The following is a 57671-nucleotide window of genomic DNA, read 5'->3' as shown; positions in this document are numbered from 1 at the left end:
TGAGCCAGCCGATGGCATCACACAGCCAACGGTGAGCATCACAGACAGCACAGCTGACGATAACGATGATGAGATCACAGGTACCGAGACAGCGACCATCAGCGGCAACATCGGTGAAACCGCAGCGGCGACCGTGGACTTGGTGATCAGCGATGGCGACGACAGCACGGCAGATATCGTTCTGAACGACGTGACGGTGAAAGCGGACGGCACCTTCGAAGTGCCAAACGTGGACGTGAGCAGCCTGAAAGATGGCACCTTGACTGTGGACGCGACGTTCACCGACCAAGATGGCAACGTAGAGACCGCAGACGACACGGTTGCGAAAGACACCACTTACGGTGACGAGACAGATGAGCCAGCCGATGGCATCACACAGCCAACGGTGAGCATCACAGACAGCACAGCTGACGATAACGATGATGAGATCACAGGTACCGAGACAGCGACCATCAGCGGCAACATCGGTGAAACCGCAGCGGCGACCGTGGACTTGGTGATCAGCGATGGCGACGACAGCACGGCAGATATCGTTCTGAACGACGTGACGGTGAAAGCGGACGGCACCTTCGAAGTGCCAAACGTGGACGTGAGCAGCCTGAAAGATGGCACCTTGACTGTGGACGCGACGTTCACCGACCAAGATGGCAACGTAGAGACCGCAGACGACACGGTTGCGAAAGACACCACTTACGGTGACGAGACAGATGAGCCAGCCGATGGCATCACACAGCCAACGGTGAGCATCACAGACAGCACAGCTGACGATAACGATGATGAGATCACAGGTACCGAGACAGCGACCATCAGCGGCAACATCGGTGAAACCGCAGCGGCGACCGTGGACTTGGTGATCAGCGATGGCGACGACAGCACGGCAGATATCGTTCTGAACGACGTGACGGTGAAAGCGGACGGCACCTTCGAAGTGCCAAACGTGGACGTGAGCAGCCTGAAAGATGGCACCTTGACTGTGGACGCGACGTTCACCGACCAAGATGGCAACGTAGAGACCGCAGACGACACGGTTGCGAAAGACACCACTTACGGTGACGAGACAGATGAGCCAGCCGATGGCATCACACAGCCAACGGTGAGCATCACAGACAGCACAGCTGACGATAACGATGATGAGATCACAGGTACCGAGACAGCGACCATCAGCGGCAACATCGGTGAAACCGCAGCGGCGACCGTGGACTTGGTGATCAGCGATGGCGACGACAGCACGGCAGATATCGTTCTGAACGACGTGACGGTGAAAGCGGACGGCACCTTCGAAGTGCCAAACGTGGACGTGAGCAGCCTGAAAGATGGCACCTTGACTGTGGACGCGACGTTCACCGACCAAGATGGCAACGTAGAGACCGCAGACGACACGGTTGCGAAAGACACCACTTACGGTGACGAGACAGATGAGCCAGCCGATGGCATCACACAGCCAACGGTGAGCATCACAGACAGCACAGCTGACGATAACGATGATGAGATCACAGGTACCGAGACAGCGACCATCAGCGGCAACATCGGTGAAACCGCAGCGGCGACCGTGGACTTGGTGATCAGCGATGGCGACGACAGCACGGCAGATATCGTTCTGAACGACGTGACGGTGAAAGCGGACGGCACCTTCGAAGTGCCAAACGTGGACGTGAGCAGCCTGAAAGATGGCACCTTGACTGTGGACGCGACGTTCACCGACCAAGATGGCAACGTAGAGACCGCAGACGACACGGTTGCGAAAGACACCACTTACGGTGACGAGACAGATGAGCCAGCCGATGGCATCACACAGCCAACGGTGAGCATCACAGACAGCACAGCTGACGATAACGATGATGAGATCACAGGTACCGAGACAGCGACCATCAGCGGCAACATCGGTGAAACCGCAGCGGCGACCGTGGACTTGGTGATCAGCGATGGCGACGACAGCACGGCAGATATCGTTCTGAACGACGTGACGGTGAAAGCGGACGGCACCTTCGAAGTGCCAAACGTGGACGTGAGCAGCCTGAAAGATGGCACCTTGACTGTGGACGCGACGTTCACCGACCAAGATGGCAACGTAGAGACCGCAGACGACACGGTTGCGAAAGACACCACTTACGGTGACGAGACAGATGAGCCAGCCGATGGCATCACACAGCCAACGGTGAGCATCACAGACAGCACAGCTGACGATAACGATGATGAGATCACAGGTACCGAGACAGCGACCATCAGCGGCAACATCGGTGAAACCGCAGCGGCGACCGTGGACTTGGTGATCAGCGATGGCGACGACAGCACGGCAGATATCGTTCTGAACGACGTGACGGTGAAAGCGGACGGCACCTTCGAAGTGCCAAACGTGGACGTGAGCAGCCTGAAAGATGGCACCTTGACTGTGGACGCGACGTTCACCGACCAAGATGGCAACGTAGAGACCGCAGACGACACGGTTGCGAAAGACACCACTTACGGTGACGAGACAGATGAGCCAGCCGATGGCATCACACAGCCAACGGTGAGCATCACAGACAGCACAGCTGACGATAACGATGATGAGATCACAGGTACCGAGACAGCGACCATCAGCGGCAACATCGGTGAAACCGCAGCGGCGACCGTGGACTTGGTGATCAGCGATGGCGACGACAGCACGGCAGATATCGTTCTGAACGACGTGACGGTGAAAGCGGACGGCACCTTCGAAGTGCCAAACGTGGACGTGAGCAGCCTGAAAGATGGCACCTTGACTGTGGACGCGACGTTCACCGACCAAGATGGCAACGTAGAGACCGCAGACGACACGGTTGCGAAAGACATCACGGCGAACGTAGGTGCGCCATCAATAACAAACATCACCGATGATTCAACTGATTCGGACTACTCTACGGTGACCTTACACGGTACAGGTAGTGAACCTGGTAATACAATCGAAGTCTTCGCTAAAGATTCCTCTGGACTTTACGTATCAATCGGCACTGCATTCGTTGTCGTTGGTGACCCGTCTCCAACTTGGACGCTGGACATTTCGTCTGAAAGTGCAATTCCACTAAACGATAACGAATTCCTGTACGCGAAGGAAAAGGACTCTGACGGCAACACTAGTGAAGCCTCCGATACAGTTCATTACTACCACGGTGATTTCGATCCTGCACTATCTGAAACTACAGATGATTATGTACTTCTTGGTGCCGGTGATGACGAATTCATCGTTAATCAAGATGATGAAAACGATAAGCTCGTAGCCGACGGTGGAGCCGGAACAGATACAGCGAAATTTGACTTTGCGAAAGATGCGCAAGGTGTAACCGTTACGATTAACGCTAACGGTGAAGTTGTGGTTGTTGACCCACAAGGCGATACAAACATCTTTAGAGAGTTCGAGAATTTTAATTTTGATGGCGAAGTCATTACTAAAGATCAAATCCTTCAGCCTGAGGTCACAATCATTGATGCTGATAATATCTTGACTCAGATTGAGCTTGGGCAAAACGTTAATTATACCGTCAAGCTTCCGGTTGGAGCCGCAGTTGGCTCTGTGTTAATTGTAACGATTGAAGGAGTTGCACAAGCACCAATTCAGCTCACACCACAGCACCTAAGTGATGGCAAGTTAGACTTAAGCCTTCCTGGAAGTGACGTGGTTGGAACTGAATTGACGATAGACGCTCAAATCACTTTAGCAAATGGTCAAATCGGAGAATCTGGTTCAGATGACATTGACGTTAATACAGCACCTAGTGCAGTAGATAATGGCTTAAATAGTGTAAATGAAGAGACGATTGTTACTATTGCTAAGTCAGATTTATTAGCAAATGACTCGGATTCAGACAACGATAGCTTCAGTATCACAAATGTTGATAACGCTGTCGGAGGCACGGTTACAATTAGTGGCAATAATGTAGTGTTTACTCCGACAGAGCACTTTAACGGTAAGGCATCATTCAATTACACGATTACGGATGAGCACGGTGATACTGATACAGCAACTGTTGAATTTGTTTATGACGCTGTTAACGATAAGGCGACTATTACTGGTATTGACACTGGTGAGGTCACGGAAGTAGACGGTTCAGTTATTTTAAGTGATACAGGAATACTGATCTCGACGGATGTCGACAACGTAGACAACAGATTCCAAACTAGTGTTATCGATGTAGAACACCCTTCTGAAGGTGCGCCTCACGGCTCATTAACGATGACTGAAGCAGGCGTTTGGACATACAACGTTAATAACAGTCATATCGAATCATTAGCAGTTAATCAGACCCGAATTGAAAGCTTTATTGTTAAATCTGAAGATGGTACTGAACATCAAATTGATGTAAAAATTACTGGTACAAATGACGAGCCAACCGTAAGTGGGGCAGTAACTAGAACAGTTGCTGAAGATAGTATTACTTCTATCGATTTACTGCAAAATGCTTCGGATGTGGACGATGGGCACTCGTTGTCGATTGTCGATGTAGGGTCATTACCAGATGGTGTTTCAGTATCTGAGTCTACTTTAACTATCGATACTAGCCATGCATCTTATCAGCATCTTGATAAAGATGATTCAATGGACGTGACTGTTATATATAAAGTGAAGGATGAACATGGTGCAACGGTTGATCAAAGTGCCGTTATCACTGTTACAGGCACCAATGACGAGCCCATAGCACAGAACTTCAAGCTAACGACGGATAGTGACGGGGAAGCAGAGTTTAAATTTACAGATATTGATTTGAACTTAGTGACTCAAGATTCAGCAGTGTCAGATATTGAGGATGATCATGATGGAACCACGTTGAAGATTGTGATTGATGAAGATCCACTGTTTGGAGACTTTTACATCGCTGGAACTGAGCAGAAAGTTGTTAAAGGTGCAGAAATCAAGGCTGATACCAAATTAGAGTATCGCGCCGCGGACGATGCAAACGACAAACTAAGCTTTGATGCAGTTGATTATATTAATGATGGAAATAGCGTTGGTAGTTCAGTTAAGGAAATTGTTATTGGTGGTGTGAGTATTTCCGGAGGTGTGTATGCTGGAGATATGGAAAGTGGTGCGACATTAACGAAAGCAAACCTTGGTTATGACTCAAGTGATAAAGACCGTGGGTTTGGTGTTAACTCGACTGGTGATGTAGATAATGAAATAAGTTCGGATGCGAAAGAGTATCTGCAGATTGAGTTTGCCGAAGGGGTTACAGTAACAAGTGCCGATATTACTTTTGCCAGTATGCATGGTCATTATGATAAAGGTGCAACGCAAAATGCGCAGGTTAATATTTTCCTTTACCGTGATGGGGTACATGTAGAAACGCTAATTCTCGATGCGGATAATGGCGATACGTTATCAAATTCGTTGGCAACGAAGACTATCGAGTTTTCTGATGGTTTTGATGAAATTCGCGTTACAACAACAGCTAACAATAATTCGAACTTTACCGTGAGAGGCGTTGAGGTTAATGAATCAACGATTAGTGAAAGTATCGATTATCATGCGGTTGATTCTGACGGTACAGACAGTAATACAGCACAAATTACGGTTGATGGTACAACATCAGATGCTCAACCTGATGTCAATGTTCAGATTGGAGAACCGTCAGTAGTTAAGGCTTCTGAATTAGCCGAACATAGCGGAGTCCGTCGTTTTGATTCATTGGCCAGCGCAAAACTGGAGTATTCAGCATCCGGAAAGCTAATTAACGAAGGTGATCATAGGCAAGATGCACTTTCGCATAAAAATATGGATGCGGATTACTTAATGATCGCGCATGGTGGGCACAATGAAACCTTAACTGCACAATATGGGGACTTTAATGACATTCTAGTCGGTGGTGATGGGGTGTTGGGCAACTCAGATAGCGATAAACAAGATTCACTTCATGCTAGAGGCGGAGACGATATATTAATCGGAGAAGGTGGTGATGATGGCCTTTATGGCGGGACCGGCAACGATACTGCGGTATACGCTGGAAACTTTGACGAATACGATGTTTCTGACGTAAAAGTTGTATCTGGTAACTCTACATTCTTTACTGTGGAAGATGAAGGCTATGACGCTGCAGGGCGTTCTAATGAAGGCGATGATGATCTATATGATGTTGAGTATCTCCAATTTGCTGATGGAATATTCCACTGGGATGGTGATAGCTGGGAAAATATCGAACAAACGTACCTTGAGTACCCATTAGATATTGACGCATCGGTAGGTGACATCACAAGTGATACTATTCATTCTTTAACGATCGAAGGGTTACCTTCAGGATCCGAAGTTGTAAATAGCAATGGTGACGTTGTTGGTTCACTAAATGGAGATGGTACGTGGTCAGTACCTGTAACCAGTGGTCAGACTGAAATTAATATTGATGGATTATCAGTACGAATCCCTCAAGGGGAGCAACTTTCTATCAATGTTAAAGTTGAAGCAATTGACTCAGGTAATAATGATATTGAGTCGAGTGAGGCATCAGCAACAGCGCCGCATGAGGTGTTTGTTGTTCAAGAAGTAACACCGCCAACCTTGATTTCATTGGTATTGGACTCATCTGGTAGTATGGACGATTATTCACACAATGGCGTAACAAGAATGAACTTGATGCTTCAAGCATCTGTAGCAATGCTGCAGGACGTGAAGTCGCAACCTGGTTCAAACGAAGTTCACGTTCAATTGATCGATTTTGATAATAGAGTATCAGGCGATGATGAAGAGAATATGTCTCCAATTGGCTGGTTTACTGTTGAAGAAGCGATAGCAATACTCACTTCTGCTCAAGCTGGTTCAGTTGAAGTAGGTGGATCCACTTATTTTGAAGTGACAGGCGGTACGGATTACGAGGAAGCGGCATACGCGACCATAAATGGCTATGGCAGCCTGCCAACCGGTATTGATGCATCAAACACCAATGACGTTGTTTATTTTATTAGTGATGGTGCAAGTAATGGTGGTTGGGACAGCGATGCTGACAAAGCTTGGAATGACTTTACTAAAGATAAAGACGTAACGGCGGTAGGTGTTGTTAAATCAGTTACCTCCAGCACAAATATCGATAATTTAGAAAGTATATCTAACAAGGTTGTTTATATCCCTGATAGTGAGCTAATAACGAAGTTGCCTCAGCTGGCTCCAGTTATCGGCCAAGCGGGCGAGTTGTTAGGTAATATTAGCAATCAAGCCGTAGTTATTGATGTTGATAAGCTTAATGTACTACAAGAAATAGGTGTGGATGGTAGCCAGTCTAAGTCATCTCTAGTTGCGACAATTGTTGATGGCGAGTTGAAGCTAGCTACTGACTATGGTGATTTGATCATCAATAGTGATGGGAGTTATGTGTTCCAACATATAGCTACCGCGCCTACGGTTGATAGTGGAAAAGCTTTGGGTCTAGAAATTATGTATACAGTTCGTGATGGAGACGGAAATGAGTCTCAGCAATTATTATCGTTAAACATCAGTGCCCAAGGTGAGGCCAATTTAGCGCAAAGTCATGCACAAGCCGGTTCTACTGCGGATGATCTTTTAGTAGGTACTGACTTCGATGATATTCTTCTCGGTGGAGATGGTGAAGATACTTTAGTTGGCGGTTTAGGCAACGATATCTTAACTGGTGGTGACGATGCAGACCTATTTAAATGGGTTGATGGTGATTTAGATGGAAGCACAGATCGAATCACTGATTTCAGCATCACTGAAGGAGATAAGGTCGACTTATCCGATTTGTTTATTGATACACCAACTCAACAACAGGTTGATGAGTTATTAGATAACATTGAAGTTGAAGGTGACGCAGATAATTCTTCGATGGTAATTGAAACACCAGTCCAGCAAGTGACCATTGAATTTGATGGGTTATCGGCCGCTGATTTAACTAATAACTTAAGTAACATCTTGGTCATCAAAGACGACTAAGTTATTCATAAAGCCAAAAAAACCGAGATTGAAACATCTCGGTTTTTTATTGCACAATAACTTAAAGTACTATTCTTTTGCCTGCCCCTACAACACTTTACAAGCAAAACCTTTTAGGTAAAAACCTTCTGGGTAAGCAGTGTCGGTAAGGTGATCTGCGGCTTGTTCAAAACGCTCTACAAATTTTACACTTCGGCCAGCATCTAATGCGGCATCTGCAATGATTTTTTGGAACAGATCTGCTCCCATTAAACCAGAGCAAGAGTAAGTCAGTAAGGTGCCACCTGGGTTTAAAATCTGCATTGCCAACATGTTGATATCTTTATAACCGTTCGCACCAGATGTTAAGTTGTTCTTGCTAGATACAAACTTTGGTGGGTCCATGATAACAACATCAAACTTTGTACCTTGGTCGCGGTATTCACGCAATAGTTTGAATACATCCGCATTCAAGAACACTGCGCGTTTTTTGGAAATATCAAATTCATTGATTTCAGCGTTGTGTTTAGCCGTATCTAATGCAGGTTGAGATACGTCTGCATTGATTACACGTTTTGCTCCGCCTTTCAGTGCGTATAGTCCGAAACCACCGGTGTATGAGAAACAGTTTAAAACGTCTTTGTTTTTAACGTATTTCATTGACTCTTTACGGCTGTCACGCTGATCAAGATAGAAGCCCGTTTTGTGGCCTTCAACAATGTCGACACTGATTTTGATGCCATTCTCTTCAATCACAACAGACTTAGGTGGCTCTTCGCCATGAAGAACACCCACAGTTTGCTCCAACCCCTCTTTTTTACGAACTGCAACATCAGAACGCTCATAAACATTACACTCAGGGAAGCAATGAACTAACGCTTCAACTAGAATCTGTTTATTTAATTCAGCGCCAGCACTAAGCAGTTGGCAAACAAGAAAGTCTTGGTATTTATCAATGGTAATGCCCGGCAACCCATCTGATTCAGCTGCAATTAAGCGATAACCTGTAAGACCGTCACGTTCAATAATCTCTTCGCGTAGAAGTTGAGCATTTTGAATTCGTTTAATGAAAAACTCTTTATTGATCTCTTCTTTTTCAAAACTCCAAACACGAGCTCGAATTTGCGAAGTAGGAGAGTACGCTGCTTTAGCTAGCCATTTGCCGTTCTGCGCAAATACGTCGACAGTTTGACCTGATTGAGGCTCACCTTCCACTTTGTCAATACCACGTGAGAATACCCACGGATGCTTACGTCGAAGTGATTTGTCGCGGCCTTTTGCTAGATAAATTGCAGGAGTCATTGAGATGCTCTATATATTGAATCAAAAAATGGCGTGTATTGTCGGTGATGCGGTTGGGAAAAGCAATGTATCACCTAAAATAAGAAAAGGGCTACAAAACTTGCAGCCCTTGAATAGGTGTAAAACAGCGAATGTAGAGTTACCTGCTACGCTTTTAAGCCTGTGAGTAGTCCTTCCATTTCATCGCTTTGTTTGCGGAGTTGTTCAACATTTTTATTCGATGCAGAAATCATTTCACACACATTGTTTGATTGATTACGAATTTCCTCAACACTTGCCGCAATATTATCAGCAACAACGCCTTGCTCTTCTGCCGCTGTCGCGATTTGAACGCTACTATCAGAAATAGACTGGTTTTTGTCTGCAAGGTGGCCTATCTCTTCATTAACTTCAGCCATTAAGGATTGACCCTCATTTGCATTGTTAACCGTCACTTCCATCAGTTGAGTCAAAGATTGGCTATTGCGCTGTAATGATTCAATCATACTTTGAATTTCAACAGTCGCTTGTTGGGTTCGACCTGCAAGCGCTCTTACTTCATCAGCAACAACCGCAAACCCGCGTCCTTGTTCACCAGCACGAGCAGCCTCGATTGCGGCATTTAACGCAAGTAAATTTGTCTGCTGGGAGATAGCATTGATGGTTGTGACAACTTCGTCAATTTGCGCAGCATTCGCGTCCAATTCTTCAACTGCTTGAGAAGCTGAAGTAATCTCGTTCGATAGATTCGAAATCGACTCAAGAGTCGTACTCACTTTTACCTGTCCGCCTTGGGCAACACTGCGAGCATCTTCTGTTTGTGTGCTGGAATCATGTGCAAGGTTAGCAACTTCACGGATTGTAGAAGCCATCTCTTCAGTCGCACTTGCTAGCGAATTCAGATGTTCTTGCTGAGTATTGGAAACGTCGGAACTTTGTTGTGTTGATAAATTCAAATCAGAGCTAATTTGCTGCATAAGTGCAACAGACTCTTGAATCGAAAGTACCATTTTTTGTTCGCGTTCAGCGACTTTATCAATAGCAATAGCGATCGTACTGAATTCGTCTCGTACTAAGAAAAAGTTCATGCGCTCAGTTAAATTACCACTCGCTAGAACACTTAGAGCCTTATTCATTGTAAACATAGCACCACCAATGAAGGTCATGATGTAGTAAACCGCGAGAGCTATTAGAGATAAAGCGACAAAAATGATGACTAAGTGAGTGGTTGAAAGTGAAGCCCACAACGTTAGATTGTGAGATGCGACGATGCTAAACGCCCCGTCCATTACTGACACAGAACCAACACCATTACCAATCTGAATGGTTTCTGAATTACTTAATAAATTGCTTACTTCCGCGCGAGTGAGTTCTCCAGCTTCAATTAAGTTTTTGGTTAGAATAAGTTCATCTTGAACCAGCTGATTAAGCATGGAGTCTGCTGAACTGCTGAGCACGAAAGAGAGGATCACCAGAGCAAGTACCGGTAATAAGAAAAGGAGGTAGAATTTTTCTTGAATTTTAAGGTGTATAAGATATTTATCGATCCAGCGGAATGGAATCTCTTTCATAGTGCTATGCTCTAATTTAGATGGTAAAAACCTACAACAGAAAGTAGGTATAAAGACTCGTGAAATATAGCACTCAATTGACAAAATAGGTGTTTAGATGACTCAAAAATGTGAAAGGTTTATCGTATTTGGTGTGGTTCAAGGCGTAGGTTTTCGATATTACACATCAAGACAAGGGCTGGAATCTAATGTGACTGGGTACGCTAAAAATTTAAATGATGGTAGTGTCGAAGTCATGGTCTGTGGGCAAAGCGATAATGTTGAGATATTTGCAAAATGGCTAGCACATGGGCCTAAATCAGCAACCGTTGATTCAATCATCAGAAGTGGTCCACTAGATCGTGAGGAAGAATGCAATATAAAGGGGTTTGAAATACTGTAGAAGGGTCTACAGTATTATTTAAAAATCCCGAGAGCTTATCGAAACTTGTTTTATAAGCATTTCGCTGGTTTTGGGAGCCCTGCTAATTTTGTCGCTTGCTTTGCTGGGCCTTGTTTGAACAGTTTAAAAAGATACTTACTGTTGCCTTTTTCAGGACCATGTTCTTTTTCTATCGCTTTAACCAACATACGCACTGCTGGAGATGTTTTAAACTCTTCATAAAACTTTCGAACAAATAGAATAACTTCAAGGTGAGCATCCGTTAGTTCGATGCCTTCTTCTTTAGCTAAATGTGGGATCAAATCTTCGCTCCACTGTGTGTAATCTAACAGATAACCTTGAGCGTCAGTTTCGATAGTTTTGCCGTTGAATTCAAGCATGGTAATTCCACTAATGTTTAACAAGTATTTAAATAGTTATCAGATAGGGTAGCGCAGCCGAGGTCAACTTCTCAAGCACATCTTTCTGCTGATACAAAAAAGCCCAAGGTTTTGGCCTTGGGCTTAGTCATATCAATTAAGTCATTAGTCGTTGTTGGTGATACCAAGAATACTCAACAGGCTAATGAATAGGTTCAGAATATTTAGATACATAGAGATTGTTGCGTTGATGTAGTTTGTCTCTTCACCACGAACAATACGGCTAGTATCAAATAGAATGAAACCAGAGAATACCATTGCAGAGATGCTACTGATTGCAAGTTGAGCCATTGTTGAACCAACAAAGATATTGATCAAACCCGCTGCAATAACAACAATAAGACCAGCAATCAAGAAGCTACGCATGAAAGAGAAATCTTTCTTAGTCGTGATTGTGTATGCAGATAAAGATAAGAAAACTAAACCTGTTAAACCAAGAGCTTGAGCGATTAGGCTAGGGCCATTTGGAATCGCAGCGTAGTGATTTAGCATTGGACCAAGAGCACCACCCATTAAAGTAGTGAATACGAAGGTCCACACAATACCTGCAGATGAATTAACCGCTTTAGGCATAACAAAAAATAGAATACCGATTGCAGCAACTTGCATTACTAGCGCCATCATTGATGACATCTGCATCGCCATAGTCGCAACGGCAGCAATAGCACTTGTGATTAGTGTCATTGATAGTAGGAAATAAGTATTTTTAAGTACTTTGTTTGTTTCTAATGTGCTCTCTACGCTTGATGAGCGAGATACCATTGGGCTATTCATAATCTTCCTCGATAGAGTGACTTAATATTTATATGAACAGTTATGGGGCTGAAAGTTCAAAAAATCAAGTCTTTTTAGTGTTGTTCTTAAATAAAATAATAATAAAAATAAAAGCTTAAGTGTTAGCTAAGATGTAACATTATATTTCATCCATTATAAGTCTATGAGCTTATGAGGAAAATAAAAGAGAGGCACTTAGCATGCCTCCCTTAAGTTTTACCGCCTGCAACAGGTTTAGTGGTGCAATATTTGACTTAAGAAATTTTGAGTTCGATCAGACTGAGGATTTTCGAAGAAATCGACAGGGTTATTTTCTTCAATAATTTCTCCGGCATCCATGAATATTACTCGATCTGCCACCTCTTTCGCGAAACCCATTTCGTGAGTAACACAGAGCATTGTCATACCTTCATCTGCTAGTTCAACCATAACATCCAATACTTCACGAACCATTTCAGGGTCGAGTGCAGAGGTAGGTTCATCAAAAAGCATAACTTGAGGGCTCATACAGAGAGAACGAGCAATAGCCACACGTTGTTGCTGACCACCAGAAAGTTGTCCTGGGAACTTGTCGGCTTGATCTGGGATCTTTACACGCTCTAAATACTTCATTGCAATTGCTTCTGCTTCCTTTTTAGGCATTTTCTTAACCCAAATAGGCGCAAGAGTGCAATTTTCAAGTACTGTTAAGTGTGGGAATAAATTGAAGTGCTGGAAGCACATCCCAACTTCTTTTCGTACGGCTTCGATATTTTTTAAATCTTCGGTTAATTCATTACCTGATACAAAAATATGCCCTTTTTGATGCTCTTCAAGTCGGTTAATACAACGAATCATCGTTGATTTACCAGAGCCAGAAGGGCCACAGATAACGATTTTTTCGCCTTTACGAACTTCAAGATTAATATTCTTTAGTACGTGAAATTCGCCATACCACTTGTTCATATCCTTGAGTTCAATCATCAACTCTTGACTATCATTTGTATTCGATTGTTGCTGCGTCATAATACGTCCTTGATCTTTTTAATTATCGTTTGTGGCCGGTGTGAAGTTTGTTTTCAAGCCATATCGAATATCTCGACATGCTAAAACAGAACACCCAGAACACTAACGCGACAAATACATAACTTTCGGTGGAAAACCCTAACCATTCAGGGTCAGTGTTTGCGGCTTGACCAATACCAAGTACATCAAACATACCGATGATGAGTACGAGACTGGTATCTTTAAACAAGCCAATAAAGGTATTAACAATAGATGGAATCGTGATTTTAAGCGCCTGAGGGAGAATGATTAATCCCGTTTTTTTCCAGTAGCTTAAACCTAATGCATCTGCAGCTTCATATTGGCCTTTTGGAATGGCTTGTAGACCACCACGAATTACTTCCGCCATATAGGCTGCACTAAATAGAACTACCCCGATTAATGCTCGAATCAACTTGTCTGTTTCAGAACCTTCAGACAAAAATAGTGGCAGCATTACTGAAGCCATAAAGAGTACTGTAATTAACGGAACGCCACGCCACACCTCGATATAGATGGTACACATGCTTCGTATAATTGGCATCTCAGAACGACGGCCCAGTGCCAAAGCGACACCGATAGGCAAGGAAACCACAATGCCCACTAGAGCAATGATAAGCGTAACCAGTAAGCCACCCCATTTATGGGTTTCAACGACTTCAAGGCCAAACACGCCACCATAAAGTAGACCAGCAACAAAGAATGGGTATATGTTAACGAAAACTAACCAAATCCAAAGTCGCTTTGGCGTTTTTTCGTAGGCGAGTAGGCCAACGAAAATAGCTAACGTTGCATAGAAAAGTTGAGGTCGCCATAGTTCAGCTTCTGGGTAAAAACCGAACATAAATTGATCCCAACGAACGCTGATAAACACCCAACAGGCGCCATCACTGGTACAGGCATCTCTTGTGCTTCCAAGCCAATCGGCATTGAGAATTGCCCAGTCAAATATTGCCCAAAATAAAGAGAAGCCTAAATAGGCTAAAACAATAGTCACTACTGAGTTAACAGGGCTATTAAAAAGATTTTTTCGAAGCCAACCTACCGCACCGACAGTGTTTGCAGGTGGTGGAAGGCTTGGTTGAAATTCATGTATGCTCATCTTATCTCTCCACCAAAGCAACTTTGCGGTTATAGATATTCATCAATGCAGATGTCAAAATACTCAATGTGAGATAAACACCCATTGTCATTGCAATGATTTCAATCGCTTGCCCAGTTTGGTTGAGGGTTGTCCCTGCAAAAACCGAAACTAAATCAGGATAACCAATCGCCATCGCTAGGGATGAGTTTTTGGTTAAATTCAAATATTGACTGGTCAATGGTGGAATGATGATCCTCAGAGCTTGCGGAATAACAACTAACTTTAAGGTTCGTGAACGAGGTAAACCTAATGACATGGCAGCTTCAGTTTGCCCGTGACTAACGGCGTTAATCCCTGATCGTACAATTTCGGCAATAAACGAAGCGGTATAGATACTTAGTGCGAGCATTAAGGCCGCAAGTTCAGGAATAATGCTGATACCACCACGGAAATTGAACCCTTTTAATTCAGGATATTCAGCCGTGATAGGTTGTCCCATAATAAAAAATATGATCGTCGGAATGACAATACATAAACCAAAAGCGATTCGTAATAAAGGCGTTTGTTGACCCGTTAGTTTTTGCTTGTTTTTGGCCCAAATGCTAATGAACAATGTCGCAATGATGCCGGCAATAAAAGCTGCGATGACAAAAGCACTACCTTGTTCAAAAACAGGAGCGGGAAAATATAAACCACGAACATTAAGGAATATTGCTTCACCTAAACTCATACTTTGACGAGCAGATGGTAGCGCTTGAAGTACAGCAAAGTACCAAAAGAATATTTGCAATAGAAGTGGAATATTACGGAAAATTTCAATGTAAATTGCTGCGAAACGGCTAACCAACCAGTTATTAGATAGTCGAGCAATCCCGACAGAAAAACCGATGGCTGTCGCTAGGATAATACCAAGAACTGAAACTAAAGCCGTGTTCAAGAGGCCGATAACAAATGTTCTTCCATAAGAAAATGTTTCGTCGTACTCAACAAGTGTTAAGCCAATACCAAATCCAGCTTCTTCAGATAAGAAACCAAAGCCAGTCGCGATACCTCTAGCATCAAGATTGGTTAAAGCATTATTTACTATGGTGTATCCGAAAAAGAGCAGTGCAGCAACCGCAAGTATTTGGAAGATGACTGAGCGAAAGGTAGGGTTATAAAATAGGTTTGCACTCTTAGCAGTTGGTTTTGCCTGCATACTTGGTACATTATTATTAGGTTTCATACAACATTAACCTCAAATCCATTTAGGAAAGGGCGGCATTCCACCGCCCTTCAATAACATATCCAAACTGAATTAGCGGATAGGTGGAGCGTACATGAAGCCACCAGCATTCCATAGGGCGTTTACGCCACGTGAAATAGCTAGAGGAGAACCTGTACCAACGGTGCGTTCAAAGCTTTCACCATAGTTACCCACTTGTTTGATTACTTGGTAGCCCCAATCATCACGAATGCCAAGACCTTTACCTTTAGGACCATCAACACCAAGAATACGTTTGATGTTTGGATCTTTAGATTTCAGCATTTGATCTGCGTTTTTAGACGAAATACCATACTCTTCGGCATTAATCATTGCAGAGAGTGTCCATTTTGCCACGTTAAACCATTTGTCATCATCTTGACGAACAACCGGTCCAAGAGGCTCTTTAGAGATGATTTCAGGTAAAACTTGCGCTGAACTTGGATCTTTAAGGTTCAAGCGAAGGGCGTAAAGACCTGATTGGTCTGTCGTAAGTACATCACAACGACCGGCATCAAAACCTTTAGATGTTTGCGCGGCAGTATCAAATACAACCGGTTTGTATGACATTCCGCTGTTACGGAAATAATCGGCTAGGTTAAGTTCCGTAGTGGTACCAGATTGAACACATACAGAAGCACCATCCAGTTCTTTAGCACTGGTTAAGCCAAGATCTTTTTTGACCATGAAACCTTGACCATCGTAGTAGTTTACGCCAACGAAGTTTAAACCAAGAGCTGTATCACGGTGAAGAGTCCATGTGGTGTTACGCGACAATACATCGATTTCACCAGACTGGAGAGCGGTGAAACGTTCTTTTGCCGTTAAAGGAACATACTTAACTTTTGTTTTATCGCCAAGAACAGCAGCTGCCAGTGCTTGACAATATTCAACATCGATTCCTTCCCATTCACCTTTTGAGTTTGGGTTAGAGAACCCTGGAAGACCAGTACTTACACCACAAGTTAGATAACCTTGTGATTTAACTTTTTCCAGAGTGCTATCTGCTGCTGATGCTGATGTTGCCATCATGGCAGAAGAAGCAGCGACGACTGTAGCAAGAAGAGTGAGTTTATTTGTCATTTGTATCCATCCTGTATGATCCATGTTAAACCAGGTAATACCTGATACAACTTACTTATCATGATTACGTTATATCCTTTACGATTGATTTCGGCTTTTTGAGCACGATTGAAAATCAATCACTTATAAGCGTAGGTAAGGATTTATGTTTTCTCAAACATTTAATTTAAAAAGATTTTTGAGAGAAATCACAAAACCGAACAGATGTTAGGATGACTAAATGTTAACTGAATGTAAATAGTGCAACTGAGCACATCATTAGTGCATTAGAATAATTGTACTCATATTAAATGTTTAAATGGTGTTACAGGTTATTTGACAGTCGTATACTAGTGAGACAATCTAAGAACTAATGAAAATTTAGTCTTAAATAGTTTATTAAGAGACAATGGGCTGCTCAGAATGCACTGTTTTTGGTAGCATAAGTGAATAGTTATTTAGAAAGCTTAGGAGTAGCAATGCGATATTTTCCACTATTTTTGGATGTAGTTAACAAACCTGTTTTGGTTGTGGGTGGGGGAGAGGTTGCATGCAGAAAAGTCGATTCACTTTTAAGGGCAGGTGCATCGGTTACTGTCGTATCACCCAAGTTAGAGCCTTACTTGAGGTCACTTGTGGATGCAGAGCGTTGTTCATGGATTCAAAATTTTTATTCCAGTGAAATTATGACCAAGCAGTATATTCAAATATGGGCAACAACCGATAATCCATCCTTAAATCACCAGGTTCATAAAGATGCAAAAAAAATGGGTATTCTTGTCAATGTGGTTGACGATTTACCCTTCTGTGATTTCATTACTCCGTCTATGGTGAACCGTGGGCGAATCCAAATTGCGATATCGAGCGGTGGCGCTTCTCCTATTTTAGTGAGAAATATTCGTGAAAAATTAGAATCAGTACTGCCACAGAATTTATCTCTACTCGCAGAGTTTGGCGCATCAAAACGTAATTCTATTAAGAAAGAGTTTCCTAGTGTCACAGAAAGACGAAAATTCTGGGAATCGTTCTTGTCTGATTCTCGCGTTGAATCATCAGTGAGCAGAGAACAGCTAGAATCACTATACCAAATCGCTATTAAGCAAGAATTAGACAGAGCAGGTAGCTGCACATGGATAGAGTTTGGTGATGATGTAGAGCTTTTGACGATCAAGGCATTACGACTAATGCAACAAGCGGAACTGATTCTATACCCTAAAGCGTGTCCCTATGATTTTATTGATTTATCGCGGAGAGATGCTGAACGCGAGGAATATGCAACTGCTGCTGATTTGTCCGAGAGAATAGCCAAAGCGAAACAAGACAACTTGCGAATCTGCGTTTTTGTACCGAAGAAGAACGAGTGTTCATTGCTAATTGGAAGTGATAGCTTGCTCTCTTTGGGCCGATGTTGACCGTAAACCAGTTTTGAAGTCACTTTTACTTAAGTGTTGCTTACGTGGAATAGAAAAACAAAGAGGGAGGCACAATCAAGTGCCTCCCTCTTTGTTTATAACCAGTACCAAGTTCTTTTTCTAAAGGCTAGCTGCCTAGTTATTACAAACCACCATTACAAAAGTAATTAGTCGCGGAAGTTGTCAAACTGGAACGGTTGGCCGAAATCACCACCGCGAACCAGAGCCATAACTTCTTGTAGATCGTCACGTTTTTTACCTGTTACGCGCATCTTCTCGCCCTGAATAGCAACTTGAACTTTGATTTTTGCATCTTTTACGGCTTTGATTATTTTCTTAGCAATATCAGTTTCAACACCTTGTTTGAAAATGACATCTTGGTGCCAATTTCTACCCGTTTGGTCCGCTTTTTTTGCTTCCATCGCTTTAGCATCCACACCGCGCTTGGTTAGGTTGCTGCGTAGAATGTCGCGCATCTGCTTAAGTTGGAAGTCATCTTGCGAAGAAAGGGTAACAACGTCGCTCTTATATTCGAATGACGCCTCTACATTTCTAAAATCAAAACGAGTAGCAAGTTCACGGTTTGCGTTATCAACAGCGTTACGAAGTTCTGTGCTTTCAACTTCAGAAATAATATCAAAAGAAGGCATAAAAATTATCCTCAGTTTTATTTACGGGTTTTAATTGCAGTAGAGAGCATATCAAGCATTTGAACAGTGTCATTCCAACCAATACAAGGGTCGGTAATTGATTTTCCATATTCAAGGTTGTTGATATCGGTCATAGGTTGATTGCCTTCTTCAATAAAGCTTTCAGCCATGATCCCTGCAACATAAGTGCTTCCAGATATGATTTGATCACAAATATCTTGTGTGACTTCGAGCTGTTTACGGTGCTGTTTTTCACAGTTTGCGTGGCTAAAGTCAACAATTAGACGCGCAGGTAAATCAAACTCTGCAAGCTTGTTGCATGCGGCTTCAACCGATTGAGCATCGAAATTCGGCCCAGTGTCACCACCGCGAAGAATAATGTGCCCATACGGGTTACCACTGGTGCGATAAACCGTCATACGACCATTCTTATCTGGAGAGTAGAAGTAGTGAGATGCATGCGACGCGCGAATAGCGTCAATGGCAATTTTTACGTTGCCGTTGGTACCATTTTTAAAACCAACAGGACAAGATAGCGCAGATGCCATCTCACGGTGGATTTGCGATTCAGTTGTACGTGCACCAATAGCACCCCAAGTGATTAAATCAGCAATGTATTGGCCTGTGATCATGTCAAGGAATTCAGTCGCTGTCGCAAGCCCTAGCGTATTAATATCAAGTAAGAGTTTACGTGCTTTGTGCAGCCCAGCTTCCAGTGCATAAGAACCATCTAGGTTTGGATCAGTAATTAGACCTTTCCAACCTACCACCGTGCGTGGTTTTTCAAAGTAGGTTCTCATGACGATAAAGAGCTCTTTTGAATATTGTTCTTGGATAGAACTTAGACGTTGAGCATAGTCTAGAGCGGCATCGGTATCGTGAACAGAGCATGGTCCAACAATGACCAAAAGTCGATCATCTCGACCAGTAAGAATATCTTCAATTTGTCTGCGAGACTGAGCAATACGTTCAGCAACATCGTCAGTGATAGGGTAAGCACTTCCAAGCTCGGCTGGAGTCGGCATAGGCCCAAGTGCTTGGGTTCTCAATTCATCAGTTTTTAATGGCATGTGATTGCTTGTCTTTTATTGCGAAGCGGTAAAGATAACGGAATTATTCTTAGGAATAAACTCTTTAGAGGCAATCTTATTGGTCATTCGTGGATTAATCGGTGCTTTATTGTTGAGTTAGAGCTAAATCATGGTGTTTTGCTTGAATTCACTTGGCGCTATCGGTATTTTCCTCAAGGTAATAAATCAAATATCGGAGCCATAATGAAGCAAGTCGATCAAGGTACTATTCACCCAGAATTTAAACTTGGGGATGTGTTGCCTTCATACGCAGACAGTCAAGATTCGGACTACTTATATGTTTCTCTATCAGAGCTAATGATGGAGAAGGTTTTTTATCACCCATCGATTGCTCAGGTTAAAGGTGATTTAACGGATATAGAAGTTGGCGCTCTTGATGCGATTTTGTTTGGGATGAGTGTTGACGAGCATTTTGTGGAGACCTTGTCATCTGAGATCTTAATGGCTAAAACAGACAAACATGGCGTAGTGAAAGTCTGTTTAAGCAGCAATGATAGCTACGCATTTCGATCACTACTTGGTGGACAAGTGGAAGAAGATGAAATCAACCCTTCACTTGGCCTAAGAGGTGTGTCTCGGTTTGTCTCTGATGCGTATTCACATGCATTTTCATTAGAGTGCAGCGTTATTAAATCTCTCGTTGAGAAAGGGGTGAATGTTGATGTTGTCATTCCATTTGTTCGCACTCTTGATGAAGCGCAACAGATCATAGAACAGCTGAAAAGCTTAGATATTTCGAGTCAGAACGAGGCAATAAACCTCTGTTTTTCGTGCGATGTTCCGTCTTCGGTAATGCTTGCTCCTCGGTTATTAGAGTTATTTGATAGTGTCATAGTGAATGTTGAACATTTGACTCAATTTACCTTGGGTGTAGATAAAGCCAATGAGACTAATGAACATCTGTTTGATCCACAGAATGATGCGGTGTTAGATATGTTGTCACTGGTAATTGAGGCGGCCCAAAAGGTTGGCAAACCAGTGCAAGTTGTAACGCAAGCATTATCAGAGTATCCCGAACTTCAAAGGCATCTACTCAAATATCAAGGCTTGAATGTTGTGGTGACGATGTAACGTTTTGGCTAATGCCTAGTTCGTCATGATAGTTTTTATAAACTCTTTGATTGATGAATAAATGGGCTATCACTACCATCAGTTTAAAAAGAGAAGGTGATATGAACTGCTGTTTATATCACCTTTCTTTAACATTTCTTTGACAATATCGTTTTTCTTCGCTTAACTGGTCTGACAACTTATTCTAATAGTGAGTCGATATGTTATCCCCGTTGCAAAAAGCGAATATGTACTTAAATCTCTTTGGTTTCTTTAAGGTGCCAATGATTTGGTTGTGCCACCCGAAACTATTGGTTCTGAATGAACGCAGTGTCGAAGTCAGGATCCCATTAAAGCGACGGACTAAAAATCATCTTAGTAGTATGTATTTTGGTGTGTTGGCCGTTGGTGCTGACGTGGCTGGCGGGTTCCTCGCAATGGAGAAAGCCCAGCAGCGAGGAGAAAAAATCTCTCTTGCTTTCAAAGGGGTTGAAGCGAAATTTTTAAAGCGCCCAGAAGCTGATGTTCACTTTTATTGTGAGGATGGCGATTTGATTGATCAAATGCTAGATGAAACCATAGGTAGCGGAGAGAGGGTAAACCAAGATGTAAAAATCACTGCCACTTGTCCAAGTTTGCATGGTGATGAACCCATGGCAGAATTTTTATTGACCCTCTCTCTGAAGAAAGTGTCCAGTTAGCTCAAAACTAGCGAGCTAAGAAAATAACAAGCTCAAAGAAAGCGCTTAGTTTACAAAACACTCAGTTTACAAAGTACTTAGCTTACAAAGCACTTAGCTTACTTTGACTTGTTCAATATCGACGATTTTTGAGCGATTCATGATGATTTTCCAGCGATAATAATTCGGTTCACCATCATGGTTGTTCTCTTTAATGATTAAGTTGAGCAAGTGCCTTTTTTCGACGGACTCTTTACTGACTTGACCTTCATTGAGTTGATAGATTTTGTTTGAACCTTTATCCATGAGTCGAGTTAACTCTCTAAGACTGACTTGGATCGTTTCGCGTGTTTCTTCGTAACCACTCATAAATCTTGATGTCGACATCTCTGTCTGTGAACGATAGTGCAATATCTGCTCTTCACGTTGAACGACACGTTTTCTTCTGATCTGCTGGATACGGTCTGCTAATTTTGAAAAGCTGGTGTAATCAAGCCATTCTAGCTTCTGTCCTACCGCTTTGTTTGTTGTCGGGTCGTAGTATCGGCGTTTCCATTTAGGTTTTCCTTTACGCATCCAGCGCCAAAGAATATCGCGCAAATCATCTTTGAATATTTCACGTAACGCATAGATAAACGACATCGCAACGATGAACGATGCGGTGATTTCACCGAGGAAGTCTCGCGCAACGATGGCGATGGTGGTAACAAAAACCATAACCAAACCTGTCGCCACACCTTTCACCGCACGTTTAACATTCTTACCCATAGAGATGGTTTTTTCTTTTAAGATGATTGGGTGTTCTATCAACCTGCGCAATAGACGCATCTTATTACTTAATCGCGTCACATCTTCACGAACTTTTTTCGAGTTGTAATCGTTTAATTTACGGTGAACTGTCTCTTTTTCGCATAGAACAATGAGACGTTCCTTGATAGTTGAGTACTCATTACCCCTAGGCATATGAGCGACTAAGGAGAGAAAGCGTTGTTCTGTATACCAAGAAAGGTAGTTATCGACATTGGCATAATAACGTTTCAAATTCTCTTCAAATGGAATACCACGGCGTAAACGTTTTAATATGTCTAAAGCAAGTTCGATTACTTCATCTACTTCTTCAGCCGAGACATCTTCTCGTTCAGTTTTGTTTAAGCTGTTTACCGCCTTATCGAGGGCAATCACATATTGATAAGCGAATAAGCTCAAGCTGACACGGTATTGAGTGGTAGATAAGCGCCCACGTTTTGCAAGACGGCTATGAACAAGCGGCAATAGCGTTTTATCACTATAATAGGCGCGCTTCTGAGTCATGGCGTTGAAGTAAAAGCCACTCTCAGACAGAACTTCAGGAGTTAAACCCAATTCACCAGGGACAAAAAGATACATATCCATGTCTAATTTTTTAGTTTTAGCCATCGCATGGTTAATTTTGAGAGTAATAGCGTCATGTTTGTCGACGGTGATCAACGATAACTCCTTACAGATATGAAATTTATGAGTGAAACTAGCGAAAGGATACCAGAGATCACGTATAATCACCGCAAATTTGAAAAGAGACAATTTTGATGATTAATGTTGGTCAAATAAACAGCTTAAAAGTGGTGAAACTGGCAGATTTTGGGATTTTCCTGGATGCTGACGATTACGGAACGGTATTACTGCCTAAAAAGTTTGCTCCTGAAAATGCTGAAATTGGTCACATGCTTGACGTATTTCTGTTCATTGATTCTGATAGCCAGTTGGCTGCGACTACAGAAACACCTATCGCGCAGGTTGGTCAATGGGGATTAATGACGGTCGAAGGTGTAAACAGCACGGGCGCATTTGTTAGTTGGGGTGTGAAAAGTAAAGATCTTCTGATCCCATTCAGTGAGCAGCGTGGGCCGTTACGCGAAGGCCAAACCATTTTGGTTTATGTGTATATTGATAAAGCATCAAGCCGTATTGTTGGTACAACAAAGTTTAACAAGTGGTTGGATAATACGCCTGCTAGCTATGAACGTAATCAGCAAGTTGATTTATTAGTCGCTGAGCGCAGTGAGCTTGGCTACAAGATGATTATTAATGGCGAACACTGGGGAATGATCTTCCCTTCAGAAGTGATCGGTAAGTTGTTTATTGGTAAAAAACTGAAAGGCTACATCAAAGATGTGCGTGAAGATGGCAAGATCGATCTTTCTTTGCAGAAAATTGGTGTTGCTAAGATGGACGACTTGAGCTTAAAAGTTTTAGATTTACTAGCGAAACGCGATGGGTTTTTACCATTGAATGATAAATCATCACCAGATGCGATTTTCTCTGCGTTTAGAACAAGTAAAGGTACGTTTAAAAAGACAATTGGCGGTCTTTACAAGCAGGGTAAAATTACCATTGATAAAGACGGTATTAGACTCGTAGATAACGAAGAGTAGTGGTAAGCCACTATAACTTCTGCTTTTGATGTCCAATTAACGCAGCTGATGAACTTGTTTTCTCGGTTATAAAAAAAGACCCAAAACTGATCCCGTTTTGGGTCTAGGGGAAGCAGCTCATGTTGATCGAGCCTGCGTTAATTTTGACTTTAAAGCATGTTACTTGTGACAATTTACTTTTAAAATATCTGTATCTGTATCTGTATCTGTATCTGTATCTGTATCTGTATCTGTATCTGTATCTGTATCTGTATCTGTATCTGTGAGCCTAACTTACGACTCTGTGAAACATTGTTGCTTTGTTGCTGTACTATTGAGAGAAATGAGAGTCATACGGTTACTTAAAACTAACTATCATTTCGGTGAATAAAATAAGTGTAGTACAGCTTAGCGAATTTGCTAGTATTTTGAGAAAATCAGGCTAAGGTCGAGTTTAGACTGTAATTAAAATAGATTTTTATCACGTACAAGTTCTCGTGGTAAGCCATTTTTCACTCGATTGCCCACCCATTTACCGAGTCCAATGACATCGCTTTCTAGCATAACAATCACTTCGCCTTGACCACTTTGATCAAGGGGTCTCACATCTCTACCCATATACCATTCACGAGCATCATCAACTGAAAGATGCACAGTTTTTGCTTCATTACCGGTGGCTAGGGTCGTCGCTACTTGATGCTGCCAGCGGAATCCTTTCTTATGCGTTTCAGCAATTTTAATTCCCATGCGTGAGAATCGAAGTTCACCAATCATTGGTTCAAGTGCATTTGGGAAAAGCCACACATCCTTATCACGCAACCAAACTGAAGAGTCGGAAGGAAGATCAATATCCAGTGTTTTTGCTAGCTGATCACGGACATCCGATTGAATTTTCGCTGTCGCTTTTTCAAAAGGAAACTTACCCATTCTTTTTTTAACTTCAGGAGGAGTGACGCTGGATACTTTACGAATGCGAGCAACAAAGAAACCTTCGCTATCATAAATTTGTGGGAAAATGTGCAAGAAACCTTCTTCCGTTAATGCTGCTTCTGCATCATCAAAAAGGTTCGCCAATGATTCAAACTCAACGGCATCACCAAAGGTTTGTTTTAAATGGTGACAAACATGTTGGTTCTCTTCCAAGCTCAAGGTACAGGTTGAATACACCATAATTCCACCTGTTTTTAAGGCGTGAAAGGCACTTTCAATTAAGTCTCTTTGGGTGTCACCAATCGCAATTACAGAATCAAGACTCCAGTTCTTCATTGCATCAGGATCTTTTCGAATGGTACCTTCACCTGAACAAGGTGCATCAAGAAGAACCGCATCGAATTGCTCTGGTAGCCAACCGCCGAATACTCGACCATCAAAATTACTTAATGCGGCATTTCTAACACCACAACGTTCAATATTGGCGTGCAAGACTTTGACTCGGCTTGCTGAATATTCGTTGGCAACAAGTACGCCTTGATTCTTCATTAATGCGGCTACCTGAGTGGTTTTCGAACCCGGAGCCGCTGCCATGTCCAAGATCGCATTAAACTCGTCATCTTCTGCGTTAAACATTGCAGACGGTGGCATCATGGAACTTGCTTCTTGGATGTAAAAGAGTCCCGCCATGTGCTCTGCGGTATTTCCCAGTGGTACCGAAGTTTCATCAGCATCGATCCAAAATCCGGTATCGCACCAAGGAACTGGAGATAGGGTCCACTCTTTTTGACGTGCTCGCTCAATGAAATCTTCGACAGAAATTTTTAAAGTGTTAACACGAATACTTTTGCGGAGCGGTTTCTTACACGCAGAGATGAAATCTTCCATATTTAAATGGGACGGCATGATCGCTTCGATTTCACGAAGAAAATCGTCAGGCAGCTTTATATTTGGATGCAATTGAGTGTCTCTGAGTCTTTAACGGAATAGGGGATTTTAATTCAATTTTAGGTAGGACTAAACAAAAATGCAGCCGTTAAGCTGCATTTTCTGTTCATTTGTTCTAAGGCTTAGGGATAGCGGTTCGCCAGTTCGACCATTCTTCGTCAGCCTGTGGGTATAAGTAGAATGATTGACCCTCTTTTGCAATGGGTTGAAGCTGTTTCTGTTCCGGGGTAGAGAACGTAATCCCACCACGAACTAAACTGTCAACTGTGCCTGTTTTGATGTTAGCTCCGGATAAACCAATAGAAACATCAATCCCAGAGACATTCCAAAAGACGCTATTGCTCCGAACTAAGTAGGCGTAATCCTTATCTATTTCGACTTCAGAGATAACACGATCGGCAAACTGGCCAAGCTGAACAGACGTTACTTTTCCAATGGGTATTTCTCGGTACAAAACAGGAGTACCAACTTTCACTGACCCACGGGTTTCACTTTGTAAGCTGAATGAAACTCCTGAATCTTCTGGTGGAGCAGAGCTTAACTCGAAGGAGTAGGCTGGCTTGCCATGACCTGGTTCTACTTTGATGTATTTCGTCACAAGAGACGATATATTCTTAATTCCGTCTAAACCAATTTCCGGCTCTGCGACCCAAAAGTGGGAACCTGCTAGGGTAATATTGTTGACAAATTCAGGCAAAATACGAGCCGTCACTTCGACCTTACTCTTTTTGAATAGAGGGACAACTAAGGTCACTTCCCCTACGGTAACACCTTGGAATTTAATTGGCGTTCCTTTGGTTATTTCTTGCTGCCCGTTGGTCATTAATGTAATGACTCGGCCAAATTTTCTCGCATGTTTATAGCTGTTGTATAACTTCCAATTATCGCTGATCTTATTGTCGATACCGGGAAGTGAGTCAAATGCAATGCCACCTTGAATTAAACTTCTTAATGGTGCAGCTTTGATACTGATTCCTGACAAAGAGGCATCGACTTCAACGCCAGAACGGTTCCAAAATACAGTTTGATTAGTGATAAGGTGTTTATATTTGTTTTCAATTGTCGCCTTAATTTTTACACCACCATCTACGAGATAAAAATCCGACACACTGCCGACTTGAAGGTTGCGATATAGTAATGGACTGTCTTTAGAAATAGAGGGCAGTTCAGTTGAAAACAGAGTAATACTTTGAGACCCCGATTGGTTGTATTTAGCCAATTCTGAGAGTGATTGGCTTTGATAAAGGGTATACGATTCTTGCTGTGTATCCGAGCCTTCACTGATAAAACTGATTGATCCACTCAGTAACTGTTTAGCTGGTGGAACGGTGATACTTAAACCCGATCCGGTTAGCTCAGCAGTTGCACTTCCAGTAATAAAGAATCGGTTTCTTGATTTGATTAAATGAGCATAATGGTTGTCGATGAGTGCGTCCATTGAGACATTTTTGTCGTTTAATCTTACGTCTATCACTGAACCGACGGCGATCCCTTTGTAAAGAATTCGTGTGCCAACTTCTAAGCCAAAAGAGCTATCCGCGGTGAGTTTTACCGAGATTGATTTTTCTTGTTGTTGGCTAAATTGAGTTTTTCTAATCGCCGTAAATTGACGAACTTGATCTCCGGCCCCAGGCACTATAGTTAGAAAGTTTCCTCGTACTAGGTTCGCGATGTTTTCAACGCCAGTGAGGGACACTTTCGCCTCTTCTAAGATGAATTTACTGCCAGCCGTTAGCATGTCGCTGAAAGCGGGTTCTATCGCTGCATTGGCAATAATTTGCTCGCGTTCATTGCTTAGTGAAAGATTCGTAATCTGCCCAATCTCAATACCTCTGTACACAATAGGAGCACCAGTGGCACTGACTTTGTTTTCATCGGGTAGGGTGATTTGAATTGGGATACCACGACCTGCGGTTTTTAGATCTGGATACAGTTTGAATTGAGTATGCATGGTGACAGTTTCACCAGCATCTGGCGAGTCTACCGCTATAGAGCCACCGAGTACGGCACTAAGGCTTTCTAATCGGACATCTATCCCATTAAAGCCAATGCTTGTTCCAATCCCACTCACATTCCAAAAGCGACTTTTAGTGGTAATGATATGACTAAACTCATCTTGAATAGAGGCTTGAATTAAGACAGATTCGGATTGTTCATCAAGCTTGTAACTAAACACTTCACCAATTGGGATTTTCTTATAAACAATTTTTGAACCAATGGAGATACCGCCAAGATCTTTTGATTTAAGCGTAACGTTTAATCCTTTTGCCGCTATCAGATCTGAGGGGGCAGATTCTAATGCCGTAAATACAGTCTCTTCTTTTGCATGAGAATCACTAGGTTGTATCGCGATATAGTTTCCAGAAACGAGCGCGTCTAAACCAGAAATACCTGAAAGCGAGGCAGTCGGTTTGACTAGCCAAAAACGAGTATCAGCATTGAGTAACTTTGTCGCTTCAGGATATATGTCAGCATCGACATAAATCCGACTAAGATCTTCTGAAAGGGATATGTCTCGTATCATGCCGACTTCAAGACCTTGATAGCGAATCGTTGTCCTCCCTGCAACAAGACCTTGAGCGTTAGAGAAGTAAATCTGAATGCGTTGCCCAGCATCATGAACCGCTTTAACGACTAACCAACCAGCAAGAAGCATAGTGATAATCGGTAGGATCCAAAGAGGGGATATCCCTTTACTCCTTTTTATATCAGGAGCATGTGACGTTTGGGATGTAGGTTGTTTATTCATTCACTGACTCATCTTTTGACGGGCGATTATAATTATCCCAGATTAATCTTGGGTCAATGCTCTCTGCGGCAAGCATAGTTAAGATAACGACTATACCAAAAGCGACAGCGCCATAACCGGGTGTAAAGTTAAGAATTTGGTCTCTATCAACTAATGTCATCATTATTGAAATTACAAATAAATCCATGACCGACCATTTACCGATCCATTTGACTGCAAAATAGATAATCATTCGTTGGCGGTGGTAAACGGAGCGTTTAAATTGTATACATAACAATATATAAGCGAGCCCAAGAATTTTTATCACAGGCACTATGATACTTGCCACAAAAATGATGATCGCAATCCCATACATTTCATTCCGTACTAAGCCCGCGACCCCAGAGAAAATAGTATCTTCTAATCTACGACCATTGGTTATTAGAATTGATATTGGAATTAAGTTCGCCGGAAAAATGGCTATCGAAGCAGCGATGACATAAGCCCACGTTTTTTGCAGCGAGTTCGGTTTTCTGTGGTGAAGCTTTTCGTGACAACGTTTGCACCTTTTTGCTGTAGGTTGCGAAAGATGGCAAGAGTGACAATGTATCTCTTTATGCTTAAATTTATAATGGGTCTCTGACTGCCATACATCCCAGTAGCGTTGTGTGCTAACCCGGCTGACAAGCAAAACGCTAAATAGTTGAAGAAACAGAAGACCAACTAATCCTGAACCAATATAAATGTCCGAATAATCTTGTAATTTAAAGCATGAGATAGCAATGCTGACTAAAAACACATCTAACATCATCCAGTGCTTTAGTTTTTGAATACACAAAAGTGAATAACGTAAAACTCTAAACCAACGTAGTTTTAAACCTAGATGCGCGGTTAACACTGAAGAGCACACTAGGAAAGGGGCAATGGAGCTACAGAACAAAATGAGCAATGCAAGAGAAACAAACCCCTCTTTCATTAGAGTAATCATTCCAGAAGGTAATGTAGCCGGGATCATTACGCCGACAAGTCTAATGCTGATGAAGTCAAAAAAATGTGAAGGAATAAAAAGCAGTAAACAGGTAATAGCGATGGCGAGATCACCAGATAATGAAGGAGCCTCTCCGCTGTAGAGTAAAGTGCCGCATTGCGGGCAATAGGCACTTTTCCCTTTCTTAATCTCAACGATCTCGACAGGAAGCTCACACCCATGGCAGAGCTTCAGTTTAGTCGAAAGGGTAGATTGGTGAACTTGAGTACTCATGAATAAAAGCAACTCAATAAACAATTGTTGAGCTGTTTAAGCGTGAGACTGCACGCTTCCATATAGCGTTTGATACAAACCTTGCTGTCCAACCAATTCACCATGCGTCCCCGTCTGAGATACTTGACCATCTTCTAGTACGTAAATAATGTCGGCTTGTTTAACGGCTGACAGTCGATGAGCGACAATTAATGTCGTTCTATCTTTCAAGAAATCATTGAGTGCTTTATGCAACGCCGCTTCTGTTGCGGTATCTAATGCCGATGTCGCTTCATCAAGAATAACAAATTGTGGATTACTTAAAACCATTCTTGCTATTGCGAGTCGCTGCCGTTGGCCGCCAGAAAGTCGAACGCCATTACGGCCAATTTGAGTATCTAAACCGTGGCTCAGTTGGCTAATTACATCATGCATTTGTGCTATCTCTAAAGCTCGCCATAAAGAGAGCTCATCGTACTCAGCACCAAGAGTCAGATTATGCCTTAAGCTGTCGTTAAATAGTATAGGTTGTTGTAATACAACGGCGATTTGGTCACGAATTATATTAAAGCCTATGTCTTCTGTTGACTCTCCGTTATAGCGAATTGTGCCTGAATTTGCGCTATATACTCCAATTAAGAGCTGAATGAGTGTCGATTTGCCACCACCACTAGCACCAACTAAGGCGACTTTTTTCCCCGCAGGGATGGTTAAGTTTAAATCGTTGAGCACTTTCAACTCGTCATTGTAAGAGAAGTTAATCATCTCAATGTCGATATCTACTTCACGATCATCAGTAAAAGGGTTGACCTTAGATATTGGCCTTGCTTCTTCTTCGAGTTCTAAAAGAATGTTGATGCGATTAAGTGCCGCTTTTGCGCTATACCAAGAAAATTGAATGCCTAGTAGCTCTTGAACAGGTGAGAGCATAAACCACAAGTAACCGAAGACAGCAAAAATTTGCCCTATAGTCAGATCACTAAAGAGTACCATTAGCATTGCGACTGCGCGGAATAGTTCAAAGCCAAGTAAAAAAAGCAGAAATGACACTCGTCCTGCGGCTTCCGATTGCCATGCATACTTGTCGGCATCTATTCGTACTTGATTCGCTTGCTGTTTTAACTGCTCTAAAAACTCCTTTTCGCGATTAGCTGCACGAAGCTGATAGATGCCGTCTAAGGTTTCGACAAGCCGATTTTGAAAAGTTTCAAAAGATTGGTTCTCTTTTTTCTTGAGGTGCTTGACCATGCCTCCCAATTTACGAGAAAAATAGATAACGATAGGGTTCACTAATAAAATAAACAGCCCAAGACGCCACTCAAGCCATAACAAAACGCCTGCAGTGCCAATGACAGTCAATAAACTAATAACAAATTTGCTTAAGGTAGAACCAATAAATTTATCAATCGTTTCAATATCAGTAATAAGATGGGCGTTGATGCCGCCACTTCCTTTGGTTTCGTACTGTCTAATGCTAATCCTACCTAACTTATCGATCATCTTAGTTCGCATGTGGTAAGTAATGGTTTTAGACACTAACGTGAACTGCCTACTTTGCAGTATGTTGAATGCTTGGCTGAACCCTCGCATCAAAATGACAAGCAACAAGGTAAGAGCGATATAACCTGTAGGAGTTTGCATGGAAACGGGCAAGACAAGGTTCATGTACTCTAGTCCACTTGCTGGGTTGTTTAGCAATACTTCATCAACCATGAGAGGCATCAGCAAAGGGATAGGGACACTAATAAGTGTTGCCAATAGAGCAATTGCGTTGGCAAACAGAAGCTTGGACTTGTGTTTTTTTACTTGAGTTATTAACCAAGAGCGGCTAATAGTATCATTTGAGTTGTTCATCTTGATGAGAATGAGTCCTATTAAGTTATTGCGTGGCATTCTACGTAGATCTGACAATAATGGAAGTGTGGGATTTTTAATAAAAGGATAGTAAAGAGTACTATATGAAAATAGAACATTATAAACGCTTAACCAAACAAGCAGTCGCGTTAATAGAGTCAGAAAGTGATTTAATCGCTAATTTAGCGAACGTCAGCGCTCTTTTGAATATGGAGCTCGATGATCTTAATTGGGTAGGCTTTTACCTAATGAAACAAGATGAGTTGGTTTTGGGGCCATTTCAAGGATTACCCGCTTGTGTTCGTATTCCGGTTGGGCGAGGAGTGTGCGGAACCGCTGCGGCAACAAATACTGTTCAACGTATTTATGATGTCCACGAATTTGAAGGACATATTGCTTGTGATGCGGCAAGTAACTCAGAAATTGTTATTCCATTTTCAATTAATGGTAAAGTAGCCGGCGTTTTAGATATTGATAGTCCAAATATTGGTCGATTTAGTGAAGTTGATGAAGCTGGATTGACAAAATTGATGTCAGAAGTGGAAAACCTGCTCAATTCGCAGGCGAACAATGCATAAATTATTCTTTGACTGTGGTGTTTCGCTTGTAGGTCTCTATAATACGTAAAATATTTATCAGATTGCTCGCGGAATGACCGCATATAACCAGGAACCCACATGGAAAACACTGAAAAGTTAAAAAACAGCAAAGAAGTTATCGCATATGTTGCTGAATGTTTCCCTAAATGCTTTACTCTAGAAGGTGAAGCAAAACCACTTAAAATTGGTATTTTTCAAGATCTTGCTGAACGTTTAGCTGAAGATGAAAAAGTAAGTAAAACTCAGCTTCGTGCTGCTTTAAGACAGTACACGTCATCATGGCGTTACCTTCACGGCGTAAAAGCTGGCGCAATTCGTGTCGATCTTGACGGAAACGCATGTGGTGAACTTGAACAAGAACACGTTGATCATGCAAAAGAAGCGTTAGCAGAAAGCAAAGCTAAAGTGCAAGCTCGTCGTAAAGAGCAAGCTCAGAAAGCTCGTGAAGAAGGTAAAGCGAAACAGAAAGCGAAGAAAGCTCAACAGCCTCGTCGCCCTGCAGCGCCAAAAGCACCAAAAGTAGAAAAACCTGTTGAAACACGCACGTTAAATGCTGATGAGTTCATCACCGGCAAAGAAGTGAATGTGAACATGGGTAAAGGAAACATGGCTGCGACCATTGTTGAAATCAATAAGGAAGATGTGCGTGTTCAACTTGCAAATGGCCTTCAAATGGTTGTGAAAGCGGAGCACTTGCGCGCATAAAGGAGATACTCCTACGCATGAAATGCCGTTCAAAATTGACACTGATTGCTGCTAGCTTATGGTTAGCAGCTTCAGCTCAGGCTCTTGAAGCCAAACTAGACCAAGATGACTTGCCTCTATTAGCTCCAGAAGTTCAACATGAAACTGCGAGCAAACGAGTAACTTCTCGTTTTACCCGTTCCCATTACAAACACTTCAATCTGAACGACGATTTTTCTCAAGCCATTTTTGATCGTTATGTAGAAATGCTCGACTACAATCGAAATATTTTTACTCAAGCAGATATGGACTCATTTACTGATTGGTCAAAACAACTAGATGATCAGCTAAAGTCAGGAAACAATCAAATTGCGTTCGATGTCTATAACCTTTCTATGCAAAAGCGTTTTGAACGTTTTAAATTTGCATTGTCAGTGCTTGATAACGAAATAAAATTTGATACTGATGACTCTATTGAGCTTGACCGTTCCGACGCTACTTGGCCGAAGGATCAAGCCGAAGTCGATGAATTATGGAGAAAACGAGTAAAATATGATGCGTTGAATCTTAAGCTAACGGGTAAAGAGTGGCCTGAGATTCAAGAAATGCTAGGTAAACGCTACAACAATGCAATGAAGCGTCTTACTCAATCTCATAATGAAGATGCATTTCAGCTTTATATGAATGCTTTCGCGCGTGAAGTTGACCCTCATACAAGTTACTTATCTCCTCGCAACGCAGAACAATTCCAATCTGAGATGAACTTGTCTCTAGAAGGGATCGGCGCTGTTTTACAAATGACGGATGATTATACTGTTATTCGTTCTTTGGTTGCTGGTGGTCCAGCATCGAGTAGTAAACAACTCGGTGAAGGGGATCGCATCGTTGGCGTTGGACAAGATGGCGAAGAGATCGTAGATGTGATTGGGTGGCGTTTAGATGATGTTGTCCAATTAATCAAAGGGCCAAAAGGTACAAAAGTTAATTTGCAGATTTTACCCGAAGGTAAAGATGCAAAAAGTAACGTTGTAACAATTGTCCGAGATAAGATTCGTTTAGAAGATAGAGCCGTAAAATCAGAGCTTATTGAGAAAGATGATAAGAAAATTGGAGTGTTAGAAGTACCAAGTTTTTATGTTGGTCTTTCAAACGACACCGACAAACTTATTGTTGAGCTTAAAAAGCAAAATGTAGATGGCATCATTGTTGACTTACGAAACAATGGTGGTGGTGCATTAACTGAAGCGACTGCTCTTTCTGGCTTGTTTATTGAAAGCGGACCTGCGGTTCAAGTTCGAGATAGCTACGGCCGTATCAATGTCAATAGTGATACCGATGGCAAGATTAGCTATCAAGGTCCTTTGACTGTGTTAGTGAATCGATACAGTGCTTCTGCTTCAGAAATCTTTGCTGCTGCAATGCAAGATTACGGACGAGCAATTATCTTGGGTGAAAACTCATTTGGTAAGGGTACCGTTCAACAACACCGTTCGTTGAATCATATTTATGATTTATTTGATAAAGAGTTGGGGTACGTTCAGTACACGATTCAAAAATTCTATCGAATCAACGGTGGCAGCACCCAAAACAAAGGTGTGATTCCGGATATTGCATACCCAACAGCGATCGAAGCCTCGGAAACGGGTGAGAGTGTAGAAGATAATGCGCTGCCTTGGGATAGTATTCCACCAGCAAAATACGATGTGTTACAGGGTAACTCTGGGTTGATTTCAACACTGACAGCACAACATCAACAACGTATCGAAAAGGATATGGAGTTCAACTTTATCGCTCAAGATATTGCTAAGTATAAAGCTGAAAAAGACGATAATACTTTGTCTTTGAATGAAAAAGTACGAGTGGCAGAGAGTGATAAAGCGGATAAAATTCGTTTGGAAAGAATTAACTTACGTCAGAAAAGTGATAAGCAAGAAGCATACAAATCACTTGATGATGTTCCAAAAGATTATGAAACTCCAGATGTGTACCTAGACGAGTCCGTTGCGATTATGGTCGATATGCTAAAATTAGAGAGTACTGATTAAGTTCTAATTTGCAGTCGTATACTTATCGATATCCAATAAAAAGCGAGCCTTGAGCTCGCTTTTTTCATAAATTCGCTGAAAGAAATAACGTGATTTAGATCAAATTTTTAGATTTATCGTATATCTCAACCTAAACTTAAAAGAAAAGTGAGGGATTGATTATGCGCTGGTTTTTAATGTTGCTTGTTTGCGTTGGTGCCAACTTTAGTATGGCCAATGACGTGTCAGAGAAAAATAAAGATTTAACTCAGTTTGATATGCCTCTACTACTTGGAGATTGGTATTTGATCAACCCAGATTCAAATAAATCGTCTGAAAATTTTTTAGCAATAAAGTTAACCTTAGAATCAAATTATTCATTCCAAATTGATATCCAGAAAAAAGATTACACCGTTGACCACTGGGAAGGGTTATTTGCCGCAAATGATGACACCATCATTCTTGGTTTGAACACATCTGAACCCCAAGTTTACAATTATTCAAGTAACCATCATATGCTTAACTTGAACGGTGTCATGTTTACTAAAGCATTACCTAACGCGCTCGCTGGTATGTGGTCGAGTGAACATTTAAGTGGCGATGATTTATTAGCAAGTAATGTTAATAAGATGGATTTATTGCTACAGCCAGATTTTGTATTCCAATTCAAAGTGTCTTCAGATGAAGGGAGTGAGGCCATTCATCGAGGGGTTTACTACACTGAAGGTAATAACTTAGTGTTGCTATATAAGAATGGTGAGCAGAACACAACATACCGACTTGATAGCGATAAACTGACATTAGAAAACGAAAACGGCGACATGTACGCAGTGCTCAATCGCGTCAAATAGGCTAAAAATAATTCTATTACTAATATTAATATTTTTAGCCTTTAATATTAATCCTGGATGTAAATTCAGCAGCTAAACGGGGTATTTCCGCTAAATACCTCGTTTTTTTATTGCTAGGCTTGTTTTATGCCTCAACAAGTCGTAGAACTACTCTGTTAAAGATTCCCTTAAAAGTATTACGTACAAGGATTAAGACATGGCACACACCCCACAAGCCAAATACCGTAAAGATTATCAATCTCCATCTCATACTATTTCAGATCTTGATCTGACTTTCGACTTACATGATAACGCCACTTTAGTCACCGCTGTATCTCAAGTAAAACAGCAACTAGATAGCACAACGCTGAATCTAGAGGGTGACAATGTAGAGCTTAAATCTATCAGTGTTAACGGAGAAGAGTGGAGTGACTACACGATTCATCCTGCTTCGTTAGAGATTGCAAACTTACCTAGTGAGTTTGAGTTGGTGATTGTTACCTTGATTGATCCTGAAGCAAACAGTGCATTAGAAGGTTTGTATAAATCTGGCGGTGCGTTCTGCACCCAGTGTGAAGCTGAAGGCTTCCGTCGTATAACTTACTACATGGATCGCCCAGACGTATTAGCCAAATTTACGACAACGGTTATTGCTGATAAAGCGCAGTACCCATTCTTACTGAGTAATGGTAATCGAGTCGATGAAGGCGAAATCGAAGGTGGCCGCCACTGGGTTAAATGGCAAGATCCACATCCTAAACCTGCCTACTTATTTGCACTTGTCGCTGGCGACTTTGATGTACTCCGCGATAAGTACACCACGAAATCAGGTCGTGATGTTGCACTAGAAATCTTTGTAGATAAAGGCAATCTAGATCGTGCTAGCCATGCAATGGTATCCTTGATTAACTCAATGAAATGGGATGAAGAGCGCTTCGACCTTGAATACGATCTTGATATTTACATGATCGTTGCTGTCGATTTTTTCAATATGGGCGCAATGGAGAACAAAGGATTAAATATCTTTAACTCCAAGTTTGTTCTAGCAAATAACCAAACTGCAACCGATGCCGATTACTTAGGTATTGAAGCCGTTATAGGTCATGAGTATTTCCACAACTGGACAGGAAACCGCGTTACCTGCCGTGATTGGTTCCAGCTCAGTTTGAAGGAAGGCTTAACCGTCTTTAGAGATCAAGAGTTCTCATCGGATCTTGGTTCTCGTGCTGTAAATCGAATCGGAAATGTTCGTACTATTCGTGGCCCTCAATTTGCTGAAGATGCGAGCCCAATGTCTCACCCAATTCGTCCAGAAAAAGTCATTGAGATGAATAACTTCTACACATTGACTGTGTACGAAAAGGGCAGCGAAGTCATCCGCATGATGCATACTTTGCTTGGTGAAGTAGGTTTCCAAAAAGGGATGAAGTTATACTTTGAACGCCATGATGGCACCGCAGCAACATGTGAAGATTTCGTTGCTGCAATGGAGCAAGCAAGTGGTGTCGATTTAACTCAGTTCCGTTTGTGGTACAGCCAATCAGGTACGCCGACTCTTCGTGTTGAAAGTGACTATGATGCAGAAAACAAAACCTATTCATTAACGGTTGAGCAATCTACAGAAGCGACACATGAACAGAAAGAGAAACAAGCACTTCATATTCCATTCGATATTGAACTATATAGTGCAAGTGGCGAACCGATTACGCTACAGTGTAACGGTGAAAAAGTTCACAATGTGCTGGATGTTAAGCAAGATAAACAGATTTTCGTTTTTGAAAATGTAACAGAACAGCCGATTCCATCTCTATTAAGAGAATTTTCTGCGCCTGTTAAATTAGAATACGATTACTCTGATGATGAACTGATCTTCTTAATGGTTAACGCACGCAATGAGTTTGCTCGTTGGGATGCAAGCCAAATGCTGCTGGGTAAATACATTCGTACCAATATCGACAATGTCCAGCAAGGTAAGGGTGTTGAACTGCCAGAGTCCGTCATCGATGCATTCCGCGGCGTATTGCTGAATGAAGAACTAGAACCTGCCTTTATTTCAGAAGTATTAAGCTTACCAAATCACAACGAAGTCTCTGGTTGGTTTAAACAAGTGGATGTGGATGCGATTGCTACTGTCTTGAAAGGGATGAAAGTAACACTAGCTCAAAACTTGAATGACGAATTATCAGCAACTTACCATAGCCTAAAACAAGATGAGTACACGATTGAACATGCTGCGATCGGCAAACGTTCATTGCGTAATACATGTTTGGCTTTCCTAGCAAATAATGAAAATGGTGATGCGTTAGTAGTAGAGCAGTACAACTCGGCTAACAACATGACTGACACGATTGCGGCAATGTCTGCAGCGAATGCAGCACAGTTACCTTGTCGTGAAACTTTGATGCAAGATTACAGTGACAAGTGGAAACATGATGGACTTGTCATGGACAAATGGTTTGCGCTTCAAGGGATGAACCCTGCATCTAATGCTTTAGATAATATTAAAGTGTCAATGGAACATTCAGCATTTAGCTTGAAAAACCCTAACCGTACTCGTAATTTGATTGGTTCGTTCTTGAATTTCAATGCGGTTCAATTTCATGCGAAATCAGGTGAAGGTTATCAATTTGCAGGAGAGATTCTACGCGAGTTAAATAGCAGCAATCCACAAGTTGCTTCACGCCTAATTGATCCATTACTTAAGTATCGCCGCTATGATCAACAGCGCCAAGATTTGATCAAAGTGGAGCTTGAGAAATTAAAAGCAATGGATAATCTAGCAAAAGATTTGTTTGAAAAAGTAACGAAAGCACTAGAAGCTTAATTTGTTATTTTGATAAAGTGGTGGTGCACATTCAGTGTGCCACCTTTTCATTTATAACGATTTAAAAATATCATGAACTATTACCATTTTTCACTGAACATCAGCTACCAAGCTTTTTTCTCTCACTACTCAGGCGCAGCAAGCACCGTGCAAGTTGTTACAGAAAATGGGTTGCGCTTACAATTGCCAGCATCACGATTTCGCCCATTTATTAGCCAAATTGGCCTTAAAGGACGGTTTAGACTAACAACTGACCAAAATAACAGGTTTATAAAGTTAGAAGCTCTGTGACCTTCAAGATTTTCAGAGAGTTAAATAGAATCTTAATCACATTATCAAACATTTCACCTCCTACCAGCCCCAAAATAATTAACTATTTATCAATAAAACTTTTACAATAAGATTAAGCATTACCTAAGCTAGATATGCAAATCTGGCGATCCCCTATAATAAAGATAAATCTAATTGTGGAGTATGAATATGACCGCGCGTGAAATTGTAGTGCCGGTTCTGCTTGAAAAAGTGTACCAACTTATTCAAGACAAACTCGAGCTTGCTCATCAGCCTTTAGTTACACATCTCGCTAAACATATGTTTAGTAATATTTCACAGGATGATTTAGTCCAAAGGAATGAATCTGATCTTTATGGTGCAATAATCAGCCTGTGGCATCATATCTCAGAAAAGAAAGCGGAAGACATTTCGGTACGGGTTTTCAATCCAACAGTAAGCCGCCAAGGTTGGCAGTCGACACATACTATTGTCGAAATTGTCGTTCCAGATAGTCCATTTCTTGTCGATTCTGTAAAGATGGCTCTCAACCGTCTTGATCTCTCTTCTCACCTGATGCTTCATGGTCCAACCCAACTTGATCGTACAAAGGATGGCGCAATTGTCGATGTGAATAATGGCAAAGGTGCTTTCCAATCTCTTTTTCATGTAGAAGTGGATAGATTGAGCAGCAAAGAAGAGATGACTCACCTTAAAAATGAGTTAATAGAAATTCTCAATGATACAGGTTTGGTGGTCAATGATTGGTTACTAATGGTTGAACGCCTAGAAGAAGTTACCAATCAAGTTGAAGCAAATAAATCGATTATTCCAATTGAGAGCGACCGTTTTGATGAAACAACCGCATTTATCCGTTGGTTAGGTGATCACAACTTTACCTTTATGGGGTACAAAGAGTACGACCTTGTTTCTGAAAATGGGGATACTCTTCTTAGACCAACAAAGGATAAAGGGTTAGGGTTATTTGCTAATCCAGATCGCGTAAGAAGTGTGAAGTTATCTGAATTCTCAGATTCTGCGCGTTTAGAAGCAAAGAAACCATTTTTGCTGATACTGACAAAAGGCAACACTGCTTCTCGTATACATCGTCCAGCTTACACCGATTATATTGGTATCAAAAAGTTTGATGAAAATGGCAAAGTGACAGGTGAACACCGCTTTACTGGGTTGTATACATCAGCTGTTTATAACCAAGGTGTCGCAAGCATTCCATTGGTTCGTGAGAAAGTAAAACGTATCCTAGATGCGAGTCAATATCGTGATGGTTCGTACTCCTATAAAGCGCTTCACAATATTTTAGAAAACTATCCTCGTGATGAGCTTATCCAAGCAAAAGAAGAAGAGCTTCTTGAAGTCGGGATGGGCGTGGTTCAAATGCAAGATAGAGATATGTTGCGTTTGTTCGTACGTAAAGACCCGTTTGGTCGTTTCTTTAGTTGCATGGTTTACGTTACCAAAGACCGTTACAACACGGAACTTCGCCGCCAGACTCAACGCATTTTGAAGCAGTACTTTGGCTGTGAACAAGAAGTAGAGTTTACGACTTATTTTTCAGAGAGCCCACTAGCGAGAACGCATTACATTGTTCGTGCAAACGAAAGCAATATCAATGTTGACGCAAAAACGATTGAGCAAAATCTAATGGAAGTATCTTCATCTTGGGACGATCGTTTATCCGATTCTATTGTTGCAAACTTCGGTGAAAGCAAAGGTTTACCGCTGTCCAAAGAGTACATGCGAGCTTTCCCACGTTCATACAAAGATGACATGATGCCAGGCTCTGCGGTTGCTGATATTGAAAGACTTGAAGCATTAAGTGAAGAGAATAAGCTGGGGATGCTGTTTTATCGTCCACAAGAAGAAACTGCAGACTCAAAAGCGGTGCGCTTGAAGCTGTTTTATCACAGTGATGAGCCAATCCACCTTTCAGACGTAATGCCAATGCTTGAAAACCTTGGTTTACGTGTTATCGGTGAGTCTCCATACGAAGTTAGAAAATCCAATGGTCGTACGTACTGGATCCTTGATTTCTCGATGCTTCATAAAAGTGAAGCAACCGTCGATCTTAGAGAAGCAAGAGATCGTTTCCAACAAGCATTCGCGGCAATTTGGTCTGGTGAGTTAGAGAGTGATGGATTTAACCGTTTGGTTCTTGGAGCGGGTCTAACTGGGCGTGAAATTTCAATTTTACGTGCTTATGCTCGCTATATGCGTCAAGTCGGCTTCCCATTCAGTCAGCAGTACATTGAAGAAACACTGTCTCATTATCCTAATCTAGCAAAAGGGTTAGTCGATCTTTTTGTTAAGCGTTTTGATCCAAAAGCGAAAGGCCGAATCAAAGGTCAAACCGATTTGATCGCGAAGATCACTGAACAGCTTGATCACGTAGAAAGTCTCGATGATGACCGAATTATTCGTCGTTATATGGAGATGATTTCTGCCACGCTGCGTACCAACTACTACCAGTTGGATGAGAATAAACAGTCTAAACCTTGGCTCGCTTTAAAAATGAAGCCGAAAGATATCCCAGAAATTCCGGCACCTGTGCCAGAGTTTGAGATATTTGTGTACGCACCAGATATTGAAGGTGTGCACCTACGTGGAGGCAAGGTCGCACGTGGTGGTTTACGTTGGTCAGATCGCCAAGAAGATTTCCGTACTGAGATTCTAGGTTTAGTAAAAGCTCAACAAGTAAAAAATACCGTAATCGTACCCGTGGGTGCAAAAGGTGGCTTCGTTTGTAAACGTCAGCATAACTTCACTACTCGTGATGCGATTTTTGCAGAAGGTCAGCGCTGTTATAAACGATTCATTCGCGCACTTCTGGATGTATCAGATAATATCATTGAAGGTGAGGTAAGCCCTCCGAAGAACGTGGTTCGTCATGATGAAGATGACCCGTATTTGGTTGTAGCCGCAGATAAAGGTACTGCTACATTCTCTGATTTAGCGAACTCAGTGTCAGAAGAGTACAATTTCTGGTTAGGCGATGCCTTTGCTTCTGGTGGATCTAATGGTTACGACCATAAAGCAATGGGCATTACTGCGAAAGGGGGCTGGGAGTCGGTTAAACGTCATTTCCGTGAAATGGGTATTGATTGCCAACAAACGGATTTCACCGCAATTGGTGTCGGTGATATGGCTGGGGACGTGTTTGGTAATGGCATGTTGCTATCGAAACATATTCGCATGCAAGCCGCATTTAACCACATGCATATTTTCATTGACCCGAATCCCGAGTCGGCACCAAGTTGGGAAGAGAGAAACCGTCTGTTCAACCTGCCAAGGTCAAGTTGGGAAGATTACAATGCGGATCTCATTTCTAAAGGTGGTGGTATTTTCTCTCGTCGAGCTAAGTCTATCTCTCTGACTCCTGAGATCCAGAAGATGCTCGGTACGAAGAAAGGATCCGCAACGCCGAATGATTTGATCAAAATGATCTTAAAGATGAACGTTGATCTACTTTGGAATGGGGGGATTGGTACCTATGTTAAGGCCTCTACTGAAACCCATACGAATGTCGGTGACCGCGCAAATGATTCGCTCCGTATTGATGGTAAAGATCTTAAAGCTAAGATTGTCGGAGAAGGCGGCAACTTGGGTATGACTCAGTTAGGTCGTATTGAATACGCTCTTACTGGCGGTCGTGTGAATACAGACTTTGTCGATAACGTTGGTGGCGTAGACTGTTCTGACAATGAAGTTAACATTAAGATCTTCTTGAATGGTTTAGTCTCAAATGGGGATATGACGGTTAAGCAGCGTAACCAAGTGCTTGAGTCAATGGAAGATGAAGTGGGTGAGATCGTTCTGGATGATGCTTACTGCCAGGCTGAATCAATCTCTGTGACGGAACATCAAGGGGTATCATTGGTGAAAGAGCAGATACGCTTTATTCACGCAATGGAGAAAGGGGGCTATCTAGATCGTGCTCTTGAGTACATTCCAGATGATGAGACATTACTTGAAAGAGAGAAGTTGGGCAAAGCGCTCACTCGACCAGAGCTTTCGGTTCTGATTGCTTATGGCAAAATGGTGCTTAAAGAAGATCTTGTTTGTGATGAAATTGCAAAAGATGAGTTCCATTCGCAGCAATTAACTCAGTACTTCCCGACAGCGTTACGTCGTAACTATTTATCACATATGGATAACCATCCATTACGTGCAGAAATTATAGCAACAGGTCTCGCCAACCAAATGGTTAATGAGATGGGCTGCAATTTTGTCACTCGTTTGCAAGAGGAGACAGGGGCGACTATTGCCGACATTGCGAATTCTTATGCCGCTGCGCGTGAAATATTTGGTTTGGGTGAGGTTCTTAAGAACTTACGACAGTTAGATAACCAAGCGGAATCAACGGCACAATATGATTTAATGTTTTATGTTCGTCGTACACTTCGCCGTTTATCTCGTTGGTTACTACGAAATAGAACAGGTAAGTTATCAGTTAAAGAACTCATTGCTCTTTATCAAAATGATGTCGATACCATTGTTGATAAGCTTGATGACTTACTGGTTCCTGATGAAGTTGCAGAACATAATGAGTTAGCGAAGTCATGGATTGATCGCGGCATTGATGCTGAACTTGCTAATTATGTTGCAAGGTTGTCTAGTTTATACTCAGCACTGGATATATCCACAGTATCCCGTGAAAAAGGTAAAACAGTCGTTCAAGCGGCTAAGTTGTACTTTAACTTGGGTGACAGACTTTCACTTCACTGGTTCTTGAAGCAAATTAACGGTCAAGGCGTGGATAATAACTGGCAAGCACTTGCAAGAGCGGCATTCCGAGAAGACTTAGATTGGCAACAACGCCAATTAACGGGACAAGTTCTGAGTTGTGGTTGCGCGCCAGAAGATCTTGATGTGATGAAGGCGCTTGATGAGTGGATTGACGCGAATTCAATTTCTCTTCATCGCTGGGAGAGCATTTTAAATGAGTTCAAAGTCGGTTCTGTTCATGAATTTGCTAAATTTTCCGTCGCTTTACGGGAATTGATGTTATTAAATTTGAATTGTTCGGCAAATGAGTAAATAATACAGCCCCGTTTATACGGGGCTTTTTATTATCGGAGGCACAATGCTCTACCGTCTTGCCAGAAGTGGCTTTTTCCAACTTGATGCCGAAAAGGCACATGATCTTGCAATCCAAAATCTTCAACGCTTTACCGGCACACCTATTGATCTTTTTTATCGTCAACAACTACCTCAACGTTCAGTTGAATGCATGGGACTTACTTTTAAGAACCCTGTAGGGCTAGCGGCTGGCTTAGATAAAAATGGCGAATGTATCGATGCTTTCGGTGCAATGGGCTTTGGTTTCATTGAAGTCGGCACGGTTACTCCTCTTCCTCAACCGGGCAATGATAAACCACGTATGTTCCGCCTTGTTGAAGCGGAAGGTATCATCAATCGTATGGGCTTTAATAATCTTGGCGTAGATGTACTCGTCGAGAATGTTAAGCGTTCAAATTACGATGGCGTACTTGGGATTAACATTGGTAAAAACAAAGATACACCAATCGAAAAGGGTAGCGATGATTACCTAATTTGTATGGAAAAAGTGTATCAGTACGCAGGCTATATTGCGGTAAACATCTCTTCACCAAATACTCCTGGTCTTCGTTCTCTTCAATATGGAGAGGCTCTTGATGAATTGCTTTCAGATCTAAAAGTGAAACAATCAGAGTTAGAACAGAAACATGGTAAGTATGTACCTCTTGCATTGAAAATTGCACCAGATTTGAGTGATGATGAAATTAGTCAGATTTGCCAATCTCTGATCAACAATAGGATCGATGGTGTTATCGCAACCAACACCACTCTTGATCGCTCAATCGTTGAAGGAATGAAGTTTTCAAATGAAGCGGGCGGTTTAAGTGGACGTCCTGTTCAATCGCGCAGTACTGAAGTCGTTCGTAAGCTTCATGAAGAGCTTGGCGATAAACTCCCAATTATCGGAGTAGGTGGTATCGACTCTTATGTTGCAGCAAAAGAGAAGATGATGGCTGGCGCTAAACTCGTACAGGTTTACTCAGGTTTCATCTATAAAGGTCCAGGTTTAGTACGAGATATCGTTAAAAATCTATAAATTTATTAAATTGCAATAAGTTACTGGGTCGTTTTAAGCATAGAAGGGGGAATGATTTCCCCTTTTTTTTTTCGCTTTGCTTTGTAAAATTGTATTTGTTGAAGAAATAGCAGTGGTGCTTTTTTCAATTCCTACGTTTATCTTGAAGATATGAGACAAAGTAATGTTGAAACCGAGCGATACATGGAAGTGGTATTTTGAAGATGAGAGCTCTAGCTTAATGCTAGATCTCGGTCAAAATATGCTGTTTCAAACAAACTTGGTTCGTAAACTATTGGTTGACTGTGCAATTGGAAATAATGAATTCACAGTTGATGATGCCTCTGCTTTTCAAACATACAAAGAACAAATCCAATATTTAGGCTTAAGCGAACCTCGCCAAGCCGAACTTACCTTATATTGCGTAGCGGCTAAACGTTTCCATAAACCAGTACAACCTAAGAGCTGGTTCTTCGATTATCAAGGCGAAGCCTATCAGCCTTGTGAAGGTGATATTATTAGCTTGGTCAATGAGAACGGGCAAGGACACTTCATCGTTCTAGAGGTAGGGGATAACGCTAGCCTGTGTATATCGGTAGAGCGTGACTCATTTATGCTTACTTCATCCAAAATGCTCAATTTTGGTGATTCTATTAAAGTGATGCATGACCGCATGGCATGTGCAAATCATATCCTAGCATCTAATCACATTGCATTAGTCGGCTAACGCAATGCCCAACACTTTGATACCCAACATAGTTTAATTCCCACTACATAGCTAGTTATCAGCCTCCTTCTGCTATAACTCAATTATTCACGTCACCATTCCGTTAAATACTCCTTCCTTGAATAACTCCATTAAATTCGCCCGTAAATTCTTGTAAAAAATAGGCTTAATGGGTGGGGGAGATTAACAGATATTCTCCGTCTTAATGAAAATGTCAATAAATAAACCAGCTAGCCTATATATCTTAGATGTAATATAAGGTGTTACTAGCGACAAGAATGCCTATTAATCAATCAATATATCTACCCTGTATGTGTCTTACTAATGATACGTATACAGAAAATGAAATTATTTTTCTCTCGTTGTGACACTTTCAAGCACTGCTCATCCTCCATAATACCAATATTATTCCCTGTTTATGAAAATTTGTAGCTAAATTTCACCTTAAAAAGCCATCTGGTATAGTCCAAAATCTACGTGAATAAGTATTCACTATCAATAAGTCCCTTTGTTTATGGTGCTGATTCAAGAGTGCTGTGTTTTCGAATGAAAATGTAGATAGAGAAGCTAAGCTGGTGGTTTGATGAGCATTTGAGCTGTTTTAGAAAGAAAAGAATCAGTTAGTTTGATGAATCCTCTGCAATCTCAGGTATAATCAAGCTCATTTTTTTATTAATAAAAGAACACTATGAATCAATATCTAGCGGTTACCTCAAACGGCCTTGAGAACCTATTAGTTGAAGAACTAAAGCAATTAGGGATCTCTGACCCAAAACCGGTTCAAGCCGGTGTGAAATTTAAAGCAACGAATGAACAGATCTACCGTTGCTGTTTGTGGAGTCGTTTAGCATCTAGATTTGTACGTGTTTTGTCTGAATTCACTTGCCAAGATGATATGGACTTGTACTTGTCATCAACATCAGTGAACTGGGTAAATCACTTCCACAGTTCAAAGCGATTTGTTGTTGATTTCAACGGTACAAATAATGAGATACGTAATAGTCAATATGGCGCAATGAAAGTAAAAGATGCGGTTGTTGATTGTTTCGAAAAGAAAGGTTTACCTCGTCCTTCGATCAGTAAAGATCAGCCGGATCTTCGTATTCACGTACGTTTACACCGTGATAAAGCTTTGATTGGTATTGATATGGTGGGGAGTGGTCTTCATCAGCGTGGTTACCGCCCAGAGTCTGGCCGAGCGCCTTTACGTGAAACGCTTGCAGCTGCCGTCATTCTACGTAGTGGCTGGGATGCAACGAAACCTTTCTTAGACCCTATGTGTGGTTCTGGTACGTTGGTCATTGAAGCTGCGATGATGGCAGCGAATATGGCACCAGGTGTTAAGCGCCAATCTTGGGGCTTCCAAGCTCTAGAAGATTTTGAGCCAGAAACATGGGCAGAAGTAAAATCTGAAGCAAGCGTACAAGCTCGCCGTGGTGTTAAGAAGGTAGAATGCAAATTCTATGGCGTAGATAACGATCCGCGCGTTTTACAAACTGCGCGTGATAATGCTCGTCGTGCTGGTGTAGAGAGCCTTATCGAATTTACGTTGGGTGATGCGGCTCAACTCAAGAAACCTGCTGAATTTAACAACGGTGTGATTGTCTCAAACCCACCATATGGTGAACGTTTGGGTACAGCTCCTGGCCTTATTGCGCTTTACACTGCGTTTGGTGCGCAACTGAAATCAGAGTTTGGTGGTTGCCAAGCATCAATTTTCTCAAGTAATGATGAGCTGCTTAGTTGCTTACGCATGCGAGCTGAAAAACAGTATAAATTGAATAACGGTGCGTTACCGTGTCACCAAAAGAACTATTCAATCTCAGATCGCCCGATGTCAGAACGTCCGGAAGCTGATCAACAGACCGTTGTCGCTCCTGACTTTGCTAACCGCTTAAAGAAAAACATTGGTAAAATAGGCAAGTGGGCACGTAAAGAGAAACTGGATTGCTACCGAATCTATGATGCAGATTTACCTGAGTACAATGTCGCTATTGACGTATACCCAGGTTACCTTGTGATCCAAGAGTATGCGGCGCCGAAAGATGTACCTGAAGAGAAAGCAAAACGCCGTTTAACCGACATCATTCGAGCAAGCATTCAAGTGACAGGTGTGGATGCAAATAACGTTGTACTTAAAGTTCGTGAAAAACAGAAAGGACGTTCGCAATACCAAAAATTGGCTCAGCAGTCGTCTAAGATGGAAGTCAACGAATACGGCGTTAAGCTTATCGTTAATCTAACAGACTATCTTGATACAGGCCTGTTCCTTGATCATAAGTTGACTCGTCGTAAGCTAGGTGAGTTAGCAGCGGGTAAAGATTTCCTAAACTTGTTCGCGTACACAGGCTCTGCAACAGTTCATGCTGCGTGTGGTGGTGCTAAATCAACGACGACGGTTGATATGTCGAACACTTATTTAGATTGGGCGAAAGAGAACCTTGCGCTGAACGGTCAATCAGGTAAGCAACATAAGTTTGAGCAAGCAGACTGCCTACAGTGGTTAGCGAAGGCGACAGATAAATTCGATCTTATTTTTATCGATCCGCCAACGTTCTCTAACTCAAAGCGTATGGAGCAATCTTTCGATATTCAGCGTGATCATATTATGCTGATGGAGAACTTAAAACGTATCTTGAATGAGCAGGGGACGATTGTTTTCTCTAATAACAAACGTCACTTCAAAATGGATTTAGATGCGTTGAAAGAGTTAGGCTTGTCTGCTCGTAATATTTCACACCAAACCTTACCACTAGATTTCTCACGTAATAAGCACATTCACAATTGCTGGGTGATTACGCACAGTGATGCTGCTCAAGGTTAATTAAAGTGCTGACATTATACAGTACAGAAGGGTGCCATCTATGTGAGATGGCATTCGAACTACTTCAAAGCTTGAATTTGACAGACCAAGTTGAAGTAGTGGATATCGCTTTTGATGATGAGTTGTTTTCACGTTACGGGGTCACAATACCTGTGCTCAAATATCAAAATTCAGAAATTAATTGGCCTTTCGGCCTGCAAGAATTACAAGACTGGTTAAATAACAATGGCATTACTTACCATACATAACGCACAACTGGCTTTTGGTGACCACCCATTACTTGATCATGCAGATTTTGCTCTGCAAGAAAACGAGCGGGTTTGTCTCGTGGGTCGTAATGGTGCGGGTAAATCAACACTGATGAAGATTCTAGCAGGCGATGTTTTGCTAGATGATGGAAAAATTCAGATCACGCAAGATGTTGTTGTTTCTCGATTAGAACAAGATCCACCACGTAACGAAGAAGGTACGGTTTATCAATACGTGTCTGGTGGTTTGGCTGAAGTTGGTGAGCAACTTAAGATCTACCATGATCTTCTTGATCTTATTGCTATCGACCCATCAGAGAAGAATATTAACCGTTTATCTCGTGTACAAGAACAGCTTGATCACTCAAATGCTTGGCGTTTCGAAGATCGTGTAACGAATGTATTAGCTGCTCTTAAATTAGATGCTGAAACCAAACTGACGGAATTATCTGGTGGTTGGCAGCGCAAAGCGGCGCTTGCTCGTGCTTTAGTGTGTGATCCGGATGTATTACTCCTTGATGAACCAACTAACCACCTTGATGTTACGACAATTGAATGGCTAGAGGGGTTCTTAAAGGATTTTCGTGGGTCAATAATCTTCATTTCTCACGATCGCGCATTCATCAAATCGATGTCGACACGTATTGTTGATTTGGATCGCGGTAAATTGTGCTCTTACCCTGGCGATTACGAAAATTACCTAATAGAGAAAGAAGAAGCGCTGCGTGTTGAAGAGATGCAAAATGCTGAGTTTGATAAAAAGCTTGCTCAAGAGGAAGTTTGGATCAGACAAGGTATCAAAGCCCGTCGTACTCGTAATGAAGGTCGTGTAAGAGCACTTAAGAAACTACGTGAAGAACGTTCTAACCGACGTGAAGTGCAAGGTAAGGCTAATATGCAAATCGATACCTCGGCTCGCTCAGGTAAGATTGTATTTGAAGCTGAAAACCTATCTTTTGCGTTTGAAGGCAAGCAGATTGTTTCTGATTTCAGCTTCAATATTATGCGTGGTGACCGTATCGCACTTATCGGGCCTAATGGCTGTGGTAAGAGTACAGTTCTCAAGTTGTTATTAGACAAATTGCAGCCTGATTCTGGTCGTTTGCATTGTGGTACTAAGTTAGAAGTGGCGTATTTCGATCAATATCGCGAAATTTTAGATCTAGAAAAATCTGTAATTGATAACCTTGCTGAAGGGAAGCAAGAAGTGACTGTCGGCGGCAGAGAGCGTCATGCACTTAGCTACCTTCAAGATTTCTTATTCTCGCCAAAGCGTGCTCGTACGCCAGTTAAAGCACTGTCTGGTGGTGAGAAAAATAGACTGTTATTGGCTCGGATCTTCCTTAAATCGAATAATTTATTGATTCTTGATGAACCAACCAATGATTTAGATATCGAAACATTGGAACTTTTAGAAGATTTGCTTGCCAACTATCAGGGTACTTTACTTCTTGTAAGCCACGATCGTCAGTTTGTAGATAATACGGTAATGACGAGCTGGATATTTGAAGGTAATGGTCAAGTTGAAGAGTTTGTGGGTGGTTATCACGATGCTCAGCAACAAAGGCTGCAAGCTCAGCAGTATCGAGTGGTTGAAAAGTCACCAAAGAAACAGAAAGTGGTTGAGGAAACTCCCAAAACCGCACCAGTAAAAGCTAAAGCGAAGAAGTTATCGTATAAGCTACAGCGAGAGTTAGAACTTTTACCTTCTCGTTTAGAAGAGTTAGAAACACAAATTGAAGCACTGCAGTCTCAAGTGAACGATCCCAATTTCTTTGTTCAGCTAGCAGAGCAAACACAACCCATTTTAGACAAGTTGTCTGCCACCGAGCAGGAGCTTGAAGTTGCTTTTGAGCGTTGGGAAGAGCTTGAAGCAATGCAACAGGAAAGTTAATTGTTAATGAGTCGTATGAATTTAAAGTTAGCTACATTTAAGCTAACCACTGTCGCCGCTACTATTTTAGCTGCGACTTCAGCAAATGCAGCCCTCTACAAGATCGTTGAAGTTGCCCCTACGGGGGTTTCAGCTGATCAATATGTAGAAGTGTATGGTGAAACTATTCAACCTGTTGTTGCTAACTATGATGCAGGAGCCAGTCAATTAGGCTGTTTTGAATCTTCAGCTGATAGCACTGCCTGTGAAGCTTATAAGTTGGCAGGTGATACCCGTAATTGGGCAGAAGGTATCAGTTACCGTGAAGAAGCGCCTTTTGGGATGGACAATTCCTTCAGCTATGTTCAAGAAGCCGGTGATTTTGAAGATTACTGTGATGCTTATTTACAATATAACACCTGCAAAACTTGGGCGAGTGTTGAGTGGGAAGGTTACAGTAAAGAACTGAACAAAGAACAAAATGCATTAGCTTTTGTTGAAGGCGACGCAAGTGCTTGGATAAACAGTAACTTTAATAATGTGATTAATGCTCTTACTTCTGATGGGAAACCTGTAGGCAACCAGAGTATTATTGATGGTACAAGAAACCAAGCGGTTGCGCCGAATGCGTTAACTCTTACTGATGTACCATATCAATCACGAGCATGGTTTAGTGATGGTACATATAGTGCTGGTAGCGTTTCGACAGCAGTAACCAATGATAATGGTGCTTACTACGCATCAAAAGCGGCTATTTGGAACGGTTCTAAAACAGTTGAACTAGATTGGGCGGCTGGTGGTGTAGAGAAAGATGAAGATGCGCTAGCACAAGCAAGTCTTCGTTCATTTTATGTCGATGCAGATAAGATCATTGCGGTTGGCTTTAATAATTACGACGATCAGTACATGAATGCCACCGTGTTCGAAAGTACTTCTAAAGACTTAGCAACTGCAACTTGGACTCAGAAGCCTATTAGTGGTGTGCAAAGAACTGCCAGCGACAGTGTTTATCTTCACTCTACTGCAGTCGACATTAATAAAAACCATCTTATTCTTGGACAAGCGAAGCACTACAATAGTGGTAATGCAGATAGCGGTGCGTATCCAGATAAAATTTTTGTTTCAACTTATGATGACTCTACGGATGGAACTACTACCACGATGCTAAATGGCACTGAATCTATCTTCTTTACTGGCGCTGGTGGAAAAGCGGGTGCGATCAATAATTTCAATGAAATTGTTGGCCAAATTGACGCTGAAACCAACCGTGAAGATGGCGGTCGTGCTCGTAAACACCGTGGGTTTATTTATCCTTATGGGACGCAAGCGCAAGGTTCTGTTTCTGATCGCCAAGCTATTTTCGATAATAAAGCATGGTGGTTGGATGATCTAACCAATGGTGAAACTGATGGTGATCTCACTATTTCAGAGGCTAATAATGCTTTCCGTGTCATCGATGCAACAGGTATCAACGATGCTGGCGTAATTTCAGCGACGGCAATTAAGTGTTCAGTCGCTGGTGGATACGATACAACGTCACATAATTCATACTGTGGTGGCGGTGACACTCAAGAACAAATCGTTGCGGTGAAGCTGATTCCTATCTCAAGTGCAACAAAAGATGATATTCACGTCCGAAGTAATGACCAAACAGCGGTTGAGCGCCAAGGTGCAGGTTTAGGCTGGCTCGTTTTGACAATGCTTGGTTTATTTAGTTTCCGTAGAAAATAAATAAGTTTCGACTTTAAAGCACAAGTTCACATTTTTGAATTTGTGCTTTTTTTTAACTTGAGAAAGTACGTTTTTTGAGCAATTCTTAATTGTGGTGTTAAAAAATACCCGTTGTATGTAAGAAAATAGAATCATCGTAAGAGGACTGCATAATGAAGAGACAAAAACGTGATCGCCTAGATCGAGCGCAATCTCAAGGATATAAAGCAGGTTTAAATGGGAAATCTCAAGAAGCTTGCCCGTATCAACAGATGGACTCTCGTTCGTATTGGCTAGGTGGATGGCGTGATGCCAGAGACGATAAGCAATCGGGACTCTATAAGTAAAATACCTTTCATACAATTATAGGATTTGAAAAGACTCATTTATGGGTCTTTTCTGCGTTAGAGATTAGAGATTAGAGATTAGAGATTAGAGATAGAGACAATTAAATCCTGACGCTGAAGTGCGCATATAAAAAAGCAGCTCAATTGAGCTGCTAATAAAACTTATGAGATTCTCATTTGAACTAGAAGTTAGAGGTATCTTGGAAAAGACCCACTTTTAGATCTTTCGCGACGTAGATTTCTTTTCCATCAACTAACACACGACCATCTGCTAGTCCCATAACTAATCGACGGTTCACAACACGCTTCATATTGATTTCGTAAGTTACTTTCTTAGCCGTAGGTAAGATTTGGCCTGTGAATTTAACTTCACCAACACCTAATGCGCGGCCTTTACCTTCGCCACCAACCCAGCCAAGGAAGAATCCAACAAGTTGCCACATTGCATCTAGGCCAAGACAGCCTGGCATTACAGGGTCACCTGGGAAATGGCAGTCAAAAAACCATAGATCAGGAGTAATGTCTAGCTCAGCTAGTATCAAGCCTTTACCAAATTCACCTTCAGTTTCAGACATTTTTGTAATACGGTCCATCATCAACATGTTTGGTGCTGGTAGTTGAGGACGTCCTGGGCCAAAAAGTTCTCCTTGGCTTGACGCTAAAAGATCTTCGCGAGTGTAAGAATCACGTTTATTTTGCATTATCAATTACTCCAATTTTTGATACGTGCATTTTAGTGAACACGTGTACGCTAAACAAGTCCGATCAGTACTAAGCAAACCAGTTCTTGATGCGATCCACAATTCCATGGGGATGCTCGTGTCTTTCGAAATTTTCTATACGTTCTGCAATCTTATTGATCACACTGTCTTCTTGATCTCCACGGAAAGGTTTATCCATGATGATCGGAATGGCTTCATCAACATTCGATACGGACCAAATGTGAAATTCATTATTCTTAATGCTATTTACGACATCTTTGTGTAAAGCAAGATGCTTAAGGTTACTCTTCGGCAATACAACGCCTTGTTTACCAGTGAAGCCTTGGTGTTCGCATACTCGGTAGAAACCTTCAATCTTTTCGTTTAAACCACCAACGGCTTGGACGCGACCAAATTGATCCACAGCACCTGTCACCGCAATCTGTTGATTGATTGGATACTCTGATAGGGCACTGACAAGCGAACATAGCTCTGCAAGTGAAGCGCTGTCGCCATCAACTTCGCAGTATGATTGCTCGAACACGACAGAAGCTGCGTACGGAAGTGGTTCATCGAGGTTTAAAGCGCTGCTGACAAAGGCCTGCATTATCATCATCCCTTTGGCGTGTAAATTGCCACCAAGTTCAGCTTTACGCTCAACGTCAGAGATATCACCATCTCCAAAGTGAATTACACAAGAAATACGAGCAGGTTCACCATAACTAATAGGATGCCCAGGAACGTCAATAACCGTTAAGCCATTCACCTGACCAACTTGCTCACCTTCAGTTTCAATGATGACTTGTCCGTCTAGAATGTCATCGATAGCTCGGTTCGGGAGATAATTTTCCCGGAAAGCTTTATGATCGATCGCTTGATCGATGTGCTCAAAGGAGATAGTTTCATGGTTTGATTCAATCGCAGATTCAGTCAGAATGGTGTTGTGCCAAATTACGCAAACAGGTAGGTATTCTTGATCTTCCGTTTCACGAGCGCCTGCGGTAAGTAATCGAGGTAGGGCATCAATACTTAATTGAGGTAGTTGGTATCGAAAAGTTAACCACTTCAAATATCCCAAATAGAGCTCTAGAGATTGAGGTGTTTCAACCTTCATCTCCATCTCAATTTCACCAAATAAACAAAAACCGGATTGAATGTCTTCATCTAAATAGTCAAGATCGGCTAATTGACCACGATCACCGACAACAATTAACTTGATATCAAATGTTCGTTCCACGACGCTTTGTGTGATCTGTTTTGGAGCACTGTTAATCGCTTGAACACATTGTCCTAATAGTGCTGATTTTAATTTAATCCACAAAGACGGATTTGCTAAAATCAAATTAGCTGAAATGACAAGGTAGCCGCCATCAGCTTGAGAGAGCAGGCCAGGGACAAGTAAAGAAACTTCCGAGTTGGAAACTGAATAATGATCAAACAGACTCTCTATATCTAGCGTTTCAGCGCATATGACTGGTGAAGAGCTAGGAACTAGCGAGTGTTCTCGAATACTAGAGATCAGTAGTTCGCGATATACAGCATTATCAGGGGAATTAACAAGTAGCACTCTTGATAGATTAGAAAGTTGATCGAATCTTTGAATTGCACTTCTTAACCTTGGTTGTAGATCTAGGAAGCTCTGTGACTTGATAGATAAAAACTGCTCAAATAGTGGCTGAAACTGCTCATACTGGGGAGTGGCTAAACGCCAATCTTCTTGATTCATCGAGATTACTGTTTAATAAAAAGGATCGAAAGTATATAGAAAAAAGTGAGTAGGTAATAGCAGTATCTAATTCACGATCTGAATCCCTTTTTGACATTGATTATATTGTTTTGATTAAGACCTTGGGTTACGCTGTCACCCTAGCTAACAACGGGATCTTTACACATGAAATATCAGCAACTTGAAAACTTAGAATGTGGCTGGAAATGGCAATATTTAGTTAAAAAATGGAAAGATGGCGCCTCAATAACTAGACACATTGATTCAAGCGAAGCTGACCATGCTGTAGCACAACTAAAACAACTAGAGCATGAGCCAACGCTTGTACTTGAATGGATTGAAAACCATATGGCGTTGGAGTTGGACAACAAGCTTAAACAAGCGATTAGAGCTAAGCGTAAACGTCACTTTAATGCAGAACAAATCCATACAAAGAAGAAGTCCATTGATTTGGATTACCGTGTGTGGGAAAAATTATCGCAACGCGCTGGTGAGCTAGGTTGTACCTTATCAGACGCTATAGAATACTTATTGAGTGAAGCTTCCCGTAGTGAAAAGGCAAGTAAAACAGTTACAAATTTAAAAGAAGATCTTAGTAAATTATTATCTGAATAATTGAGGTTACTAATATGATGTATGTAATATTGATTGCAGCCATTTTGGTCCTATGGCTAGTTGCAGTAGATCGCCCAGTATTAAAAATTTCATTTAAAAATGGCATGATTTTAAAGACAAAAGGGCACTTGCCTCCATCATTTAAACACAATCTTGTTGAAATTGGTGACAAAGCCTCTTTTGATGGCGATCTAAAAGTATATAGTCAAAGAACCGGGATGAAATTGGTGTTTTCCAAATCTGTTCCAAAGAAAGTACAGCAGCGAATCAAAAACGTGTTTCCGCATCAAGGTTTCAAATCAAGCGGTAAGAAGAAGAGCAAATAAATGGCTCAATGGCTCCATCGATTAATGGTAACTAGGTTTCATTGTTACACCATCTTGATATCACACTCTCAAGTTTTGCATTTTTGAACGCTGAGTAAATACAAATCCGTATACTGCTTACATTCGTAATTGATAGGATCGGAGAGTGTAGCCATGTATTGGAGAGTATGTGTTTTAGCAAGTTTAATGTTTATTAGTAGCCTTTCATTGGCCGATGACTCAGAGAGAAACCCGCTAGCGAAACAGATAAAATCAAAACTTATAAAACATGTAAGAAAGCATACAGATGGTTACGTTGGCTATTGTAATGTCATGATTGAAATGAGGTATGATTCGCGCCGGGCTTCGATTCGATCGATAAAGACGAGTGGTGATAGCAAAGTATGTAAACTGAGTAAAAAATATCTTCAGAAAGGGACTAAATTTAAATACACCTACCTTGAGAAGTACCTGAATCTTCATATCTCCCCATAAATTTCTGCTGTAATTCAACATAATGACTATATTGATGAAAACTCTTAATGTTAGCTCTGGTAATTAGCTAAAATATGATTATTATTCTGAACCAAGATCTCTTATTACATAATTATCATTTAGCATCAGATTCGAGCTAAACTCATAAGATAGTTTTTGCAAAAGGACAGGCAATATTGCTCCTAACAAATAAACGCTATACACCACAAGCTCGAGAGATGGCAAATCGAGTGACAACTGAAGTGTCAGAACGATATGCAAAGTGGCTGATTAACCCTAAATACATTGTTGACCAAAATGATGTAGATAAGCGATTGAGCTTGCAAGACCGTTTTTGTGATGATGTGATTTTTGATGAAAATGACCGGATAACTCGCAATCAACGTATTTTACTTGAATGTGAGCAATCAAGAATAAAAGAGAAAGATGAGAAGCTAGCGACGAAGCAAAAAACATTAAAAAGTGCTATCGATAAAGTTTCAATGATTGCCGAACGAATGATGTGTGAAAAACTGGCATCAGATGAGATGAATCGCTTATTCGGACGTGTACCGGATTTTGGTGAATTAGCATCTTTTGCCTACTCACCGTCACTGAGTTTTCGTAAGCTAGGGGAACTTCTGGACAACAGCCATCAGCTTAGTTCGTCTGTTCTTGATTTTGTTAATACGTCAGGTTCAGAACGCTCATCAAATAGTTCTAAAGGGATCGTTGATGCTAAAACAGCATTGGGACTTATTGGAATCGACAATTGTCGTCTTCTGTTCCCGGTCTTAATGGCTCGTCCATTACTTCGCTGGTCAGACAAAAATACGAATCATATGGCACCCAAAATGTGGCAACATTTAGTTGTTACTTCAAATGTAACTCGTATGCGATTACAAGAAACGGATGTTAAATGTCCCGAAGTTGGGGTTCTGTTGGGTACATTGCGGACAATGAGTATGTTTGTGATGAGTAACCTTTGTAGCCAGGTTTTTGAGGATGCTTTGGTTTATGTCATGACTAAATATCGAGAAGTAGGTCTAAAAGATGAATACTATGCTTGTGCTGATATTCAACCATCACTGATCTTTTTGCCTAGTGTTATCCGTAAAAT

At 41.7% G+C, this 57671-nt stretch carries 40 protein-coding genes (2 of these 40 running past the window's edge); 23 read left to right on the top strand and 17 right to left on the bottom strand.

What is annotated here, in order from left to right; genetic code table 11:
- Positions 1-7888: the 3' portion of an Ig-like domain-containing protein gene (locus tag OCV39_RS07995; RefSeq protein WP_261888235.1), read on the top strand. Its footprint begins 6338 nt before the window's first position; the window shows 7888 of its 14226 coding nt (coding positions 6339-14226); its start codon lies off the left edge, out of view; it ends in the stop codon at positions 7886-7888.
- A gap of 87 nt (positions 7889-7975) precedes the next feature.
- On the opposite strand, the gene OCV39_RS07990 is transcribed toward OCV39_RS07995, so the two are convergent.
- Together OCV39_RS07990 and OCV39_RS07985 are read right to left on the bottom strand one after the other, a co-directional pair.
- Positions 7976-9169, bottom strand: a complete 1194-nt coding sequence (locus OCV39_RS07990; protein WP_136996003.1) for a class I SAM-dependent methyltransferase — start codon at positions 9167-9169, stop codon at positions 7976-7978.
- Positions 9170-9315: 146 nt separating this feature from the next.
- A complete protein-coding gene (locus tag OCV39_RS07985; protein ID WP_261888234.1) occupies positions 9316-10719 on the bottom strand; it encodes a methyl-accepting chemotaxis protein in 1404 nt (467 codons plus the stop codon).
- Positions 10720-10816: 97 nt separating this feature from the next.
- On the opposite strand from OCV39_RS07985, the gene yccX reads away from it, so the two are divergent.
- Positions 10817-11101, top strand: coding sequence for an acylphosphatase (gene yccX / locus OCV39_RS07980; protein ID WP_171757536.1), 285 nt, complete (start codon positions 10817-10819; stop codon positions 11099-11101).
- Positions 11102-11151: 50 nt separating this feature from the next.
- Here the strand turns inward: yccX and OCV39_RS07975 are convergent, their stop codons facing one another.
- The 6 genes from OCV39_RS07975 to OCV39_RS07950 form a co-directional block, all read right to left on the bottom strand.
- Entirely contained in the window at positions 11152-11481 is a 330-nt protein-coding gene (locus OCV39_RS07975; RefSeq protein WP_017053325.1) for a TusE/DsrC/DsvC family sulfur relay protein, read from the bottom strand.
- A gap of 144 nt (positions 11482-11625) precedes the next feature.
- Positions 11626-12294 carry a Bax inhibitor-1/YccA family protein gene (locus OCV39_RS07970; protein ID WP_017053326.1) on the bottom strand — a complete coding sequence of 223 codons (669 nt, stop codon included), beginning with the start codon at positions 12292-12294 and terminating at the stop codon, positions 11626-11628.
- 234 nt (positions 12295-12528) lie between these two features.
- Complete coding sequence (locus tag OCV39_RS07965; RefSeq protein ID WP_113796625.1) at positions 12529-13299, bottom strand: amino acid ABC transporter ATP-binding protein; 771 nt, start codon at positions 13297-13299, stop codon at positions 12529-12531.
- Between the two features lie 22 nt (positions 13300-13321).
- Positions 13322-14419: an amino acid ABC transporter permease gene (locus OCV39_RS07960; RefSeq protein WP_261888233.1), complete on the bottom strand. Its 1098-nt coding sequence runs from the start codon at positions 14417-14419 to the stop codon at positions 13322-13324.
- Between the two features lies 1 nt (position 14420).
- Positions 14421-15626, bottom strand: coding sequence for an amino acid ABC transporter permease (locus tag OCV39_RS07955; RefSeq protein WP_261888232.1), 1206 nt, complete (start codon positions 15624-15626; stop codon positions 14421-14423).
- A 72-nt stretch (positions 15627-15698) separates the two neighbouring features.
- Positions 15699-16727 carry an amino acid ABC transporter substrate-binding protein gene (locus tag OCV39_RS07950; protein WP_017053330.1) on the bottom strand — a complete coding sequence of 343 codons (1029 nt, stop codon included), beginning with the start codon at positions 16725-16727 and terminating at the stop codon, positions 15699-15701.
- Positions 16728-17185: 458 nt separating this feature from the next.
- Between OCV39_RS07950 and OCV39_RS07945 the strand changes: the two genes are divergently transcribed.
- On the top strand, positions 17186-18118 hold the full coding sequence (locus tag OCV39_RS07945) for a precorrin-2 dehydrogenase/sirohydrochlorin ferrochelatase family protein (RefSeq protein WP_261888231.1): 933 nt from the start codon (positions 17186-17188) through the stop codon (positions 18116-18118).
- Between the two features lie 167 nt (positions 18119-18285).
- On the opposite strand, the gene OCV39_RS07940 is transcribed toward OCV39_RS07945, so the two are convergent.
- Together OCV39_RS07940 and OCV39_RS07935 are read right to left on the bottom strand one after the other, a co-directional pair.
- A complete protein-coding gene (locus OCV39_RS07940) occupies positions 18286-18768 on the bottom strand; it encodes a YajQ family cyclic di-GMP-binding protein (protein ID WP_171757387.1) in 483 nt (160 codons plus the stop codon).
- 17 nt (positions 18769-18785) lie between these two features.
- Positions 18786-19838, bottom strand: coding sequence for a 3-deoxy-7-phosphoheptulonate synthase (locus OCV39_RS07935; protein ID WP_261888230.1), 1053 nt, complete (start codon positions 19836-19838; stop codon positions 18786-18788).
- 204 nt (positions 19839-20042) lie between these two features.
- Between OCV39_RS07935 and OCV39_RS07930 the strand changes: the two genes are divergently transcribed.
- Together OCV39_RS07930 and OCV39_RS07925 are read left to right on the top strand one after the other, a co-directional pair.
- Positions 20043-20930: a putative PEP-binding protein gene (locus OCV39_RS07930; RefSeq protein ID WP_261888229.1), complete on the top strand. Its 888-nt coding sequence runs from the start codon at positions 20043-20045 to the stop codon at positions 20928-20930.
- 200 nt (positions 20931-21130) lie between these two features.
- Entirely contained in the window at positions 21131-21610 is a 480-nt protein-coding gene (locus OCV39_RS07925; RefSeq protein ID WP_113796637.1) for a PaaI family thioesterase, read from the top strand.
- Between the two features lie 93 nt (positions 21611-21703).
- Here the strand turns inward: OCV39_RS07925 and OCV39_RS07920 are convergent, their stop codons facing one another.
- Positions 21704-23056, bottom strand: a complete 1353-nt coding sequence (locus OCV39_RS07920) for a hypothetical protein (RefSeq protein WP_017053336.1) — start codon at positions 23054-23056, stop codon at positions 21704-21706.
- A gap of 98 nt (positions 23057-23154) precedes the next feature.
- Between OCV39_RS07920 and OCV39_RS07915 the strand changes: the two genes are divergently transcribed.
- Positions 23155-24000, top strand: coding sequence for a CvfB family protein (locus OCV39_RS07915; RefSeq protein ID WP_261889494.1), 846 nt, complete (start codon positions 23155-23157; stop codon positions 23998-24000).
- A gap of 444 nt (positions 24001-24444) precedes the next feature.
- Here the strand turns inward: OCV39_RS07915 and rsmF are convergent, their stop codons facing one another.
- From rsmF to OCV39_RS07895, 4 genes are all read right to left on the bottom strand, one after another.
- Positions 24445-25869: a 16S rRNA (cytosine(1407)-C(5))-methyltransferase RsmF gene (rsmF, locus tag OCV39_RS07910; protein WP_261888228.1), complete on the bottom strand. Its 1425-nt coding sequence runs from the start codon at positions 25867-25869 to the stop codon at positions 24445-24447.
- A 103-nt stretch (positions 25870-25972) separates the two neighbouring features.
- Complete coding sequence (locus OCV39_RS07905) at positions 25973-28606, bottom strand: PqiB family protein (RefSeq protein ID WP_261888227.1); 2634 nt, start codon at positions 28604-28606, stop codon at positions 25973-25975.
- On the bottom strand, positions 28599-29846 hold the full coding sequence (locus OCV39_RS07900) for a paraquat-inducible protein A (protein WP_261888226.1): 1248 nt from the start codon (positions 29844-29846) through the stop codon (positions 28599-28601). The genes OCV39_RS07905 and OCV39_RS07900 overlap by 8 nt, the downstream gene beginning before the upstream one ends.
- A gap of 36 nt (positions 29847-29882) precedes the next feature.
- On the bottom strand, positions 29883-31679 hold the full coding sequence (locus OCV39_RS07895; RefSeq protein WP_261888225.1) for an ABC transporter ATP-binding protein: 1797 nt from the start codon (positions 31677-31679) through the stop codon (positions 29883-29885).
- A 104-nt stretch (positions 31680-31783) separates the two neighbouring features.
- Between OCV39_RS07895 and OCV39_RS07890 the strand changes: the two genes are divergently transcribed.
- The 14 genes from OCV39_RS07890 (at position 31784) to rmf (ending at position 52730) form a co-directional block, all read left to right on the top strand.
- A complete protein-coding gene (locus OCV39_RS07890) occupies positions 31784-32257 on the top strand; it encodes a GAF domain-containing protein (protein WP_261888224.1) in 474 nt (157 codons plus the stop codon).
- A 99-nt stretch (positions 32258-32356) separates the two neighbouring features.
- A complete protein-coding gene (proQ, locus tag OCV39_RS07885; RefSeq protein ID WP_113796646.1) occupies positions 32357-32983 on the top strand; it encodes an RNA chaperone ProQ in 627 nt (208 codons plus the stop codon).
- A 17-nt stretch (positions 32984-33000) separates the two neighbouring features.
- Positions 33001-35007, top strand: a complete 2007-nt coding sequence (gene prc, locus OCV39_RS07880) for a carboxy terminal-processing peptidase (protein WP_261888223.1) — start codon at positions 33001-33003, stop codon at positions 35005-35007.
- Between the two features lie 209 nt (positions 35008-35216).
- Entirely contained in the window at positions 35217-35837 is a 621-nt protein-coding gene (locus OCV39_RS07875; RefSeq protein WP_371711398.1) for a hypothetical protein, read from the top strand.
- 196 nt (positions 35838-36033) lie between these two features.
- A complete protein-coding gene (pepN, locus tag OCV39_RS07870; protein WP_261888222.1) occupies positions 36034-38640 on the top strand; it encodes an aminopeptidase N in 2607 nt (868 codons plus the stop codon).
- Between the two features lie 72 nt (positions 38641-38712).
- Complete coding sequence (locus tag OCV39_RS07865) at positions 38713-38931, top strand: DUF2835 domain-containing protein (RefSeq protein ID WP_136995443.1); 219 nt, start codon at positions 38713-38715, stop codon at positions 38929-38931.
- 189 nt (positions 38932-39120) lie between these two features.
- The gene (locus OCV39_RS07860) at positions 39121-43965 is read left to right on the top strand and encodes an NAD-glutamate dehydrogenase (RefSeq protein ID WP_261888221.1); all 4845 of its coding nucleotides are present in this window, start codon (positions 39121-39123) and stop codon (positions 43963-43965) included.
- A gap of 46 nt (positions 43966-44011) precedes the next feature.
- Positions 44012-45022: a quinone-dependent dihydroorotate dehydrogenase gene (gene pyrD, locus OCV39_RS07855; RefSeq protein ID WP_261888220.1), complete on the top strand. Its 1011-nt coding sequence runs from the start codon at positions 44012-44014 to the stop codon at positions 45020-45022.
- A gap of 163 nt (positions 45023-45185) precedes the next feature.
- Entirely contained in the window at positions 45186-45728 is a 543-nt protein-coding gene (locus tag OCV39_RS07850) for a cell division protein ZapC (RefSeq protein WP_261888219.1), read from the top strand.
- A gap of 688 nt (positions 45729-46416) precedes the next feature.
- A complete protein-coding gene (gene rlmKL, locus OCV39_RS07845; RefSeq protein WP_017053645.1) occupies positions 46417-48552 on the top strand; it encodes a bifunctional 23S rRNA (guanine(2069)-N(7))-methyltransferase RlmK/23S rRNA (guanine(2445)-N(2))-methyltransferase RlmL in 2136 nt (711 codons plus the stop codon).
- A 5-nt stretch (positions 48553-48557) separates the two neighbouring features.
- Positions 48558-48800: a glutaredoxin family protein gene (locus OCV39_RS07840; RefSeq protein ID WP_084654797.1), complete on the top strand. Its 243-nt coding sequence runs from the start codon at positions 48558-48560 to the stop codon at positions 48798-48800.
- The gene (locus OCV39_RS07835; protein ID WP_261888218.1) at positions 48778-50694 is read left to right on the top strand and encodes an ABC transporter ATP-binding protein; all 1917 of its coding nucleotides are present in this window, start codon (positions 48778-48780) and stop codon (positions 50692-50694) included. Before OCV39_RS07840 ends, OCV39_RS07835 begins: the two co-directional genes overlap by 23 nt.
- A gap of 15 nt (positions 50695-50709) precedes the next feature.
- Positions 50710-52404 (top strand): DUF3466 family protein, encoded by a 1695-nt coding sequence (locus tag OCV39_RS07830; protein WP_261888217.1) that lies wholly within the window; start codon positions 50710-50712, stop codon positions 52402-52404.
- A gap of 152 nt (positions 52405-52556) precedes the next feature.
- The gene (gene rmf / locus OCV39_RS07825) at positions 52557-52730 is read left to right on the top strand and encodes a ribosome modulation factor (RefSeq protein ID WP_017053649.1); all 174 of its coding nucleotides are present in this window, start codon (positions 52557-52559) and stop codon (positions 52728-52730) included.
- Between the two features lie 182 nt (positions 52731-52912).
- On the opposite strand, the gene fabA is transcribed toward rmf, so the two are convergent.
- Both fabA and OCV39_RS07815 read right to left on the bottom strand, forming a co-directional pair.
- A complete protein-coding gene (gene fabA, locus OCV39_RS07820; RefSeq protein WP_017053650.1) occupies positions 52913-53431 on the bottom strand; it encodes a bifunctional 3-hydroxydecanoyl-ACP dehydratase/trans-2-decenoyl-ACP isomerase in 519 nt (172 codons plus the stop codon).
- 70 nt (positions 53432-53501) lie between these two features.
- Positions 53502-55157: a Lon protease family protein gene (locus OCV39_RS07815; protein ID WP_261888216.1), complete on the bottom strand. Its 1656-nt coding sequence runs from the start codon at positions 55155-55157 to the stop codon at positions 53502-53504.
- Positions 55158-55322: 165 nt separating this feature from the next.
- Between OCV39_RS07815 and matP the strand changes: the two genes are divergently transcribed.
- The 3 genes from matP to OCV39_RS07800 form a co-directional block, all read left to right on the top strand.
- Positions 55323-55772 carry a macrodomain Ter protein MatP gene (matP, locus tag OCV39_RS07810; protein WP_136995449.1) on the top strand — a complete coding sequence of 150 codons (450 nt, stop codon included), beginning with the start codon at positions 55323-55325 and terminating at the stop codon, positions 55770-55772.
- A 14-nt stretch (positions 55773-55786) separates the two neighbouring features.
- Positions 55787-56098 carry a DUF3634 family protein gene (locus OCV39_RS07805; protein ID WP_017053653.1) on the top strand — a complete coding sequence of 104 codons (312 nt, stop codon included), beginning with the start codon at positions 55787-55789 and terminating at the stop codon, positions 56096-56098.
- A 650-nt stretch (positions 56099-56748) separates the two neighbouring features.
- Positions 56749-57671: the 5' portion of an HDOD domain-containing protein gene (locus OCV39_RS07800; RefSeq protein WP_261888215.1), read on the top strand. The gene runs 292 nt beyond the window's last position; the window shows 923 of its 1215 coding nt (coding positions 1-923); its start codon is at positions 56749-56751; its stop codon lies beyond the right edge, outside the window.

The organism is Vibrio cortegadensis, assembly GCF_024347395.1.
In the GTDB taxonomy this organism is placed as follows: Bacteria; Pseudomonadota; Gammaproteobacteria; order Enterobacterales; family Vibrionaceae; genus Vibrio; species Vibrio cortegadensis.
Note: the sequence above shows the minus strand (reverse complement) of the source record. Positions and strands in the feature narration are given on the sequence as shown.

Coding starts and splice junctions, on each gene's coding strand:
- OCV39_RS07990 (WP_136996003.1), bottom strand. CDS start 9,169: ATGACTCCTGCAATTTATCTAGCAAAAGGCCGCGACAAATCACTTCGA.
- OCV39_RS07985 (WP_261888234.1), bottom strand. CDS start 10,719: ATGAAAGAGATTCCATTCCGCTGGATCGATAAATATCTTATACACCTT.
- yccX (WP_171757536.1), top strand. CDS start 10,817: ATGACTCAAAAATGTGAAAGGTTTATCGTATTTGGTGTGGTTCAAGGC.
- OCV39_RS07975 (WP_017053325.1), bottom strand. CDS start 11,481: ATGCTTGAATTCAACGGCAAAACTATCGAAACTGACGCTCAAGGTTAT.
- OCV39_RS07970 (WP_017053326.1), bottom strand. CDS start 12,294: ATGAATAGCCCAATGGTATCTCGCTCATCAAGCGTAGAGAGCACATTA.
- OCV39_RS07965 (WP_113796625.1), bottom strand. CDS start 13,299: ATGACGCAGCAACAATCGAATACAAATGATAGTCAAGAGTTGATGATT.
- OCV39_RS07960 (WP_261888233.1), bottom strand. CDS start 14,419: ATGAGCATACATGAATTTCAACCAAGCCTTCCACCACCTGCAAACACT.
- OCV39_RS07955 (WP_261888232.1), bottom strand. CDS start 15,626: ATGAAACCTAATAATAATGTACCAAGTATGCAGGCAAAACCAACTGCT.
- OCV39_RS07950 (WP_017053330.1), bottom strand. CDS start 16,727: ATGACAAATAAACTCACTCTTCTTGCTACAGTCGTCGCTGCTTCTTCT.
- OCV39_RS07945 (WP_261888231.1), top strand. CDS start 17,186: ATGCGATATTTTCCACTATTTTTGGATGTAGTTAACAAACCTGTTTTG.
- OCV39_RS07940 (WP_171757387.1), bottom strand. CDS start 18,768: ATGCCTTCTTTTGATATTATTTCTGAAGTTGAAAGCACAGAACTTCGT.
- OCV39_RS07935 (WP_261888230.1), bottom strand. CDS start 19,838: ATGCCATTAAAAACTGATGAATTGAGAACCCAAGCACTTGGGCCTATG.
- OCV39_RS07930 (WP_261888229.1), top strand. CDS start 20,043: ATGAAGCAAGTCGATCAAGGTACTATTCACCCAGAATTTAAACTTGGG.
- OCV39_RS07925 (WP_113796637.1), top strand. CDS start 21,131: ATGTTATCCCCGTTGCAAAAAGCGAATATGTACTTAAATCTCTTTGGT.
- OCV39_RS07915 (WP_261889494.1), top strand. CDS start 23,155: ATGATTAATGTTGGTCAAATAAACAGCTTAAAAGTGGTGAAACTGGCA.
- OCV39_RS07905 (WP_261888227.1), bottom strand. CDS start 28,606: ATGAATAAACAACCTACATCCCAAACGTCACATGCTCCTGATATAAAA.
- OCV39_RS07900 (WP_261888226.1), bottom strand. CDS start 29,846: ATGAGTACTCAAGTTCACCAATCTACCCTTTCGACTAAACTGAAGCTC.
- OCV39_RS07895 (WP_261888225.1), bottom strand. CDS start 31,679: ATGAACAACTCAAATGATACTATTAGCCGCTCTTGGTTAATAACTCAA.
- OCV39_RS07890 (WP_261888224.1), top strand. CDS start 31,784: ATGAAAATAGAACATTATAAACGCTTAACCAAACAAGCAGTCGCGTTA.
- proQ (WP_113796646.1), top strand. CDS start 32,357: ATGGAAAACACTGAAAAGTTAAAAAACAGCAAAGAAGTTATCGCATAT.
- prc (WP_261888223.1), top strand. CDS start 33,001: ATGAAATGCCGTTCAAAATTGACACTGATTGCTGCTAGCTTATGGTTA.
- OCV39_RS07875 (WP_371711398.1), top strand. CDS start 35,217: ATGGCCAATGACGTGTCAGAGAAAAATAAAGATTTAACTCAGTTTGAT.
- pepN (WP_261888222.1), top strand. CDS start 36,034: ATGGCACACACCCCACAAGCCAAATACCGTAAAGATTATCAATCTCCA.
- OCV39_RS07865 (WP_136995443.1), top strand. CDS start 38,713: ATGAACTATTACCATTTTTCACTGAACATCAGCTACCAAGCTTTTTTC.
- OCV39_RS07860 (WP_261888221.1), top strand. CDS start 39,121: ATGACCGCGCGTGAAATTGTAGTGCCGGTTCTGCTTGAAAAAGTGTAC.
- pyrD (WP_261888220.1), top strand. CDS start 44,012: ATGCTCTACCGTCTTGCCAGAAGTGGCTTTTTCCAACTTGATGCCGAA.
- OCV39_RS07850 (WP_261888219.1), top strand. CDS start 45,186: ATGTTGAAACCGAGCGATACATGGAAGTGGTATTTTGAAGATGAGAGC.
- rlmKL (WP_017053645.1), top strand. CDS start 46,417: ATGAATCAATATCTAGCGGTTACCTCAAACGGCCTTGAGAACCTATTA.
- OCV39_RS07835 (WP_261888218.1), top strand. CDS start 48,778: ATGGCATTACTTACCATACATAACGCACAACTGGCTTTTGGTGACCAC.
- OCV39_RS07830 (WP_261888217.1), top strand. CDS start 50,710: ATGAATTTAAAGTTAGCTACATTTAAGCTAACCACTGTCGCCGCTACT.
- rmf (WP_017053649.1), top strand. CDS start 52,557: ATGAAGAGACAAAAACGTGATCGCCTAGATCGAGCGCAATCTCAAGGA.
- fabA (WP_017053650.1), bottom strand. CDS start 53,431: ATGCAAAATAAACGTGATTCTTACACTCGCGAAGATCTTTTAGCGTCA.
- OCV39_RS07815 (WP_261888216.1), bottom strand. CDS start 55,157: ATGAATCAAGAAGATTGGCGTTTAGCCACTCCCCAGTATGAGCAGTTT.
- matP (WP_136995449.1), top strand. CDS start 55,323: ATGAAATATCAGCAACTTGAAAACTTAGAATGTGGCTGGAAATGGCAA.
- OCV39_RS07805 (WP_017053653.1), top strand. CDS start 55,787: ATGATGTATGTAATATTGATTGCAGCCATTTTGGTCCTATGGCTAGTT.